Raw genomic sequence first — 56,349 nt, 5'->3', positions numbered from 1 at the left:
CGGTGGGCTTTGGTCTCCAGGTCTTCGCGCAGGCAGCCTTCGAGCGTGCTGTAGTCGATCCAGGAATCGCTCTTGGTGACGCCGATGCGTTCTGCAAAGAGCTGGATGCTCTCGGGCGTGTAGCCGCGGCGGCGCAGGCCGACGATGGTGGGCATGCGCGGGTCGTCCCAGCCGCTGACTTTGTGGTCGTACACGAGCTGCGCGAGCTTGCGCTTGCTGGTGATCACATAGGTGAGGTTGAGGCGGGCAAATTCGTACTGGTGCGGCGCGGGGTGGGCGAGCAGGCCGCCTTCGCACAGGCGGTCCATCAGCCAGTCGTAAAACGGGCGCTGGTCTTCAAACTCCAGCGTGCAGATGCTGTGGGTGATCTGCTCCAGCGCGTCTTCGATGGGGTGCGCAAAGGTGTACATGGGGTAGATGCACCATTTGTCGCCGGTGTTGTGGTGCGTGGCGCGGCGGATGCGGTAGATGGCCGGGTCGCGCAGGTTGATGTTGGGCGAGGCCATGTCGATCTTGGCGCGCAGCACCATGGAGCCGTCTTCGTGCGCGCCGTCGCGCATTTCGCGGAAGCGGGCCAGGTTTTCGGCGGGCGTGCGGCTGCGGAAGGGGCTGTCCACGCCGGGTTTGCCGAAGTCGCCGCGGGCGGCGCGCATCTGCTCGGCGGTCTGTTCGTCCACGTAGGCGTGGCCGGCTTCGATCAGGTATTCCGCGGCGCGGTACATGAAGTCGAAGTAGTCGCTGGCCTGGAACAGGTGGCTCTGGCCGTTGGCTTCCCAGTTGAAGCCGAGCCACTGCACCGCGTCGAGGATGGAGTTGACGTATTCGGTGTCTTCCTTCTCGGGGTTGGTGTCGTCAAAGCGCATGTGGCAGACGCCGCCGTAGTCGCGCGCCAGGCCAAAGTTGAGGCAGATGCTTTTGGCGTGGCCCACGTGCAGGTAGCCGTTGGGCTCGGGCGGGAAGCGGGTGCGGATCTTGGCCGGGTCGGGCTGGCCGGCGGCGTGGTGGGCGGCGTCGCCCGGGGTGCCGGCCCAGCGGCGGCTGGCGTAGGTGCCTTTGTCCAGATCGTTTTCGATGATCTGTCGCAGGAAGTTGCTGACCTTTTGCTCGCCCTGGGCATTGGGGGCGGCAGCGTTGTTTTTAGACGGGGATGGAGGTGTGTTGGAGCTCATTCGCCCATTCTAGGGGCGGCGTCACACAGTCATGGTGGGCGTTTCTGCGGCGCGGGCCGGTGTGGCGCTGAAGGCACTGCCGTGCGCCGGGCTCTGGTCGGCCAGCGCCAGGCGGGTGAGGGACTCGCGCGCGTCGGTGTTGGCAGCCGAGCGGGCGTCCAGCTGGCCCTCCCGGAGGGCGTAGCCGTCGTGCTGGGCGAAGCGGATCTGGCCGTCCTGGACCTTCATGTGCGTGATGCCGGTCAAGCCCTGTTCGCGGGCCTGTTGGGCCACGGCGTGCACGGTGTTGTCCATGCCGGGGTTCCAGGGCAACTGGTGGCGGTCGGCGATGGCGCGGACTTGTTGCTCGCTCTGCTGGATCAGTTGCAGGCTTTGGGGGGAGAGCTGGTGGGTGGGTTTGAGCTGCAGGGGCTGGTTGTCGACGGCGCTGGGGTTGTTGGGCTCCTGCTGCAGCGGGTGGCGGGCCAAGGCTTCCTGCAGGTAGCCATTGTTGAGCGCCTTTTCCCAGGCGGTGGCGTTGGCCTGGCGGTCGGCGAGGCCGTTGGGGTTTTTGTTGCCAGCCACCCCAGTGTTGATGATGGAGCCCGCCACGGTCACGTCGGTGCGGGCCTTTGAGTTCCCTTGGACGGCGGTTTTCCAGTACTGGACAGCCAGCTTCTCGGCGTTGCTGGGGTCAGCGGCCAGCTCGGGGTGGTTGACCAGATCAAGTCCGGTGGCTTTGCCGAAGGCGGTGTAGTTCCTTCGCCCGGTGAGTTGCATGTAGCCGCGTCCGCGGAAGGCGTAGCCGTCGCCGGCCTCGGTGTTGCCTAGCATGGCTTTGCCCGCTGGCGCCCCGTAGGCCACTTCGGCTACAGCCCGCTGGCGTTCGGTACGGTCAGGAATCTTGCCGATTTCGTCTGCCTTGGCGGCGGTCAGCCCGTTGCGCTCCTTGAACACTTCGAGGAGACGGCTTCCGCTGTAGTTCAGGTTCTCTTCGAGACGCGAAAAGTTCTGACTTTCGTGCTGAACTTGCCCCATGAAGTTGGCGAGTTCCTTCGGGTCTGTAATGCCACTTCGGTACGCTGCAACCAGAAGCGACTCGGCACGCTGGCGCTGCGTGTCGTTGTTCAGGTGTGGGATGTGTGGGTTCGCCATCGCTCCACCTCACCTTTTGGAATGCTGCTTGATCACCGGTTCCACCCGCGGTTCTTGACCCATTCAGGGTCGTCGATCATTTGGGACATGAAGGAATCGATGTGGTCGCGGTTGGCATTGCGCGCGCACAGCGGTCGGTCCCCGAGGCCTCTCAGAGGCCAGTCCTGAGGTGCGTTCTCGGGGTTGGCGTCGACCGGATCCTTGATATCCAGGCTGAAGTGAAGAAAGCGGCCTTTGTCGGTGTTTACAAACATGTGCGGCCAGGCGCCAGCCAGGGACATCGAAAAGGTCATGTACTTCTTGTAGTCCTGCGGATTCTGCGGGTACTGGAACTGCACCTCGCCCTGCCGGGTGCCGATGGCGACATAGGCATACCCGGGGTTGTCCTTGGCCTCTCCCTTGAACTGGTTGAACCCCGGCGATCCGCACAACGACAGCACCCGCCGGTCCTGCAGTTCGCAGGAGAAACCCACGGTCTCCTGGGGTTTGCAGTTGTGGGTGACGGGTGTGGTGGTCGTGGCTGCCTTGGGTCCGGCGGCGCAAGCGCTCACGGTCAGGGCCAGGAGCGTGGCGACAGGCAGCGCGCAAAAGCGGACAAAGGGCGGTTGGTTTGGGCTTGGCATGGCGATGGTTTTGAAGATTTGTAGTTCATTTTGCTTCAATTTGACCGATGTTCTACATCACAAGTTCGTAACCAGTTGCTCATTGCCCTGGGCGATGACCCGGAAGGCGGGGCTGATGCGCGGGTCTGACGCCGCGGTCTGCCAGAACCGCGTGGCGAGTTCGCGGGCACGGGGCCAGACGGCGAGGGTGTGCACGTTGGGCCTTGGTGGGTTTGCGGCGAAGTCGCGCGGCACCAGCTCGCCGGCCACGGGCGCGTAGAGCATGGGCAGCATGTCGTAGGCGGGGGCGAGCTGCCAGCGGTGTTCGCGCAGCAACAGGGAAATGTTGCCGTGGTGGCGGTCGGTGTTAGCAATGAGCGCGCCAAAGGCGTCGAGCAGGGTGAGGGTGCTCACGTCGGCCGCGCTCAGGCGCTCGGGGCCGGCCTGGTCGGAGCGGCGGGCGGTGTCGACCCAGTTGGTGCCCTGGCCGATGTACTGGCGGTCGTAGACCTCGAGCGAGACCATGCCCACGCGGCCTTGTGGCGTGCGGTCGAAGCGGCGGCTCTCCAGGAAGACACGGCCCCCGGCCTCGACCAGCCCGGTGTGGGCGGCGCTGATGCCGGCCCCGGCCAGCGTGTGCAGGGCGAGGGCTTCGCAGATGAGCAGGTCGCGCCAGCGCTGGGCGGTGGCGCTGTCGTCCGCCGGGGAGAACTTGACGAGCACCGGGTGGCCATCGCGCACGGCGCTGAACTTGGGTTGTTCGCCGCCCGCGCTGGAGCCAGCCAGGGTCTGCCCCAGCGCTTGGGCCGCGAGGGCCGGGTATTGCGCGGCGGGTGCGTGTACCGTGGGCGCGCGGGTGCGCTGCGGTGCGGGCAGGCTGAGGTAGCGGTCGAACGCGGCAGCGCCGACGATGAGGTTGCCGGGCAGGTCTTCGCCCGCGTTGACCAGCGCTTTCAAGATGTGGTCGTCGCTCCAGTGCTGCAGGTTGGCGGGCAGTTGAAGGGCCGGGTGTGCGGCGGCGAAGCCCCGACCGAGAAAACCCTGGGGTCGCATGTCGTAGAGGAACCAGGGCAGGCTGTCGTGGAAGGCGCTGCTGCCGTGCGCCTTGTCGGCCTCGTCCATCCAGAAGCCGCCACCGGCCAGCGCGTGGAGCGTGCCGAACGGGCGCAGCTCGCCTTGCGGCGTCACTTCATGGATGGGCACCTGGCGGCCCACGCCGGCCACCTCGCGCGGCAGCAGGTAGCGCCGCGCTCGGGCCGCGCCCACCGCCACCACCAGGCCGCTGGCCACAAGCGGAGCCAGCAGGCGCGACAGCGTGGGCTGGCTGATGCCCAGGCGTTGCTGCAGTTGGGCGGCGCCCGCCTGGCCGCCGAGGCTGGCCAGGGCCTGGATCGGTTCGGTTTCGCTGGGGTTGGACGGGCTCATGAATGAATTTATGAATGAATAATTGAATGAAATTTTCAATGAAAAACTGTTTATCAACAACGTTTTTTTGAAACTTCACGGTTTCAAGGTCATTCAACTGAATGCATTCAGAGCGTGGTGTGCCCCCAGCCGGTGAGCTGCACCAGCCGCTCCAGCGCAAAGGCGCCGAGCACCGAGTTGCCTTTGGCATCGAGCTCGGGCGCCCACACGGCCACCGTGCCCACCTCGGGCACCACGGCCACGATGCCGCCGCCCACGCCGGTTTTCACCGGAAGGCCGATGCGGTAGGCGAAGTCGCCCGCGGCGTCGTAGGCGCCGCAGGTGAGCAGCAGGGCGTTGACGCGGCGGGTTTGTTCGGCGCTCAGGAAGAGTTCGTCGGGTTGGCCGTCGAGGGCGAGGTCGCGCCCGCCGTTGGCAAGGAAAAGCGTGGCCTGGGCGAGCTGGGCGCAGCTCATCTCGGTGGCGCACTGGCGGCAATAGTTGTCGAGCACGAGCTCGGGCTCGTTGTGAAAGTTGCCGTGGCTTTTCATGAAGTAGGCCATGGCCATGTTGCGGTGGGCGGTGTCGCGTTCGCTTTTGGCCACGCGCGGGTTCCAGTGCAGGTTGGGCTCGTCGGCCAGGCGGCGCAGGGCGCCGAGCAGGGCGTAATCAAGGTGGGCGTAGCGGCTGGTGAGGATGTCGGTGATGACGAGCGCGCCAGCGTTGATGAAGGGGTTGCGCGGGATGCCGTTTTCGGTTTCGAGCTGCACGATGGAATTGAACGCCGCGCCCGAGGGTTCGCGGCCCACGCGCTGCCACAGCTCTTCGCCCATGAGCTTGAGGGCGATCACGAAGGTGAAGAGCTTGGTGATGCTCTGCAGCGAGAACGGCACCTGGGCATCGCCCACGGTGTGCATTCCGCCGTTGACCAGCGCCACGGCCATGCCGAACTGGCGCGGCGCCACTTCGCCCAGCGCGGGAATGTAGTCGGCCACACGGCCCTTGCCGTAGAGGGCCTGGGCTTCGGTGTGGATCTGGTCGAGCAGGGCGGGCAGGTTCATGGCGCATTCTAGGAAGCGCGCGGTGCAGGTTATGCCGCAGGCGGTGGGCGCCATGCAGGCGGCACATGAAAGCCGGCTTGTGTGTATCTGGGTATTGCAAACGGTTCCGGTGCCCACAGGCCGCGAGTGCGCCCCACGACAGCCGACAAGGGGCACACATCAGGGCGCCAGTGGCGGAGGTTTTCCGCTATCGTTGTGACTTGCCAGAGGACGAATGAAAAAGGGGTGCATACAAAATGAACCAGGACAACCCGGACACGGTGATGATGGACGAGCAATCGCATTGGGAAGCGACCCAGATGGAGGACGTTTTCCTGCCGTCGGTGCGTGTCCAGTTGTCCTGGACCGATGTGGAGAGTGCTGTCGACCAAGGGGCGATCGTGCCGGCGCAGGCGCATGCACTGTGGGCGAGCTGGGCTTTGCCGGGCAGCGCCACGCGCCTGGGTGCCGGTGAAACGCACCCGGAGGCCGTTGACGTTGATGTCAATCCCGGGAGCGGCGCGGAGGCCGGGGATTTGACCCAGGCTCCAGAAGGGGACTCGGTGGTGTTGCGCGTGCTGGCCTTGCTGGCGGCCGCCGCGGTGGGCGCGGCGCTGACGCTGCTGGCGCTCGGAACGCTGTAAGGCCCCGGTCGCGGGGCACGCAGCCGGTTTCGATCCGTTTCGTCGAGCCGGGCGGGCGCGTCCACTGGCCGAAGCGCGGGCCGTCTGTCAAAAAGGCTTCTTCTTCAGGCGTGCTGACGCGGCCGAGCGCGGCGTTGCGGTGCGGGAATCGGTCGAACTTTCTGATGATGTCGAGGTGCTGGTAGGCAAAGCGCAGGTTGCTGGTCAGCGTGTCGTGCAGCTCGGGTGTGGTGCTGGCGAGCAGGCGGGTGAAGCGGGCCACACACTCGTCCTGCAGCGCCAGGCTCTCGGCGTGCATGAGGGGCATGTAGAGAAACACGCGGCCCATGCTCGGGAGTTCGGCGTCTTGCGCGAGCGCAAGGGTCTGCAACACGAGCTTCTGCGCGCGGCCATCACCGGCGAAAGCCCGCGCCTGACCGCGGAACACATTGCGCGTGAACTGGTCGAGCACCACGATGAGGGCGAGCCGGGATTCCAGCTTCGACTCCCAGTCGCAGAGACCGCCGCCGAGCGCGCTCTCGACCAGCGGACCGAAGCGCTGGGTGATCAGGGCGTCCTGCGCGGTGCCGCCGCCAAACCAGAGGGCATTGCGGTCGGTGGCGGGCCAGTCGCGGAGCAGGCCGTCGCCGAACCAGAAGTCGAGCACTTCCTGCGTCTGTGTGTTGGTGTCGGTCATCGCTCCCTTTCGGACGGTCGGTCGTTACTTTTGGCAACGCCTTTGACCGTGCATGCGGTACAAAACAGCGAAGATTCTCCTGTAATAGGAACACGGTGACCAGACAGGCACCGACAACAGGAGCAACCATGATGAACACGATGACTTTCAAAACGCCATGGGTCCGCAGTTCGGGGTGGGCGAAGGGCCTGGCGCTGTTGGCGCTGGCTGCGGCCGGCTGGGCCGCGTCGACCGGTACTGCGCAGGCACGCGACAACGTCCACTTCTCGATCGGATTGCATGCACCCGGTGTGGCCGTGGGGGTGTCGAATGCGCCGGTGTACCACCAGCCCTATGTGATCCAGCACCGGCCGGTGATCATGCACCAGCCGTATCCGTACGGTTACGTGCGGCCGGTCGTGGTGGCACCTGCACCGGTGTATTACTACCCGGGCCGGGGCTACGGCCCGCGCTGGGACGACCGACGTGACCGCCGCCATGACCGCCGCGACTGGCGCCACGACCGGCACGATCGTCATGACCGCCACGACGATCGCCGCGACTGGCGCCACGACCGCCGCTGAGGCGGGTTTCAGGCGCGGCTGCGCGCGATGCGCGCCGCCAGCCGCGCCGCCACCCGGGCTGTCAGGCCATCACGGTCCAGCGCCGGGTTGAGTTCGGCGATGTCGGCCGCGACCACGCGGCCAGAAGCCAGCACCTGATCGATCAGCCGCTCCACCTGCGCGAGCGGCACACCCAGCGGCGCCGGCGCTGACACGCCAGGGGCTTGGCCGCCGGGCAGCACATCCAGACACACCGTGAGGTACACCGCGTCGCAGTTCGCGAGGTCGGTGGCCAGCGCCTGCTGCGCGTCGCTTTGACCGGCGGCGTCCTGCAGGCTGTCGTCGAGCCAGTAGCGCACGCCCATGGCGTGGGCGCGGTCGAACAGGGCCTGTGTGTTGGCGAACCGGCTGATGCCGAAGACGCGGTAGTTGAAGGCCTGGCCGCGCTCGGCGCACCAGTCGTGCATCTGGCGGAACGGCGTGCCCGAGTTGCCCCGGGCGGCCACGCGCAGATCGAAGTGTGCGTCGAAGTTGACCACCAGCAGGCGGCTGGCGTCGGGCCGGGCCTGCACGATGCCCTGGAAGGTGCCCCAGGCCATTTCGTGGCCCCCGCCGAGCACCAGAGGCAGGCTGCCGCGCGCCATGGCTTCGGCCACGCGCTCGCCCAGTTGCGCCTGCGCGGTTTCGAGCCCGCCGTCTTCACAACTCACATCGCCCGCGTCCCACAGCGTCGGTTCACCCAGCACCGGCAGGTTGGCCAGCGCACCGCGCAGTGCCAGCGGCCCGGCGGCGGCGCCGGTGCGCCCGGCGTTGCGGCGCACGCCTTCGTCCACGGCAAAGCCGATCAGCGTGACGCCGCCGGTGCTGTGTGCAGTGGCGGGCTGCACGCGATGGTGCCAGCGGGAGCTGACGCCGGTTTCTTCGGCGTCGTCACGGCCGCGCCATTCAAAGGTTTGATCCGGGTTCATGTGCGCTCCAGTCCTGCCGCGATCACGCGGCGGCAGGGGTTGCGGCCAAACCAGTAGGCCAGTTCGTTCGGATGGTCCAGTTCCCAGGCCACGAAGTCGGCGCGCTGGCCGGCGGCGAGCTGGCCGCGGTCGCGCAGGCCGAGGGCGCGCGCGGCGTGCAGCGTGATGCCCTGCACCGCTTCGAGCGGCGTGAGCCGGAACAGCGTGCAGGCCATGCTCGCCATGAGCAGCAGCGACAGGCCCGGCGAGGTGCCGGGGTTGTGGTCGGTGGACACGGCCATGGGCACACCGGCTTCGCGCAGCGCCGCGATGGGCGGCAGCTTCGTTTCACGCAGGAAGTAATAGGCGCCGGGCAGCAGCACGGCCACGGTGCCTGCCGTCTTCATGGCCGCGATGCCGGCGTCGCTCAGGTGTTCGAGGTGGTCGCACGAGAGCGCGCCGAACGCCGCCGCGAGCGCGGCGCCGCCCTGGTCGGAGAGTTGTTCGGCGTGCAGCTTGACGGGCAGGCCGAGGGCTTTGGCCGCTTCAAAAACACGGCGCGTCTGTGTGGGGCTGAAGCCGATGTTTTCGCAGAAGGCATCGACCGCGTCCACCAGGCCCTGGGCGTGCAGTTCGGGCAGCCAGGCGCAGACGGCGTCGATGTAATCGTCGGGTCGGCCCTCGAATTCGGGCGGCAGGGCGTGGGCGCCGAGGAAGGTGGTTCGCACATTCAGGCGTTGTTCAACGCCGAGCCGGCGCGCCACGCGCAGGCAGCGCGCTTCGGCTTCCAGCGAGAGGCCGTAGCCCGACTTGATTTCCAGCGTGGTCACGCCTTCGGCCATGAGGCTTTTTGCGCGCTGAGTGGCGCTGGCGAGCAGGGCGTCTTCGCTGGCGTTTCGCGTGGCCGCGACGGTGGAGCGGATGCCGCCGCCCGCGCGCGCGATGGCTTCGTAGCTCGCACCCTGCAGGCGCTGCTCGAACTCGGCCGCGCGTTGGCCGCCGTAGACCAGGTGGGTGTGACAGTCCACCAGGCCGGGGGTGACCAGCGCACCGCCGAGGTCCACTTCATGCGCGGGTCGGGCGTGGGACGGCAGGCCGCGGTTGCGGCCGACCCAGGCGATCTGGTCGCCGGCGGTGAGCACGGCGCCATCTTCGATCAGGCCCCAGCCGTCAGCGCCGAGGGAGGGGTCCAGCGTGGCGATGCGGGCGTTGTGCCAGAGGGTGGTGGTGGTCATGGGGTCACGCCTTCGGGTATATGGTGCAGCCACCAGCCGGCGGGCGCCGGTGGGTTCAATTCGATCAATGAGGTGGGGTCGGGTTCAAAGCGCCAGTCGCCCGGTGGCGGCGCGTCGAACCAGAGCAGGCTGAGAGCGGGCAGTGTGCGCTGCTCTTCGCCGTTGCGCCAGCGGCCGGGCATCCGCGCGAACAGGCCGGCCCGGGCTCCGGCGGGGGCTGACCAGGCGGCGCCGGGCGACACGGCGGCCATGCCGCCCGCACCGCCACGAACCATGAGGTTGAGGTCGCGCACCGGGCCGCCCATCAGGCGGCAACCGGGCGCCGCAGCACCGTCGAAGGCCAGCGGCGCATCGCCGGGGCGCAGCGTCAGCGGGTGGTCTGGAAAGTCCAACGCCACGCCTTCGCCCGAGAGCAGCGTGAACCAGCGCTGCACCCCGGGGAAGACCGAGAACGGGCCGTCGGCGGCGATGTCGGCCACGCTGATGCGCAGCCGCCAGTTTGTTGCGTCGGGCCAGGTCAGCAGCTCGCGCGTGACACCACCGCCGTTGCGCCACGGCGTGGCCGGGGCGCTGTCGACGGTGATGCTGCGCGCGGTGGTCATGGCGTGTTCAGTGCGACCAGACCGACGCGAACAGGTCCTGGTGCGGCGCACCGGCCGCACCTTCCAGCACGAGCCGGCGGGCGGCTTCGATGTCGGGCGCAAACAGGCGGTCCTTGTCGTAGAACGGCACCTGGGCGCGCAGCGCGGCGTGCGCCTGGGCCAGGCGCGGCGAGGTGGCGAGCGGGCGGTGGAAGTCCACGCCCTGCGCGGCGGCCAGCCACTCTATACCGAGGATGGTGGCGGTGTTGTCGGCCATCTCGGCCAGGCGGCGCCCGGCGTAGGTGGCCATGCTCACATGGTCTTCCTGGTTGGCGCTGGTGGGCAGGCTGTCGACGCTGGCGGGATGCGCGTGCGATTTGTTTTCCGAGGCGAGTGCGGCGGCGGTGACGTGCGCGATCATGAACCCGCTGTTGAGGCCCGGGTTGTCCACCAGGAAGGGCGGCAGGCCCGAGAGCGTGCTGTCGATCAGCAGCGCGATGCGGCGCTCTGAAATCGCGCCGATCTCGGCGATGGCCAGGGCCAGCGTGTCGGCGGCGAAGGCCACGGGCTCGGCGTGGAAGTTGCCGCCCGAGAGCACCTCGTTGGTGTCGGTGAACACCAGCGGGTTGTCGGTCACGGCGTTGGCTTCGGTGAGCAGGGTGCGCGCGGCGTTGTTGATGAGGTCGCGGCAGGCGCCCATGACCTGCGGCTGGCAGCGCAGGCTGTAGGGGTCTTGCACGCGCTCGTCGTCCACCACGTGCGAGAGGCGGATCTGGCTGCCCGCGAGCAGGGCGCGCGTGGCGGCGGCCACGGCGATCTGGCCGGGCTGGCCGCGCACGGCGTGGATGCGCGGGTCGAAGGGCGCGTCGCTGCCCTTGGCCGCGTCCACGCTGAGCGCGCCGGTCACCGTGCCGGCTTCGAGCAGGCGCTCGGCCATGAACAGGCCGTGCAGCGCGAGCGCGGTGGAGACCTGGGTGCCGTTGATCAGCGCCAGACCTTCCTTGGCCGCGAGCGTGAGCGGGTTGATGCCGGCGGCTTTGAGCGCCGCGGCGGCGGGCAGCCATTCGCCGTTCATGCGCACCTCGCCTTCGCCCATCAGGGCCAGCGTCATGTGCGACAGCGGCGCGAGGTCGCCCGAGGCGCCGACCGAGCCTTTGACCGGGATGCGCGGCGTGATGCCGGCGTTGAGCAGGGCGAGCAGGGTGTCGATGACGACGGGGCGCACACCCGAATAACCGCGCGCGAGGCTCGCGGCCTTCATCAGCACCACGAGGCGCACGGTGGCGTCGCTCATGGGCTCGCCGGTGCCGACCGAGTGCGACAGGATCAGGTTGCGCTGCAGCAGCTCCAACTGGTCGTCGGGGATGCGCGTCTTGGCGAGCTTGCCGAAGCCGGTGTTGATGCCGTAGGCCGCATCGCCTTTGTGCACGATGGCGTGGATCGCCGCGGCCGAGGCCGCGATGCCCGCTTGCGCGTCGTCGCTGAGCTGGACGCGCACGGCCTGTTGCCAGACGGTGCGCAGATCGGCCAGGCTCATCTGGCCGGGTTGCAGGGTGAGGGTGTGGGTCATGGTGTGAAGTGTCATCCGATCATGGGCAGATTGAGGCCCTGTTTTTTTGCAGTCGCAATCGCCAGTTCGTAGCCCGCATCCGCGTGGCGCATCACGCCCGATCCGCAGTCGTTCACCAGCACGCGCGCCAGGCGCTCGGCGGCGGCGTCGGTGCCGTCGGCCACGATCACCATGCCCGAGTGTTGCGAGTAACCCATGCCCACACCGCCACCGTGGTGCAGGCTGACCCAGCTCGCGCCGCCGGCGGTGTTGAGCAGGGCGTTGAGCAGCGGCCAGTCGCTCACGGCGTCGGTGCCGTCTTTCATGGCCTCGGTCTCGCGGTTCGGGCTGGCGACCGAGCCGGTGTCGAGGTGGTCGCGGCCGATCACGATCGGGGCTTTCAGCTCGCCGTTCTTCACCATTTCGTTGAAGGCCAGGCCGGCGATGTGGCGCTCGCCCAGGCCGAGCCAGCAGATGCGCGCGGGCAGGCCCTGGAAGGCGATGCGCTCGCGCGCCATGTCGAGCCAGCGGTGCGTGTGGTGGTTGTTTGGGAACAGTTCCTTGATCTTGGCGTCGGTCTTGTAGATGTCTTCCGGGTCGCCCGAGAGCGCGACCCAGCGGAACGGGCCCTTGCCCTCACAGAACATGGGGCGGATGTAGGCCGGCACGAAGCCGGGGAAGTCAAACGCATTCTTCACGCCCTGGTCGAACGCGACCTGGCGGATGTTGTTGCCGTAGTCCACGGTGGGGATGCCCATGGCCTGGAAGTCCAGCATGGCCTGCACGTGCACCGCGCAGCCCTGGGCGGCCTCCGCGGTGAGGCGGGCGTGTTGCGCCGGGTCCTTCTGTGCGGCCTTCCACTGCGCCACGCTCCAGCCCACCGGCAGGTAGCCGTTGATGAGGTCGTGCGCCGAGGTCTGGTCGGTCACCAGGTCGGGCCTGATGCCGCCGGCCTTCGCGCGCTTGACCAGCTCGGGCAGCACCTCGGCCGCGTTGCCCAGCAGGGCGATGGAGACGGCTTCCTTTTTCGCCGTGTGCTCTTGGATGAGTTCGAGCGCGTGGTCGATGTCGCGCGCCTGTTTGTCCACATAGCGCGTGCGCAGGCGGAAGTCGATGCTGCTCTGCTGGCATTCGATGTTGAGCGAGCAGGCGCCGGCCAGCGTGGCGGCCAGCGGCTGCGCGCCGCCCATGCCACCGAGGCCGGCGGTGAGGATCCACTTGCCCGACAGATCGTTGCCATAGTGCTGCTTGCCGGCTTCGACGAAGGTCTCGAACGTGCCCTGCACGATGCCCTGGCTGCCGATGTAGATCCAGCTGCCGGCGGTCATCTGGCCGTACATGAACAGGCCCTTGCGGTCGAGTTCGTTGAAGTGTTCCCAGTTGGCCCACTTGGGCACCAGGTTGCTGTTGGCGATCAGCACGCGCGGGGCGTTCGAATGCGTCTTGAACACGCCGACCGGCTTGCCCGACTGCACCAGCAGGGTCTCGTCGTCGTTCAGGTCTTTCAGCGAAGCGAGGATCTGGTCGAAGCAGGCCCAGTCGCGCGCGGCGCGGCCGATGCCGCCGTAGACAACCAGGTGCTGCGGGTTCTCGGCGACCTCGGGGTCGAGGTTGTTCTGGATCATGCGGTAGGCGGCCTCGGCGATCCAGTTCTTGCAGGTCAGCGTGTTGCCGCGCGGGGCGCGGATGACGCGGGTGGGGTCGAGGCGGGGGTCGGTGTTGGTGTTCATGGGAACTCCTTGAAGAAATCGGTGGGGTGAAGAGGGGGTGGGATCAGGCTATCCAGCCCTGGGCAAACGCGATGTGGCCGGCGCCGGCGGCCAGCAGGATGCTCAGCGCGGTGCGCACGAACCAGACGCCGACCATCTGGCGCAGCGAGATCGGGATGCGCGTGGCCAGCACGCAGGGGATCGAGCCGGAGAAAAACAGCACCGAGCTGACCGAGACCACGGCGGCGACGTAGCGCACCACCGGATCGGCGCCCTTGAGCTGGAGCGCGGGCAGGAACATCTCGGCCAGGCCCGAGGCCAGGGCCTTGGAAGTCGCCACCGGTTCGGCCAGGCCGCCGAGCCACACAAAGGGCAGCAGCAACAGGCCCAGCACGTCGAACACGGGCGTGTAGCGCGCCAGCAGCAGGCCGATCAGGCCGACGGCGAGGATGGTGGGCACCACGGCGCTGGCCATGGCCAGGCCGTCGCGCAGGTTGTCGCGCAACACGCGCCACAGCGGCGGTGCGTTGCTGGCCTGGGCCAGGCCGGCGTCCCAGGCGGCCTGCCAGCGGTTGCGCCCGGCGGGCAGGGCGTTGCTCACGCCGCCGCTGTTGTCCATGCGCGAGATCGGCGGCAGCCAGGTGGTGATGGCGGTGACAGCGAACGCGATCACGAAGGTGGACCAGAAGTAGAAGTTCCAGGCTTCCATCAGGCCCAGCGTCTTGGCGACGATGACCATGAAGGCGGCAGAGACGGTGGAGAAGCCGGTGGCGATGATGGCCGCTTCACGCGCCGTGTACTTGCCTTCGACGTAGACGCGGTTGGTGATCAGCAGGCCGACCGAATAGCTGCCGACGAAGGAGGCGACGGCGTCGATCGCGGAGTGACCGGGCGTGCGCCAGATCGGCCGCATGACCGGCTGCATCAGCACGCCCACCAGCTCCAGCAAGCCGAATCCGACGAGAAAGGCCAGTGCCACCGCGCCCAGCGGCACGATCAGGCCGACGGTGAGCGCGAGCTTGTCGAACAGGAAGGGCAGCATGTCCTTTTCGAACAGCGGCGCGGGCCCGAGTTTCAACAGATACATCAGCGCCAGCACCAGGCCCATGACCTTGAGCACGCTGAACACGGCGGTGGTGGTGCTGGCGCGCCAGCTGCCTTTGATGAAGGGCGCGGCCGCGCCCCAGGCCATGAGCGCCAGCACCAGCGCGACCGACAGGCTGCGCTGCTGTTGCGCGAGGTAGGTGGCGGCGTGGTCGAACAGGATGGTGGTCTTGCCGGCGATCTCCAGCGGCAGGAAAAACATCACCAGGCCGATGCTGCTGTAGGCCAGCAGGCGCAGGAAGGCGGCGGCGGGGACGGGCGGGCTGGACGCCGTGGCGGTGCGGGTGTTCATGGGCGGTTTCCTCGGGGCGGTTTCGATGGTATGTCTGTACATATCAAAATACTTGTCTGCGATATGTATATACAACTTTATCTGGCCATAATCCCACCTGTCAATACCACTTCATCGGTTGATACCCCCGTAAAAACCCTATGTCGAACGGTTCCACCCCCTTGCCCGCTGCGGCCGCCGACGACCGCAAGCCCGCCTACCTGCGGGTGAAACAGCATGTGCTGGCGCAGATCCAGAACGGCACCTGGCAGGAGGGCGAGGCGATCCCGGGCGAAGAGGCGCTGGCGCGCACGTTCGGCGTGTCGCGCATGACGGTGAACCGCGCGATCCGCGAGCTGAGCGACGAGCAGATCGTGGAGCGGGTGCAGGGCTCGGGCACCTACGTGGCGCAGCAGAAATACCAGGCCACGCTGGTCGAGATCCGCAACATCGCCGAAGAGATCGCCGCACGCGGCCACGTGCACCGCAGCGAGCTGCACAAGCTGGAGCGCACCAAGGCCGGCGAGGCGCTGGGGCGGCAGTTCGGGCTGAAGGCCGAACAGCCGCTGTTCCATTCGGTGGTGGTGCACTTCGAGGACGGCGAGCCGATCCAGGTCGAAGACCGCCACGTGAATCCGGCGGTGGCGCCCGATTACCTCGCGCAAGACTTTGCCAGCCAGACGCCCAACGCCTACCTGATGCGCGTGGCGCCGCTGCAGGGCGTGCGCTTCGTCATCGAGGCCTGCCTGCCGCCGCGCGACGTGGCCGAGATGCTGCACATGGCGCCCGAAGACCCGTGCCTGGTGCTGCGCCGGCAGACGCATTCGCAGGGCCAGGTGGCGTCGGTGGCGGCGATGTGGCACCCGGCGGCGCGTTACCGGTTCACGGGCAGTTTTTAGCGCCTTCTTGCAAGGTCATTCCTGTGATCTGCGAGCGAGTGGTGAGCTCGTTCGTTGCACCGCGCGGTGCCAAGGCGTGTGCGGGCAGGCCGCAGCGCTTGAGTGAGGCGGTCGGTGCGATGCACCGACTCCCCTGCGATGCTCGCGGCCGCGGCCCGTCGCACAACTCGCTGCGTTCGCTGCGCTCTCTCCGCTCAGACAAGTGCGACGAGTCAGTCAACGAAGCGCGCTGCGCGCGCGGCCACGGCCACTGCGCTTCTCGGCGCCTCACATGGCGCGCTGCGGCCTGCCCACACACGCCTTGGCCAACAGGGTGTAGGCGCGCCACCGTTGGAATACCCCTCCGTCTCTTGCTGCGGCAGGCGCTGCCCGGTGGGGGCGATGTTCCGGAGTGGTTGTGTCCGCCCGTCTGGGGTCGGGCGCGCCAGTGCGCGCTTCGTTTCATGCTCGCGGCCACTGTCTGAGCGGAGAGAGCGCAGCGAACGTAGCGAGTTTGGCCGCGCCGGCCCCAGACGGGTGGGCACAGCGAAGTCGGCGCAACGCGCCGACCACTCCGGATGAGCCCCCGCCGGGCAGCGCCTGCCGCAGCCGCGAGGTGCTGCACCCGTGAACCAGTTGCCCGCACACACCAGACAGAGGGCAAAAAAGACCCCGACAGGCCAGGCATTCACATCGCCTTGAACTGCCCAGCGTAAAGCCGGCTCACGGGCCACGACTCCGTGCGCCCACGCAGCCGCAGACTGAGCTTACCGGCTTCGTCGCGGCTGACACTGTGGATGGCGGTGGCGCGCACCACTGTGCCGCGGTGGATCTGCCAGAACAGGCTGGCGTCGAGCTGCGGCGTGAGGTCCTTGAGGGGCGTGCGGATCAGCAGCTCTTCGCTGGCGGTGAGCACGCGCACGTATTTGTCGGCGGCCTCGAACACCAGCACCTCGTCGATCGGCACCAGCCGGATCTGCTGGCCGACGCTGGCCTGGATCACGCGCAGCGGCTCGCTGGGCGAGGCCGCCACCGCAGGCGCGAGCAGGGCGCGCAGCTGGGTCAGCGTGTGTTCAAGCGGCGCGGTCACCTCGGCGGGGCTGCGCTGAGCCAGCACTTGCTGCACGCGCTGCACCGTGCGCGCCAGGCGCTCGGGCTGCACCGGCTTGAGCAGGTAGTCCACCGCCTGCGCCTCGAAGGCTTGCACGGCGTACTGGTCGTACGCGGTGACGAAGACGATGGCCGGGAAAGGCGCCGCGCCCGGGCCACCTTCCGGCCATTCTTCGGCCAGCTGCACGGCGGCTTCCAGGCCGCTCAGGCCGGGCATGCGGATGTCGAGGAACAGCACCTGCGGTTTCAGCGCCAGCGCCTGCGCCACCGCCGCGGCACCGTTGCCCACGGTGGCCAGCAACTGCAGCTCGGGCCAGGCGCGTGCGAGTTCGGCCTGCAGCGCGGCGGCCAGCAGCGGTTCGTCTTCGGCGATGAGGGCGGTGGCGTTCATGGCTGGAGGGTGTTCACGAAAGGCAAGTGGATGCATACCGTGGCGCCGTGGCCGGGCTGCGCGCTCAGGTCCACGCGCCCGCCGCCGGGCAGGCTGGCCACGCGCTCGCGCACCTGCGACAGGCCGAAGCCGCTGCCGCTGTGTGGTGCACCAGCGGAGTCCATGCCGACACCGGTGTCGATCACCTCCAGCAGCAGCTGCCCGGCGCCATCGGTGCTGGCGCGGATGTCGATGCGGCCACCGTCGAGCTTGGGTTCGAGGCCGTGGCGGATGGCGTTTTCCACCAGCGGCTGCAACAGCAACGGCGGCACCGGATGGCGCTGCAGCGCCTCGGGCAAATCCAGCGTGTACGACAGGCGCGGCCCCATGCGCACGGCCATGAGTTCGAGGTAGTCGCGCAGGCGGGCGAACTCGTCGGCCAGGGTGTGGCTGCCTGCCGATCCGTCGGTGCGCGAGGCACGCAGCGTGGCGCGCAGGTAGTCGTTGAGGCGGTCGAGCATGGCCATGGCGCGAGGCGGGTCGGTGGCAATCAGGGCGCGCAGGTTGGCCAGGGTGTTGAACAGCATGTGCGGTTCGAGCTGCGTCTCCAGCAGCTTGAGCCGCGCTTCGGTGGCCTGGCGCTGCAGGTCCTGGTTGCGCGCGCGCTGGTAGAAGCTGAACAGGAAGCCCAGGCTGATGCCCAGGGTGGAGAGCCAGAAACCGAAGAAGCGCAGGGGCGACACGGTCAGCAGCTCCCAGGTGGAGTGGCCGGTGTAGGCATCGCCGACGAAGGTGCCGAGCGTGTAGCCGACCACGACGCCCGCCAGCAGGTAGGCCATCATGCGCAGCGACAACCCCCAGTAGTGCGGCCCCTGCGTGCCGAGCAGGCGGTGCAGCGCGATGCGGCCGGGGTCGGTGAGGAACCAGATGGCGGTGCTGATGGCGTAGCTGTAGACCAGGGCCGCGTCGAGGCTGTGGTTCTTGTGGCCCGAACCCCACTGGAACAGCGCGATCAGCAGCGCCACGGCCCAGACGATGCCCATGCGCTGCGCCACGCCGCGGCGGGCGTCGGGGGGCAGCCAGCGCAGCAGGGCGGATTCGGGGCGCAGGGTCATGGGCAGCAGCAGCCGTTGGTGGGACGCGGACGATTCTGGCACGCAGACCTCAGCCCGCGAAAGCACCCCGCTTGGCTGCGGCGGGCGCTGGCGCCGTGCGCCGGATGTGCCACTCGGCCCACAGCAGGTTGGGCACCCAGCACAGCCAGGCGATGGCGGCGTAGGCCGGCGCCAGCGGCAGGCCGCTGACGATGGACAACGGCAGGTAGAGCCGCAGCGTCACGGCCGCGCAGGCGAGCGCAAAGTTGCGCAGCATCCAGTGCCGGTGTTCGTCGACCCGGCCCTGGCGGATGGCGCGGTAGGCGCGCCAGCCGCTGAAAAGCCAGAGCAGGGCGAGCAGACCGAAGCCGAAGTTGGCCACAGGGCCGCCGAAGGTGTTGGGCGCCAGCAGCAGGCCGGAGACGCCACCGGCCAGCACGCCGCCGCCGAGGTAGACGCGGCCGAGCCCGCGGTGCAGGCGCGGATGCCGCGCGCGCAGCGCGGGCAGGAACTGCCAGGGGCCGATCAGCAGCGCCAGGGCGGCGGCCATCACGTGCACGTAGAACACGGCGGGGTGGTGGCGCGCGAAGCTGGCCTGGAACTCGGGCGCGGTGGCCGGCACCTCGGGCAGCACGCCATAGAGCACCCAGGCGTAGGCGCCCACGCCGAGACAGAGCAGGGTGAGGGTCCACCAGGCGAAGGAGGGGTCGGGGCGGTTCGTCATGGCTGTTTTCCGTTGGAGGCGGCGTACAGGCGCTGGCGTTCCTGCTCCACCAGCCGCTGGCGCAGGTCCGATCCGGCGCCGAAACCGAACACGCCCAGGCCGTGCATCAGCAAGCCGAAGCCCCAGCCCAGGGCCGGCGCCACCGGCCACAGGTGGCCCTGCCACCCGCCCAGCACGGTCAGGCCGCTGATGACGCAGACGTAGATGAAGGCGTGGGTGTACCAGCCCAGGCGGGCCTTGACGCGCCGTAACGCGAGGCGCTCCTGGTCGGGCGAGAGCGAGAAAGGGGTGCTGGCGTTCATGGGTGGCTCCTGGGTTGGCCGGTCGTTGCAGGGACCGTGGCGTGACTGTGCCGTGCGACCCGTTCGGGTGCGAGCCGGTTGCGACGGAACGACGGAGCGCGGGTATGAAATGCCGCCCGTGGGCGCGAAGGGTGGGCGTGGCGCGCTGGCCCGGTGCTTCAGACCCGTTGATCGGGGGCGGGCCGTGGTGTTCCTACAATGGGCCGACCCACCCCCATTGCCAAGGAACACCGAATGCCCGACACCGCCCGACGACAGCTGCTTTGGTCCGGGATGCTGGTGGCTGGCGCGCTGTCCACCGGGGTTCTGACCGGCTGCGCGGCACTGCAACCCGGCCCGCGCACCGTCAGGGTTTCCGAGAGGAAGCTGATGGAGGCGATAGCGCGCCAGTTTCCGCGCAGCAACCGTTACCTGGAGCTGTTCGACGTCACGCTGGACACGCCCAGGCTGCGGCTGATGCCGGCTGAGAACCGCATCGGCACCCAGCTGGATTTCACCGTGGGCATGCCGCTGGTCGAGACGCGCACGCAGCGCGGCACGCTCAGCCTGAGCTACGGCCTGCGCCTGGAACCGGTCGACAACACGGTGCGGCTCACCGATGTGCGGCTGGAAAACATGGATCTGCCCGACGCATCGCCGGCGAATGCGGCGCGTTTCAAGCGCCTGGGTGGTGCGCTGGTTCAGGGCTTGCTGCCCGATCTGGTGGTTCACCGCCTCAAGCCGGAAGACCTGGAGGCGGTCGGGCGCCGGGGCTACCAGCCCGGCGCGCTGCGGGTGGTGCCGGGTGGGCTGGAACTGCAGCTCGACCCGTTGCCGCGTTGAGGCGCGCTGCAGATCAGCAGCCGGGGCAGGTAGGATAGGCGCTTGCAGACAGGCCAGTGGTTGGCCTGTTCTTTTTTTTGCGAAGCGCGCTGCGCGCCGGACACTGTATGGATGTTGTGTTGTTGATCAAGGCCGCCATCATGGGCGTGGTGGAGGGCCTGACCGAGTTCCTGCCGATTTCTTCCACGGGTCACCTGATCCTGACGGCCGCGCTGCTGGACATGCCGGGCGAAAAGATCAAGCTGTTTGAGGTGGTGATCCAGACCGGCGCGATCATGGCCATCGTTTCGCTCTACGCGGGCAAGCTCTGGGAGACCTTGCTGGGCCTGCCGCGTGAGCGCTCGGCGCAGCGCTTCACGCTGAATGTGCTGATCGGGTTTCTGCCCGCAGCGGTGGCGGGAGTGCTGTTCATCGACGTGATCAAGGGCGTGCTGTTCAACCCGGTGGTGGTGGCGTTGGGCTTCATCGTGGGTGGGCTGGTGATCCTGTGGGCCGAGCGCCTGCAGACCAAAGGGGCCCGGGTGCACGTGGAGGATGTCGATGGCGTGCGCTGGACCGACGCGCTCAAGGTGGGCCTGGTGCAGTGCACGGCGCTGGTGCCGGGCGTGAGCCGTTCGGGTGCCACCATCATTGGCGCGATGCTGCTGGGCTTCAACCGCAAGGCCGCGACCGAGTTCAGTTTTTTCCTGGCCATCCCCATGCTGTTTGGCGCAGCGGTTTACGACATCTACAAGAACCGCGATCTGCTGAGCATGGCCGACCTGCCGCTGTTCACCGTCGGCCTGCTGGTGTCGTGGCTGTCGGCCTGGGTGTGCGTGAAGTGGCTGCTGCGTTTCGTCGGCAACCACACCTTCGTGCCGTTCGCCTGGTACCGCATCGCTTTTGGCGGCCTGATCCTTCTGACCGCGAGCCTGGGGTGGGTCGACTGGAAGGCTTGAACCGGTTCAGGGCAGCGATTCGGGAGACGCTTCGCCAGGCAGCGTGAAACAGAACGTGGCCCCCTGGCCGGGTGCGGCCTCGGCGTGGAGCATGCCGCCATGGCGCTGCACGATGCGCTGCACCGTGGCCAGTCCGATGCCCAGTCCCTCGAATTCGTGCGGCTGGTGCAGGCGCTGGAAAGGCTGAAAGAGCTTTTCAGCACGGGCCATGTCGAAGCCTGCACCGTTGTCGCTCACGCAGAAATGGGTCTGACCATCCACCTCCCGGGTGAACACCCGGATGTGTGCCTGCGGCGTGGCTGCGGTGTATTTCCAGGCGTTGTGCAGCAGGTTCTGCAGCAGGGCGTCGACCAGCGAGGGGTCGGCCCAGGCGTGCAGGTCGGACTCGATAGACCAGGTGACGGATCGTTGAGGAGATTCCGCGGCCAGTTCTTCCAGCAGCCGCGTGGCGATGGCGCCGAGGTTGACCGGCTGGCGTTGCACCTCACCCCGGCCGATCTGCGAGAGCTGCAGCAGGCCATCGATGAGCAGGCCCATCTTTTTGCTGGCGGCCATGATGCGTTGCAGGTGGCTGAGGCTGGCGGTATCCAGCGCCGGGTTGTCCTCCTGCAGGGCCTGGGCGAAGCCGTTGATGATGCGCAGCGGTGAGCGCAGGTCGTGCGCCACCGCGTAGGAATAACTCTCCAGCTCGTCGTAGGCGTCCCGCAAGGCCTGGGTGCGGTGCTGGATGCGGTTCTCCAGCGAGGCGTTGAGGCGCTGGATTTCCAGCTCGGCCTGTTTGCGCTCGGTCACGTCCAGTGTCACGCCCAGCGCGCGCACGGCCCGGCCCTGCGCGTCGCGCTCGAAATCGGCCTGCACCGAGTACCAGCGCTCGTGATCGCCAATGCGCAACCGGTATTCGATGTCATAAACCGCCTTGCCCTGCACCGCCAGGGCCCACTGCCGCAGCACCACCGGGCGGTCGTCCGGATGGGTGATCGCGAGCAGTTCCTCGTCGCTGAATTCGGTGCTGGGCAGGCCCAGGATGTCCTTGGAGCCGGCGAGGGTGGTGAAGCGCCTTGTGGCCACGTCGGCCTGCCAGGTGGCCAGACCGGCGAGCTGCTGGGCCTGGCGCAGCAGCTGTTCGCTGGTGCGCCAGGCCTCTTCGGTGGCCTTGCGGTCGCTCACGTCCTGCACCACCGCGATCAGGTAGTCGGGTGCCCCCTCGGCCGTGCGCACCAGGGACAGCGTCAGGTGCACCCAGACGGTGTGGCCCCGTTTGTGGATATAACGCTTCTCGATGCTGTAGTGGTCGGTTTCGCCTGCCAGGGTGCGCGCCAGCAGGGTGAGGTCCAGTTCCAGATCGTCGGGGTGGGTGAAATCCCGAAAACTCATGGTTTCCATTTCCTGCCGGGTGTAGCCGACCAGATCGCAGTAGGTCTGGTTGACACGGATCCAGCGCCCGTCCAGCTGGCTGTGGGCCATGCCGGTGGCGCTGTGCTCGAAGGTGTCTGCCAGTTGCCGGGTGCTGCGCTGCACCGCTTCACCGGCTGCGCGCCACAGGCGGTTTTGCCGCTGCATGAGCGCGATGGCGCCCACCACCACCAGCGCGGTGATGAAGTGCCACAGGTTGAGCCAGAACGCTTCGCCCGGGTCGTCAAACGCCAGCGCCCCATAGGGTTTGACCAGGAAAAAGTTGACCATCACCATGCCCAGCACGGTGCTGAGCATGCCGGCGCGGAACCCGCCGTACAGTGCCGAGAGGGCCGCCGCCAGGGACAGGGTGATGAAGCGCCCGCCCGATTCGGCCGGCGCCAGGGCCATGCGCAACAGGGCGGCCGCCAGCGTGATGGCCACGGCGACCGCATAGCGGCTCCAGAGACTGTGGCGGTCGGGCTGCCAACCCGCGATCTGCCGCCAGAGGCTATGGAGGGGGTTCGACGGTTCGTCGGTGTAGGGCATGGGGTCTTGGGCGGGAGCCGGTGTGGGAACGGGCGACGTCTGTCAGCTGTTATACCGGAGGAAGTCCCTGGCCGGTCGGCCGAACGAGCGCCGGATTTCACCCGGGTTTCCGCCCCTTGGCACCCGGGGGTGGGTGCCCGTGGCCGCTCAGCGCGCCAGGCTCTGGAGCGCGCGTTCGATGGCTGCGGCCGTCTCCTGGGGCCTTTCCATCGGAAACAGGTGGCTGCCTTCCACCATGAGCAGGCGCCCGGGGTGGTTCTTGCCCACCAGCCGGTGGGTCATGGCCATGCCGACCTGTTTCATCTCCTGCGATTCGGTGCCGCCGATGAAGGCCACCGGCGCCTGCAGCGGGTGGCGGCGCAGCAGGCGGTCGAGGTTGTGGGGCAGGGTGTTGTAGATGGCGGTTTCGACATCGCGCTCGAAGCTGAGCACGCGGCGCGTGCCCTGTGCGATGGTTTCGTCGTGCGTGCCGTGGGCGATGTAGTCGCGCAACACCTGCGGTTCCCAGCGGGCGAAGGCCTTCTTGTGGGCAAAGTGGTCGAACGCGGCCTGGGCGTCTGGCCAGGCGTTGCGGCGCTTGCGGCTGATCTTGCCGGGCGAGATCGAGCCCACCAGCTGTGTGCGCTTGGCCAGTTCCAGCGCCCGGGCGCGCCAGCCGCCCAGCACGGGCGAGTCCAGCAGCAGCACCCCCTTGATGCCGTGGCCGCCGAGTGCCGGGTGGCGCGCGGCGCACATCAGGCTCAGGAAACCGCCCAGCGAATGACCGACCAGCCAGGCCGGCTGGCCGTGGCGCTCAATCTCCGGCGCCGCGAAATCGGCCAGCTGCTGCACGAGATGCGGCCAGTTGCTGGTGACCGGGTAGGCCGGGTCGTGACCGAATTTTTCGGGCGCCCGCACGGAAAATCCGCGCGCCCGCAGCGACTTGAACAGCACGCCGTAGGTGCTGGCGGGGAAGCTGTTGGCGTGGGAGAAGATGATCAGGGACATGGCCTGATCAGATCAGTTTTTCTCTTGAGTTCGAGATCTTCTTCAGTGGCTGGTTGCGCGGGCTTTCACACAGCAGGGGCACTTCGGTGTGGGCACCGTCCCAGGTCGGGTGTTCGATGCTGTCGAACACCTCGCGCAGTTTCTGGCCCCAGGTGTTGTGCACCATGCGGAAGTAGGGGTTGTTTTCGTCGATGCAGGTGATCTTGTCGCTCTGCAGCTGGTCGACCTCGTACACCGCGAGGTCCAGCGGCAGACCCACCGAGAGGTTGGACTTGAGCGTGCTGTCCATGGACACCAGCACGCACTTGGCGGCCTCGTCCAGCGGGGTGTCGGGCGTGATCACGCGGTCCAGCACCGGTTTGCCGTATTTGGATTCACCGACCTGGAAGAACGGCGTTTCGGCCGTGGCCTCGATGAAATTGCCCGCCGAATAGACCTGGAACAGGCGCATACCCTCGCCCAGGATCTGGCCGCCGAAGATCATGGAGACGTTGAACTCCACACCGGCACGTTTGAGCGATTCGCCGTCGCGTTCGTACACGTGGCGCACCGCCGAGCCGAGCACGCGCGCGGCGTCAAACATGCTCCTGGCGTTCCAGATGGTGATGGGCTCACCGCCGGCGATGTCCTCCACCTGCTCGACCTGCAGGATCTCGCGGATCGACTGCGAGATGCTCAGGTTGCCGGCCGAGAGCAGGCACATGAAGCGCTCGCCCGGCTTCTCGTAGACGATCATCTTGCGGAAGGTGCTGATCTGGTCCAGGCCCGCATTGGTGCGCGAGTCGGACAGGAAGACCAGTCCGGCGTTGAGTTTGACGGCGACGCAGTAGGTCATGGTTGCAGGCTGAGTTTCTTGAGTTGGTAGAGCTGGTCCAGCGCTTCGCGCGGGCTCAGTGCGTCGGGGTCGATGCCCCGCAGGGCGGCCAGCAAGGGATGGGCTTCGGGTTCGGCGCTCGGCGGCGGTGGGGCAAACAGGTCCACCTGGCTGCGGCTCTGTTCGCTCTGGCTTTCCAGTGCGGCCAGGGCGTGGCGCGCGTGCTGCACCACCGCCGCCGGCACGCCAGCGAGCCTTGCAACTTGTATGCCGTAGCTGCGGCTGGCCGGGCCGGGTTCGATCTGGTGCAAAAAGACGATGCCACTCTTGCCACCGCCTTCAACCGCGCTCACGTGCACGTTCACGGCGGCGTGGTGGCCGGCCGGGAACTCGGTGAGTTCGAAATAGTGCGTGGCGAACAGGGTGAAGGCTTTGGCCTTGTCGTGCAGGTGGGCGGCGATGCCGCCGGCCAGCGCCAGGCCGTCGAAGGTGGAGGTGCCGCGGCCGATCTCGTCCATCAGCACCAGACTTTGTGGCGTCGCGGCGTTCAATATCTGTGCGGCCTCGGTCATCTCGACCATGAAGGTCGATTGCGCATTGGCCAGGTCGTCGGCGGCGCCGATGCGGGTGTGGATGGCGTCGATGGGGCCGAGGCGGCAGGCCGCCGCCGGCACGTAACTGCCCATGCTGGCGAGCAGCACGATCACCGCCACCTGGCGCATGTAGGTGCTCTTGCCGCCCATGTTGGGGCCGGTGATGACCTGCATGCGCTGCTTCGGGCCCATCACCGTGTCGTTGGCGATGAAGCTGCCGCCGGTGGTTTGATTCAAGCGCGCCTCGACCACCGGGTGGCGGCCGCCGCGGATCTCGATGCAGGGCTCGGCCACGAACAACGGCGCGCTCCAGTTCAGCGTGAGCGAACGTTCGGCCAGGGCGCAGAGTGCGTCGAGCGCGGCGAGGGCGCGGGCGAGCCGCGTGAGCGTATCGATGTGCGTCTGCAGCTCGTCCAGCAGGTGCTCAAAGAGCCACTTCTCGCGCGCGAGCGCACGCTCCTGCGCGCTGAGTGCCTTGTCTTCAAACGCCTTGAGCTCGGGCGTGATGAAACGTTCGGCGTTCTTCAGCGTCTGGCGGCGGCGGTAGTCGTCGGGCACCTTGTCCACCTGGCCCTGCGTGACCTCGATGTAGAAGCCGTGCACCTTGTTGAACTGCACGCGCAGGTTGGCGATGCCGGTGCGCGCGCGTTCGCGGGCTTCGAGGTCGATCAGGAAGCCGTCGCAGTTGGTCTGGATGCCGCGCAGTTCGTCGAGGTCCGCATCGAAGCCATGATTGATCACACCGCCGTCGCGCACCAGCGCGGCCGGCTCGGGCAGCAGCGCCGCGAGCAGCAGGTCGGCGCAGCCGGCGGGCGGTGTGAGGTCGGCGGCGATCTGCAACAACAGCGCCGGTCCGCCCTCAGGCAGGCCTTGTTGCAGGGCCTGGGCGAGTTGTTGGGCGCGGCCCAGCGTCTGGCCCAGGCCGACCAGTTCGCGCGGGCGCACCTGACGAAGCGCCGTGCGCGCCGTGATGCGCTCGACGTCGCTGGCGCCCTTGAGCGACTGGCGCAGTGTCTGACCCAGGCCGTTGCGCAGCAGGTCGATGGCGTCGAGCCGGGCTCGCGCTTCCGAGCGCTCGCGTTTCGGCTCCAGCAGCCAGCTGCGCAGCGCCCGGCTGCCCATGCCGGTCTGGCAGACGTCGAGCAGGGAGAACAGCGTGGGGCTGGTTTCGCCGCGCAGGGTGTGAGTTAGTTCGAGGTTGCGCCGCGTGGTGATCGGCAGGTCGATCAGCTCGTCGCTGCGCGCCACCCGCAGGCTTTTCACGTGGCTGAGCGCGCGACCCTGCGTGTGTTCGGCGTAGTCGAGCAGGGCGGCGGCGGCGGCGTGGGCGTCGGTCAGTCCCTGCGCGTTCCAGGCGGCCAGGCTGGCGGCGCCGAGCTGTTCGAGCAGCTTGCGTTCGCCCAGGGCGCCGTCAAACGCCCAGGCCGGGCGCAGCACCGCCACGGTGCGCTGGCCGCTGGCCAGCGGCTGGGCGGCGAGCGCCTGCACGTTTTTCTCGAACGCAGGCGTCACCTCGGCGCTGTAGAGCAGCTCGCCGGGTGCGATGCGGGCGATCCAGTCGGCCAGCCCGTCGCTCGCGCACTGGGCGAGGAACACGATGCCCTGGGTGACCGACATCCAGGCCAGGCCGACGCCGGTGCGCGCGCCCGGGTGCACGGCCATGAGGACCGCTTCGGTCTTGTCGGAGAGCAGCTCGCTGTCGGTCAGCGTGCCGGGCGTGACCACCCGCACCACCTTGCGCTCCACCGGCCCCTTGGCGGTGGCCACGTCGCCCACCTGCTCGCAGATGGCGGCCGATTCGCCGAGCTTGATGAGGCGCGCGAGGTAATTGTCGATGGAGTGGAACGGCACACCGGCCATCACCACCGGCTCGCCGGCCGACTGGCCGCGCTGCGTGAGCGTGATGTCGAGCAGGCGCGCGGCTTTTTCGGCATCGCCGAAAAACAGCTCGTAGAAGTCGCCCATGCGGTAGAACACCAGCGTGTGTGGATACCCCGCCTTGATGGCCAGGTACTGCTGCATCATGGGGGTGTGTTTGTCCAGCGGGGCGTTCAAGGCGGGCTCGTGGGGGCGTGAAAGAGACAACCGGCTACTTTATCAGGCTGTTTTTCACGGACCGGCGCCCCCTCTGATGCCCCACAATCGTGCGAACGCCCCCACCCAAGCTTGTATTGCAGCGCATGGTTACCGCCGACGCCGATCCCGAGACACCCCCCAGCGCCAGCTTGCCTTGGGAGCTGGTGTTCAGTGCATCACCCCTTCCGACCAGCCTGAGCCGGGCAAGCGATGGCTGCATGCTCGCGGTCAACGACGCCTGGCTGGTCGTGGTGGGACTGACACGGGAGCAGGTGATTGGCCGCACCACGGTGGCGCTGGGGCATTGGCCGAGCGAGGCCGCCCGCCAGCGGTACCTGGAGGGCCTGAGCGTGGGTCCGAGTCACCAGATGCTGTGCCTCAATCAAGGCCAGACGCGCCGTGTGCGACTGCAGTCCACCTTGCTGGACGTGGCACCCGAGCCCCTGTTGCTGGTGGTGTTGAGCGAGATCTCGCGCGAACACGAAGCTGAAACGGCTCTGCAGCAGGCCAATCTGGAGCTGCAGCAGCAGGTGGAATTGCACGGCGCCGTTGAAAAGCTCGCCCGGGCGGGGCACTGGACGAACGCCCAGAATGACCAGGAGGTGATCTGGTCGCAGGGGCTGTACGACATCACCGGGGTGGTGCCGAGGCCCACGCTCCAGCGCATCGAAGGGCGCGGGGGCATCCACCCGGACGACCTGCCGGCCTGGCACGCGGCGCGCGAGGCGCGGGACGGGCGGGTGGTTGAATTCCGCTGGGAATGTCCGAACGGCGAGCGGCGCTGGATGCGCACGCGCATCAGCCAGACCGCCGTGGCGGGCAACCCTCAGACCGATTTCGGCGTGGTGCAGGACATCACGGCCGAGAAGGAGGCCGGCCAGGCCCTGGCGGGCCAGCTCGAATTCATCCAGAACATCACGGCCCGCGTGCCTGGGGTGCTGTTTCTGGCCCGGGTGCGGCCCGATGGCAGCAGCAGTTTCCTTTACATGAGCCAGGCTGCGGTCGACCTGCTGGAGCTGGATGCCCAGGATCTGAAGCGCGACGGCAACCTGTTTTTCGCACGCGTGCACCCTGGGGACAAAAAGGCCCTGGTGATGTCGCTGGAGCAGGCGGGCCGTGAGCGCACCTTCTGGCGGGGCGTGTACCGCGTGCTCCTGCCGAGCCGGGGGTTGAGGTGGTACAGCGTGGAGGCGTTGCCACAGTGGGAGGCCGATGGCTCGACGCTCTGGCACGGATTCACCACGGATGTGACCGAGTCGCGGCTCGCGGCGCAGGCGCTGGAGCGCCAGCACCGCATGCTCGACGCCGTGCGGAAGGCGCAACAGGCGTTCATTGAGGCCGACGACAAACGGCAGGCGTTTGAAGCCCTGCTCGCGGCCTTGCTGTCGGTGACCCACAGCGAATACGGTTTCGTGGGTGAAGTGCATCACGACATGCACGATCAGCCCTACCTGAAGACGCACGCCATCACCAACATCGCCTGGGACGAGAGCTCCCGCCGGATGCATGACGAGCAGGTGGAAACCGGTATGGAGTTCCGCAACACGCGCACCCTGTTCGGCCATGCCCTGCTCACCGGCGAGACGGTGATCTCCAACGACCCACGCAACGATCCGCGTTCGGGCGGCCTGCCGTCTGGGCATCCCGACATGACGGCTTTTCTGGGCATTCCGCTGGCGGTGGGCGACCAGCTCGTGGCCATGATCGGCCTGGCCAACCAGCCCGGCGGTTACAGCGAGGCCGATGTCGAATTCCTGCAGCCGCTGTTGGGCGCGGTGCGGCAGCTGGTGCTGGCCTGGCGCGGTCACGCCGAGCGCCAGCGTGCGCGCGAGCAGTTCCAGGCCACCAGTGCCTTGCTGGCCGAAAAGAGCGCGGCGTTGCAGGCGACCTTTGACAGCATGAGCCAGGGGCTGACCATGGTGGACGCCGATGGCCGGGTGCGGTTCTACAACCGCCGCATGCTGGAGCTGCTGGACCTGCCCGAGGCCCTGCTGGCTTCCCAGCCGCGGATCAGCGAACTGGCTGCGTTTCAGGCCGAGCGGGGCGATTTCGGCAGCGACTTCCAGCTGCTGGACCGGGCACTGCGCCCTTTCGTGGGGCTGGAGCCGCGGTTGATGCCCCCCGAAACCTATCTGCGTCGCACGCGCCAGGGGGCGGTGCTCGAAATCTTCTCGCGGGCCTTGCCCGGGGGAGGCATGGTGCGCACCTACACCGACGTCACGTCCTATGTGCAGGCCGAAGAGGCCCTGCGCGACGAACGCCAGCGCCTGCAGTGGGTGCTGGAGGCGACACGCCCGGGCATCTGGGAGACCAATGTCCAGACCGGCGCGATGGAGATCAACGATCGCTGGGCCGAGATGCTGGGCTACACCGTGGCCGAGTTGCTGCCCACCACCTTCGACACCTGGCGCCGCCTGGTGCACCCGCAGGATCTGGAGCGGGCCGAGCGCGTGCTGCACCGGCACTGGGGCGATGAACAGCCGTATTACGAGTGCGACATCCGCATGCGCCACAAGAACGGCCAATGGATCTGGATCAACGACCGCGGCCGTGTGCACCGGCGTGGCACCAACGGCGAGGTGCTGTACATGTCGGGCACGCACCTGGACATCAACGAACGCGTGGCGGCCCAGGAACAGGTGCGGGCCCTCAATGCCAGCCTGGAGCGGCGCGTTGTCGAACGCACCGCCGAGCTGGAGCGCTCCATGAAGGACATGGAGGCCATCTCGTATTCGATCGCCCACGACCTGCGAGCACCGCTGCGCTCGGTGAACGGCTTTGCCGCGCTGGTGGCCGAGATGGACGGTGACCGCCTGAGCCCCGAGGGTCGGCAGATGTTCGAGCGCATCACCCACTCGTCGCGCAACATGGGTCAGATGATTTCAGACATGCTCGAGCTGCTGCGCGTGGTGCGCGTGGAGATCGATGCGGTGCCGGTGGACATGAACGCCCTGGCCCGTTCGGTGACGGAAGCCCTCGCGCCGGCCGTTCCGCACGCACAGATCCGTGCGTTGCCCCTGCCCGCGGTGCTCGGAGACGCGGCGCTGCTGCGGCAGGTGCTGGTCAACCTGGTGGACAACGCGCTCAAGTACTCCCGCCACCGCGCCGAACCCTGTCTGGAGCTGGGCTTCGATGCCGGGCGTTCGGCGTTTTACCTGCGCGACAACGGCATGGGCTTCAACATGGCCCATGCCAACAAGTTGTTTGGCCTGTTCCAGCGCCTGCACACGGGCGCGGACGCGCCCGGTGGCACGGGCGTGGGGCTGGCGATCGTGGCGCGCTCCCTGGAGCGCCACGGCGGGCGCATCTGGGCCGAATCCACCACGGGGCAGGGCGCCACTTTCTGGTGGACGCTGCCCCTGGCCTGAAGTGAAGCACCCCCGCCGCGCTTCGCGCGACCCCCTCAAGGGGGCGGCACTGGCCGACCGGCAAAGCCGCCCCGGCGGTGCCCTGGGGGACAACGTTCGGTAGAAGGCTCAGAACGGCGCGGTGGACTCCGGGGGGGGCGTGTCGTCGGCGGGCTTGTCGTCGCCGGCGGCATCGGGCTGGGCCGCCGCCGAGGACTGGCGCAGCGAGGCCTTTTCGCCGGCGCTGGCGAACTTGCTGTACTTGCCGGTGATGCCCACCAGCTGGCCGTAGATCTTGGGGTTGGCGGCCAGGCATTCCTTTTGTTCCAGGAAGTTGGCTTCGCCGGTGAAGTTGCCCACCAGACCGCCGGCCTCGGTCACCAGCAGCGCGCCTGCGGCCACGTCCCAGGGCGACAGGCCCATTTCAAAGAAACCGTCGGTGAAGCCCGCAGCCACATAGGCCAGGTCGAGCGCGGCCGAGCCCGGGCGGCGCACGCCTGCGCACTTGGGCATCACGTCGCCCAGCATCTGCATGTAGGTCTGAAAGGCGTCGCCCGGACGGAAGGGGAAACCGGTGGAGATCAGGCAGTCGCGCATGGCGATGCGTTTGGCCACGCGGATGCGGCGGTCGTTCATGTAGGCGCCGCGACCGCGCGTGGCGCAGAAGAGGTCGTTGCGGCTCGGGTCGTACACCACGGCCTGCTCCAGCTTGTTGCCCACCATGAGCGCGATGCTCACGCAGTAGACCGGGAAGCCGTGGATGAAGTTGGTGGTGCCGTCCAGCGGGTCGATGATCCAGACATGGTCTGCGCCACCGTGTTTGCCTTCGCGCTTGCCCGACTCTTCGGCCCAGATGGCGTGGTCGGGGTAGGCGGTGAGCAGGGTGTCGATGATCGCGGCTTCGGCAGCGTGGTCGACTTCGGTCACGAAATCGTTGGTCTGCTTGGCCGAGACCCGGACCGACTCCACGTCCAGCGCGGCGCGGTTGATGATGGTGCCGGCAAGGCGAGCGGCCTTGATGGCCACGTTGAGCATGGGGTGGAGTGTGGACGACATGGGTTGTGTACCTTTGCGCGGCCGCTGGGCGGCTCGCGTGACAGTGGAAGAGCGGGGAATGGCTGGACCCCAGGCGATGCGGGGCGGCGACAATTGGGGATTTTACCGTTTCAACACACCAAACACCTCACCGGAGCAAGTGCCCCACCCAGCACACACCGCAGAACTGGCTTTGCCAGGCTGCTGGTGTGGCCCCCCTGGGGGGGGGTGACGCGAAGCGGCGCGGGGGGATTCCAAATGAAGACGAGATTCATCCTGATCCAGACCAGCCACGCCGGCAATGTGGGCGGCACCGCGCGCGCCATGAAGGTGATGGGTTTTGACGACCTGGTGCTGGTGGCGCCGCGTTGGGCCAACGTCTTGCGGCGCGAAGAGACCATCCAGCGGGCCAGCGGCGCCAACGACGTGCTGGCCAGGGCGCGCATCGTGGACACGCTGGACGAGGCGCTCGACGGCATCGAGCACCTGTGCGCCACGGCCATGACGCCGCGCGACTTCGGCCCGCCCACGCGGCACCCGCGCGAACACTTTGCCGCGCTGCTGGGCACACCCGAAGCCCCTGCGTCCACCCGCCCCGGCGGCGTGGCCTTCCTCTTCGGCTCCGAACGCTTCGGCATGCGCAACGAGGACGTGTACCGCTGCCACACCTGCCTGAGCATTCCCACCGATCCGCAGTTTGGCTCGCTCAACCTGGCCGCCGCGGTGCAGTTGATCGCCTACGACTGGCGCCAGGCGCTGGGTGGTTATGCTCTGCCGCCCGCCAGCGCACCCGAACGCCCGCTGGCAGACGCCAAGGCCCTGGCCGGCATGCTGCAGCACCTGGAGCAGGCGCTGGTGGCGGTGGACTTTCTGGACCCCGAGGCGCCGAAGAAGCTCATGCCGCGCCTGAACCAGCTTTTCAACCGCGCTGCACCGACCGAAGAAGAAATCCACATCCTGCGTGGTGTGGCCAAGGCCATGCTGCAGACCGCCGCGCAGGCGAAAAAGGACCCCCACGCTCCGTCGCTTCGCGAGTCGCTGCCCCCCGAGGGGGCTTGTTCCGCCTTGGGGCGGCCCGGCGGCGAAACAGGCTAGACTGACCGTCTGTCATTCGCCTCCGAACCATGTTTTCCCGACTCCGCTCCGACATCCAGTGCATCCTCGATCGCGACCCCGCGGCGCGCAGCACCTGGGAGGTCATCACCTGCTACCCCGGCCTGCACGCCGTCTGGCTGCACCGCCCGGCGCACTGGTGCTGGACGCACGGTTTCAAGTGGCTGGGGCGTTTCACCTCGCACATCGCGCGCTGGCTGACCGGCATCGAGATCCACCCGGGCGCCGTGCTGGGGGAACGCGTGTTCTTTGACCACGCCATGGGCACGGTGGTGGGCGAGACGGCCGAGATCGGCGACGGCTGCACGATCTACCAGGGCGTGACGCTCGGCGGCACCTCGCTCTACAAGGGTGCCAAGCGGCACCCGACGCTGGGCAAGGACGTGGTGGTGAGCGCGGGCGCCAAGGTGCTGGGGGGGTTCGAAGTGGGCGACGGCGCCAAGATCGGCAGCAACGCGGTCGTGATCAAGCCGGTGCCTGCGGGCGCCACGGCGGTCGGCATTCCGGCGCGCATCATCCCGAGCAAAACCGGCGAGAGCGCCGACGTGACCGAAGCGCACCCGAAGTTTCAGGCCTATGGCATCACGCAGGAAGACGACCCGCTGTCGCAGGCGATGCGTGGCTTGATCGACAAGACCGGTAGCCAGGAACACCAGATTGCGCTGCTGTGGGCGGCCATCGAGCAACTGGCTTGCGAGCATCGCGGTGACGACTGCGTACCGCCCGACGCCGCGAAGGAAGAGCATTTCGAAGCCGAAAAGCTCAACCAGTTGGTCGGGAAATAAGCTTCCTCTCGCTTTTGCCTGGTTGGCTTGTGACCCGGAGCGCCGGGCGGCCGACTTCGCTCATGTCCCCCGGACCGGGCTGCGCCCGGTCCTCCTCCTTGACTTCGCTGCGTCAGCCACCCGGTGCGCCGGGTCACGGGTTGCGCTTGGGCGCGCGAAGGTCCTTCGGCTGGTGCGAGGGTGGGTCAGTGGTGATGCCCGTGGGCACCATGAGCATGGCCGTGGGCGACCTCCTCGGCTGAAGCCGGCTGCACATCGACCACCTTGACCGCGAAGCGCAGCGTCTGCCCGGCCAGCGGGTGGTTGCCGTCCAGGTGCACGGTGTCGCCCTTGATCTTCATGACCGTGAACACCTGCTGGTTGCCCTGATCATCATGCCCCTGCAGCTGCCCGCCGACCTTCACGCCGGGCGGGAATTCGCTCTTGGGAATCGTGGTGGCCAGGCTTTCATCACGCACACCAAAGGCGTCCTCTGGCGGGAGCACCAGTTGCGCCGAGAAACCGATGTCCTGGCCTTCCAGCGCCTTCTCGATGCCGGGCAGCGTGTTGTTGTAGCCGCCGTGCAGATAGGCGCGCGGCTCCTTGCCGTCTTCCAGCAGCTTGCCTTGTGCATCGGTGGCGCGGAAGGTGATGGTGACGACGGTGTCTTTGGTGATTTTCATGAGGGGTCTCGGAGTGAGGTGCATTACCGGGGGCACCCGTGGAACCGGCTTTGCCGGGCCACCAGGTGCGTCCCCCCACCGGGGGGGGGGGAAGACGCGAAGCGGCGCAGGGGGGGTTACCGTTTCGGTCGCCAGGCCTTGATGACCTCGTCGTTCGTTTCGAGGTAAGGCCCTTCGATCAGGTCGATGCAATAGGGCACGGCGGTGAAGATGCCGTTGACCTTGGGCGTGCCGTCGGCGTTCTTCAGGCCTTCAAGTGTTTCAGCAATTGCCTTGGGCTGCCCCGGCAGGTTGATGATCAGGCTCTGGTCGCGGATCACGGCCACCTGGCGCGACAGGATGGCGGTGGGCACGAAGGCCAGGCTGATCTGGCGCATCTGCTCGCCAAAGCCGGGCATCTCTTTGTGCGCCACAGCCAGCGTGGCCTCAGGCGTCACGTCGCGTTTGGCCGGGCCGGTGCCGCCGGTGGTGAGCACGAGCGCGCAGCCGGCATCCACCAGCTCGATCAGCGTCGCGCTGATGATGGCCTGTTCGTCGGGGATCAAGCGCGGTTCGAACGTGATCGGGTTTTTCAAGGCACGCGTGAGCCAGTCCTGCAGCGCGGGCAAGCCCTTGTCTTCGTACACGCCGCTGCTGGCGCGGTCGCTGATGGAAACGATGCCGATGCGCACCGGATCGTGGGTGAGGTTGTGGCTCATGGATCAGTCTTCCTGGGTGTCGTCGGCGCCGTCCGCCGATTCGTCGGCGGGCGTGAGGGCGGTGCGCACGATCTGGAAAATATCGCGGTAGGCCTTGCCGTGGCGCAGGGCTTCGCCCGGCCGCTCGGTCACGGCCTGTGCATCCTTGCGGGCCTGGCGGATCAGGGCGCGCAGGTGCTGCACGTCGGCCGCCGGGTCTTGCTCCAGCCAGCGCGTGAGCGCATCGTCGTCGGCCACGAGTTTGTCGCGCCACTGTTCGGCCTGGTGCAGCGCGAGCGTGGCCTGGGCCGAAGGCTTGCGCTGTTCTTCCATGGCGGCTTCGATGGCGGCCACGGTGGCTTCGTCGAGCTTGCGCATGAGCTTGCCGATGAACTGCATCTGGCGGCGCCGGCCTTCGAAGTTGGTGATGCGTTTGGCATCGGCCACGGCATCCACCAGCTTCTCGGGCAGACCGTTGTTTTCGATCAGGCGCGTCATCAGGCCGGCGTTGAGCGTGAGCAGGTTTTCGCCGAGCAACTGGAGGCGGTCGCTTTCTTTCTTCAGGTCGGTCTTGCTCATGTCGACCGAACCCTTGAGCTCGCGTTTGAGCTCCAGGTCGAGTTCGCTGCCCTCGGCAACGAACTGGCCACGGACGAAATAGCCTTTGGTGGGTTTGCGGGACATCGGGTTTCTTCAAATGGGCTTGTGCAGGGCCTGCAGCAGCCAGAGGGGGCGGCAAGTATCATAGCCGTCGACATGAAAAAAGCCCCCAACACCCCGTCCCAAGCCCTTTCTTCTTCCGCCGCCCATGCCAGCCAGCCGCTCGCGGGCTTCCAGTACGCCCGGAGCCAGTTCGAGGAACTGGTCGACATGGCGCTTGGGCACGCCAAAAAGCTGGGTGCCTCTGACGCGGGCGCCGAGGTGTCCGAAGGGGCGGGCTTGAGCGTGAGCGTGCGCAAGGGCGAGCTGGAGAACGTGGAGCGCAACCGCGACAAGTCGCTCGGCGTGACCGTCTACCTGGGGCAGAAGCGCGGCAATGCGTCCACCTCCGATTTTTCGCCCGACGCGATCCGCCAGACGGTGCAGGCGGCCTACGACATTGCGCGCTTCACCGCCGAAGACCCGGTGGCCGGCCTGCCCGACCCTGAAGACATCGCCGACAGCTACCCCGACCTGGACCTGTTCCACCCCTGGGCGATCAACTCCGAAGATGCGCTGCGCATCGCGCTCGAATGCGAGGCCGCGGCCTTCGCCACCAGCAAGAAAATCAGCAACAGCGAAGGCGCCGGCGTGTCGGCCCAGCAGTCGCACTTTTTCACCGCCCACATGCGCGGTGGCGAGCGCGGCCAGCCCGGCATCTTCAGCGGCGGCTACGCCAGCTCGCGCCACAGCCTGTCGGTGGCGCCCATCGCCGGCAAGGGCGCCAACATGCAGCGCGACCACTGGTACAGCTCGATGCGCGCGCCCGAAGACCTGGCCAGCCCGCAGGCCGTGGGCCGCTACGCCGCCGAGCGCGCGCTGGCGCGGCTGAACGGCCGCAAGATCGCCACCACCGAATGCCCGGTGTTGTTCGAGTCGCCGCTGGCTGCGGGCCTGCTGGGCGGCTATGTACAGGCCACCAGCGGCGGTGCGCTCTACCGCAAGACGACCTTCCTGGCCGACAGCCTGGGCAAACGCGTGATGGCCAGACACCTCGACATTGTCGAAGACCCGCATGTCATCAACGGCAAGGGCAGCGCACCGTTCGACGACGAAGGCGTGCGCACGCAGAAACGCAAGGTGCTCAGCGCCGGCAAGGTGCTGGGCTACTTTCTCTCCACCTACTCGGCGCGCAAGCTCGGCATGCGCACCACCGGCAACGCGGGCGGCTCGCACAACCTCGTGCTCACCAGCCGCCTGACCCAGCCCGGCGACGACCTCAAGGCCATGATCAAGAAGCTGGGCCGCGGCCTGTTCGTCACCGAGCTGATGGGGCAGGGCGTGAACTACGTGACCGGCGACTATTCGCGTGGCGCCTCCGGCTACTGGGTGGAAAACGGCGAAATTGCCTACCCGGTGCACGAGATCACCATCGCCGGCAACCTGAAGGACATGTTCCAGGGCATCGAGGCCGTGGGCGCCGACGCCTACAACTACGGTGCCAAGACCGTGGGCTCGATCCTCATCAATCGAATGAAAGTCGCTGGGAGCTAGGCCCACCCCCGCCGCGCCGCGCGCGACCCCCTCAAGGGGGCAGCGCGATGCGGCCCGGCGAAGCCGGTTCCGCCGCGCTCTGGGAGGGAGGCCCTTCGCTCCGGCCGGGTTGCCGATGTCCCGGGGCCGGGCGGGCGAGACTCAGCCAGCCAGGGCTGCCTTCACGGCGGCCGAGACCTGACCCATGTCGGCCTTGCCGGCCAGGCGGGTCTTGACCGCGCCCATGACCTTGCCCATGTCGCCGGGGCCGGTGGCGCCCAGTTCGGCCACGATGGCCTTGACCTCGGCGGCGACCTCGTCGGCCGACAGGCGCGCCGGCAGGTAGGCCTGCAGCACCTTCATTTCGGCGCTTTCCTTGTCGGCCAGGTCCATGCGGTCGGCCTTGGTGAAGGCTTCGATGCTGTCCTTGCGCTGCTTGATCAGCTTGTCGACGATGGCGATGACCATGGTGTCGTCCAGCACCACACGTTCGTCCACTTCCTTCTGCTTCATCGCCGCCGTCAGCAGGCGGATGGTACCCAGGCGCTCGCTGTCCTTGGCGCGCATGGCGTTCTTCATGTCTTCGGTGATCTGGTCCTTGAGACTCATGGGAAATCCTTTGAAAGAGAGGGCAGAAAACGAAAAAAGCCCGCCTGAGCGTCCTCCAGCGGGCTTTTGCTGCGTCCGGGGCGAACCCGGGAAGCGATCAGTACAGCTTCTTGGGCAGCTGCATCGAGCGGATGCGCTTGTAGTTGCGCTTGACGGCAGCAGCTTTCTTGCGCTTGCGCTCGGCGGTGGGCTTTTCGTAGAACTCGCGGGCACGCAGGTCGGTCAGCAGACCGAGTTTTTCGATGGTGCGCTTGAAGCGACGCAGAGCGACGTCAAAGGGCTCGTTGTCTTTTACACGGATGGTCGTCATTGAAGAAGAAATTCCAGATTGCACAGAAAGAGGATGACCAGGAGATCGGGCCCAGACGTCGTTTCTGCAAAGTTCCCCCGCCTGTTAACTAGTATTGGCCGACGGAGGTTTGCCAGCAAAGCCTTGGATTATAGCCTTGTCTAGCCGATTTTCCAGCCCTTTGCTGCTTTCCCGGGGCGTCAACGGCCGGCTTCAGCTGGTTTTCTGTTCACAAATGGCCACAGCGCAGGCGTGGGCACTGGCCCAGGCCCACTGGAAGTTGTAGCCGCCGAGCCAGCCGGTCACGTCCACGACCTCGCCGATGAAATACAAGCCGGGTTGTTTCGATTCCATGGTCTGGGAGGAGAGGTCGCGCGTGTCCACCCCACCCAGCGTGACCTCGGCCTTCTTGTACCCCTCGCTGCCGGTGGGCACGAGTTCCCAGCGCGCCAGGCGCTCAGCCAGCCGGGCCAGGGCCTTGTCCGAGGCTTCGCTGATGGGGCGCTGCCAGTCCTTGTCCTGCGCCACCCAGGCATCCGCCAGGCGGCTGGGCACCAGCGTGGCCAGCTCGTTGGTGATCAGCTTGCGTGACGTGGCCTTGGCGCGCGCCAGCGCCGCGGGCAGGTCCACCTCGGGCGCCAGGTTGATGCGGATCGGCGTGCCTTCGCGCCAGTAGCTGGAGATCTGCAGCACGGCCGGGCCCGAGAGGCCGCGGTGGGTGAACAGCAGGTCTTCGGCGAAGCTGATCCGGTTTTTCTTGTCGCCGGTCTCGATCAACACCGGCAGCGACAGCCCGGCGAGCAGCGCGTAGGGTGCCCAGGCTTCGCCGTCAAAGGTCAGCGGCACCAGGCCGGGGCGTGGCTCGACGGTGCGCAGGCCGAACTGCTTCGCGACCCGGTAGCCGAAGTCGGTGGCGCCGATCTTGGGAATGGACAGACCGCCGGTGGCGATCACGACCGCCCGGCTCGACACGGGGCCACGCTCGGTGTCGAGGTCGTAGGAGCCGTCGTCCGCCACACGCAGGGCTTTCACGCCGCAGGGCTGCCAGCGTTGTACGCCGCCGGCCTCGCATTCGGCCAGCAGCAGGGCGATCAGGTCCTCGGCCGAGCGGTCGCAGAACAGCTGGCCCTTGTGCTTTTCGTGGAAGCTGATGCCGTGTTTCTGCACCAGCGCGATGAAATCGGCCGGCGTGTAGCGCGACAGCGCCGAGCGGCAGAAGTTCGGGTTCTCGCTCAAGAAGTGTTTGTGCGGCGCGCGCACGTCGATGTCGCGGTTGGTGAAGTTGGCGCGGCCGCCGCCCGAGATGCGGATCTTTTCCGCCACCTTCTCGCTGTGGTCGAGCACCAGCACACGCAGGCCACGCTGGCCCGCCACACCCGCACAAAAAAGGCCGGCCGCACCCGCGCCGACCACCACCACATCGAACTGTTGCATGGCCCGCAGTGTATGCGGGTGCCAGCCGCTGTCAGGCGGCGTGGCGGGTGGCGGGCGCCGCTTCGGGTTGCGCCAGGGCCGCTACGCCGCGCACCACATCGCCGACCACGATCACCGCCGGGCTGCCGAGCTGTTCGCGCGCGATGGTGGTTTGCAGTCCGCCCAGCGTGGTGAGCGCGTGGCGTTGCTGCGGCAGGCTGGCGTGCTGGATGATGGCCAGCGGCGTGCTGGCGGGCAGGCCGGTCAGCAGGTCGGCCTGGATGGCCGCGGCGCTGGACACGCCCATGTAGATCACCAGCGTGAGCTTGGCATCGCGCGCGGTCGCGGCGAGCTGCTGCCAGTCGGTGCCGCGAGATTCGTGTGAGATGCCGGGCTTGGCGTGGCCGGTGATGAAGACCACGCCGTGTGCGTGATCGCGGTGCGTGAGCGGGGCGCCGAGCGAGGTCAGGCCGGCCAGGCCGGCGGTGATGCCGTTGATGACCTGCACCTCAATGCCTTGCTCGCGCAGGTGTTCTACCTCTTCGCCTCCGCGGCCGAAGATAAACGGGTCGCCGCCCTTGAGGCGCACCACCACCTCGCCTTCGCGCGCGGCCAGGATCATGAGCTTTTCGATGAAGGCCTGCGGCGTGCTCTTGCAGCCACCGCGCTTGCCCACGTGCACGATGCGCGCCTTGGGCGACGCGTGCTCCAGCACCGCGTCGCTGACCAGATCGTCCACCAGCAACACGGTGGCGGCGCCGATGGCACGCGCGGCCTTGAGGGTGAGCAGTTCCGGGTCACCCGGGCCGGCGCCGACGAGCGTGACGGTGCCGGGGTTGAACCGGGTGGTGGAGGCGATGACGGTGGCGGGCATGTTCATGGTGGGCTGACGGCTGGAACGGCCGTTGTCTCGGTGGTCTGTGTTGTGGGCTGACGCTGCACTTCTCGCAAGATGTGTTCCACCTGCAGCGCGATGGGAGCGGGCACAGGGCGTTCGCCGTCGAGCACCGAGCGGATGTAGGCCGAGGTGCTCGCCGCATCCACTTCGCGCGGCAGATCGGGCAGGCTGGCCAGAGGGCCTTCCTGCGCGGGCTGCAGCAGGTGGCGCTGCCAGTCTCGGAAGGCTTCCATCTGCGGCGTGCGGCGCGCATCGGCCACCGGCTCGCCCTCGGTGCCGCGCAACAGCAGCGCGTGCGCACCGGTCAGGGCAAAGGTCTGTGCCATGGAGACCGCGTATTCGGGATGGGTGTAGCTGCCCACGATCAGCGCCCGGCCTTGGCACGGGTTCATGAGCTTGACCAGGCTGTGCGCCGGGTTGCGCAGGCCGACGGCGCGGCGCACGTCGAGCAGGCGCTTGAGGCCGGGCAACAGCACCTCGGTGGGCACAAAAGCCAGTTCGCCCGCACCGAGCGGGGGCACGCGGCGCGCCGCTGCGATGCCCAGCGCCGCGAACACGGCCTCGCTGGTGACGCGGCGGTCTTCGGTGGCCGTGCCGTGCACCAGCACCGGCGCGCCGCGGCGCGCCAGCAGCAGGGCCAGCAGGGGTGTGAGCACCGGCAGCTTGCGCGCACCGTTGTAGCTCGGCAGCACCACGGTGGTGAGGCCGTTGTCCGGCACGCGCTGCAGGCGCGCGTGCGTGGCGTCGAGGAAGCCGGCCATCTCCTGCGGTGTCTCGCCCTTGATGCGCATGGCGAGGCAGAAACCGCCGATTTCGAGGTCGGTCACCGTGCCGTCGAGCACCTGGCCCAGCAGGTCGGTGGCCGGCTCGCGCTGGAGCGCGCGCGCGCCGTCCTTGCCGCGACCGATGTCCTTGATGTAGTGGCTGATGCTCATGTTGGGCGATTGTCCGGCAAGCCTGATGACTTCGGGTTATATGCAGGCTGTCCGTGGGGTTCAGGCCACCTGCAGCACATGCCCGGTCGCCGGGTGGGCGCGCACCAGGCGCCGCAACTCGGGGATGCAGGAGCCGCAGTTGGTGCCGCACTTGAGCCCGCTCTGCAGCGCGGCCAGGCGCTGGTCGTCGCTGCCGCGGCTGGTCTGCAGCTGCGCGCCGATGTCGTCTTCGCTCACGTTGAAACAGGTGCAGACCTGTTTGCCCCGGGCCACCACCGCCACCGGCGCCTTGGCGCCGGGCATCAGCAGCAGGCGGCCGTAGGCCTCGGCTGGCAGCTCGTCCTGCAGCAGGGGTTTGATCCAGGCTTCGGCGCGCACGTCGCCCGCGAGCACGAAACCTTCGAGCCGGGTGGCGCCTTCGGTACGCAGCAGGCGAGCGGTGCGGCGCTGCCCCAGGCGTTTGTCCACGTAGCGCAGCGCGTCGGTGCCGCCCAGGCCGAGCAGGGCTTCGATGCGTTCGATCACTGCGGCTTCGGGTGCCTCGTGCGCCGCGGCGCGGAACAGCACGCCGGTGCGCTCGCGGCCAAACGGCACACAAGACGCGAACTCGAACGAGGGCATGAGCGCGCGCAGTTCGGTCTGCACGGCGAGCGCGCGGTCGGCCGGCAACCAGGCCACGGCCAGCAGGTTCCAGGGCAGCTCGGCCTTGAGGATCTTGACCGCCGCGTGCTTGAGTTCGGGTTGTTTCGACGTCGGGCAGTGGGCCGATGTGGTGAGCGCGTTCACGCCCGCCAGCGGCTCGCCCATGCTGCTGCGCCCGCTCAGGTATTCCGCGCCCCAGTGCATGGCGATGAAGGCCTGCGACAGACCGGTTTCTTTGCTGGCCTGCACCGGCAGCACGATGGAGCCGCGCTTGCTGGTGACGTGCACGAGGTCGCCTTCTTTCAGGCCTCGGCGATCCATGTCCTGCGGGTTCATGTCCACCGCAGGCTCGGCCACGTGGCCGAACAGGCGGCCCAGCGTGCCGGTGCGCGTCATGCCGTGCCACTGGTCGCGCAGGCGGCCGGTGGTGAGCGAGAACGGGTAGCGCGAATCGCGCGGCTCGGCCAGCGGTTGCCAGGGCAGGGCGGCGAAACGGGCTTTGCCGTCGGCGGTGGGGAAGATGCCATTGGCGTAGAGGCGGACTTTTCCTTGCGTCTCGCCCTCGCGCAGTGGCCATTGCTGCGGGCCTTGCGCGTCCAGCATCGGCCAGGAGAGGCCGGTGATGTCGAGGTCGCGGCCGCGGGTGGACGCGCGGTGTTCGAGCCAGATGGATTCGGCGTCGGGGTAGGGGAAGAGCGTGGGCTGGCCGGGGCGCAGCCTGGTTTCGAGCCGCTGCGCAAAGTCCACCACGATGCGCCAGTCGTGCCGGGCTTCACCGGGTGCGGGCACGGCGGCGCGCACGCGGCTGATGCGGCGTTCGCTGTTGGTGACGGTGCCTTCCTTCTCGCCCCAGGTGGTGGCGGGCAGCAGCAGGTCGGCCCAGTCGCAGGTGGCGGCGCTCGTGTAGGCCTCCTGCACCACGACGAACTCGGCTCGCTCCAGCGCGCGGCGCACGGTGGCCTGGTCGGGCATGGACTGCGCCGGGTTGGTGCAGGCGATCCACAGCGCCTTGATCTCGCCGTCGGCCGCGGCCTGGAACATTTCGACCGCGGTCTTGCCCGGCTGGGACGGCACATCGGCCACGCCCCAGAGCGCGGCCACTTCGGCGCGGTGCGCGGGGTTGGCCATGTCGCGGTGGGCCGAGAGCAGGTTGGCCAGGCCACCCACTTCGCGTCCGCCCATGGCGTTGGGCTGGCCGGTCAGGCTGAAGGGGCCGGCGCCGGGTTTGCCGATCTGGCCGGTGGCCAGGTGCAGGTTGATCAGGGTGGCGTTTTTCGCGGTGCCGCTGCTGCTCTGGTTCAGGCCCTGGCAGTAGAGGCTGAGCGTGGCGTGCGAGGTGGCGAACCACTGCGCTGCGGTGTAGATGTCTTCTTTGCGCAGGCCGCACACCTCGGCCACGCGCTCGGGCGTGCATTCGCGCACCAGCGCCTTGAGTGCGTCAAAGCCGTTGGTGTGTGCCGCGATGTAATCGGCCTTGATCCAGCCTTCCCACAACATGATGTGCAGCAGGCCGTGGAACAGCATCACGTCGCTGCCGGGCTGGATGGGCAGGAACAGGTCGGCCAGCTCGGCGGTGTCGGTGCGGCGCGGGTCGGCCACGATCACTTTCATGGCCGGGTTCTTTTTCTTCGCTTCCTCGATGCGGCGGAACAGCACCGGGTGCGCATACGCCGCGTTGCTGCCGACGATGAACAGGCAGGCGGCGTGGTTCACGTCGTCGTAGCAGGCGGGTGGCGCGTCGGCGCCCAAGGTGAGCTTGTAGCCGGCCACCGCGCTGCTCATGCACAGGCGCGAGTTGGTGTCCACGTTGTTGGTGCCGATCAGGCCCTTGGCCAGCTTGTTGAAGACGTAGTAGTCCTCGGTCAGCAGCTGGCCGCTGATGTAGAAGCCCACGGCGTCGGGGCCGTGCGTGGCGATGGTTTTCGCAAAGCGGTCGGTGGCCAGGTCCAGCGCCGCGTCCCAGCTCAGCGGTGTGGGCGAGGCGTTGCGCGACAGACGCTGCAGCGGCTGCAGCAGGCGGGTCTGGCGCGTCAGCTCGGGCGTTGCCGTGAGGTGCAGCGTCGTGCCCTTGGTGCAGAGCTTGCCGAAGTTCGCCGGGTGGTCCGGGTCACCGCGCACGCCGGTGATCTGCTGCCCCTCGGTTTCGATGAGCACACCACAGCCCACACCACAGTAGGGGCAGGTAGATCGGGTGATGGACGTGCTCATGGTCATGCGCAGGTGGTGCGTCTCGCCGGACCAGCGATGGGGCGGGTTTGATCGGTGGCTTGTGTGGCCAGTTCGTTCGCGTCCAGGAACACCTGGCCGTTTTCCACCTTCACGGTGAACTTCGGCGTGCAGCCTTCGTCCGGCGCGGCGGCCTGGCCGGTGCACAGGCCGATGGTCCAGTTGTGCAGCGGGCAGGCCACGCTGGTGCCGAAGACGATGCCCTGTGAGAGCGGGCCGCCCTTGTGCGGGCAACGGTCGAGCAGGGCGAACACCTCGTCTTTGTCGTTGCGGAACACGGCGACATCGAGGCCCTGGTCGCGCGCCACGCGGCGCGAACCGAGCACGGGGATGTCTTCAACGCGGCAGATGGCTTTCCATGGGTTCATGTCGGGGTCCTCAGGTTTTGATGGCGGCGTACAGACCGGTCACACGGTCCATCACGCTCAGCAGGTTTTCACTCGTCACGAACACGTCGGACAAAGGTTTGGCGGCGGCGCCCGAGCTCTGCATGCGCTGCAGGGCCTGGTCGAGAAAGAACCACTGGCCATCGGCCAGCGCCAGTTCGTCGCGGATGCGGCTGGTTGCCTCGGGGGCGTTGCGCAGCAGGTCCATGGCGCTCAGGAACTCGGTGCGGGCCTTGCCGATTTCGGTGGTGGCGGTCTGGGCCTCCACCGGCAGCGTGGCGGCGAAGTAGAACTTGGCCATGCGCTGCGAGAGCATGCGCTGGCGACCGGCCACGTTGACCAGCTTGCCCACCGGGCGGCCCGAGGCGGCTTCGTACTGCAACGTGCCCTGGTGGGCCAGCGCCAGCACGCGGGCATCGGCCTGCAGCACGGCGGCTGCGCCCGGCTTGCCCGGCGCGGCGCCCACGAGCGCGGTCTTGTAGTCGCTCCACGCGCCTTCGAGCTGGATGTAGGTGTCGCGGATGTCGTTCGAGGGCGCGTAGGCCTTGAGCTCGACCAGCTGGCGGTCGAACAGCGCCATCGACTTGTCGAGCACCGCCTGTGCGTTGGCGCTTTGGGTCTTGTGCACCAGGGCCAGCCAGGCCTTGCCCATGCGCTGCGAAAGCATGCGCTGGCGGCCGGCCTTGTTGATGGCGTCGTTGAGGTCCACCACCTGGGCCTGCACGCCCGGGGTGGTGGCCGCTGCTGCGGCCAGGATCATCAGGTGTCGGCGTTGCATGGCGACGGTCCTCAGGCGGGCACGAGCGGGATGAACTGGCGCGTGTCCACGGCCGCTTCCTTGAAGTCGAACCAGGGATCGGGTTCACCGTCGAGCGCGAACTGCAGGCGCTCCCACAGCGCCTTGCGGCCCGCGGCGTCGTCGAGGATGCGCTTCTTCACGTAGTCCAGCCCCACGCGGTTGATGTAGTGCACCGTGCGTTCGAGGTACCAGCCTTCGGTGCGGTACAGCTCCATGAAGGCGCCGGTGTACTCCATCACCTCTTCGGCGGTCTTGAGCTTCACGAAGAAGTGCGCCACCTCGGTCTTGATGCCGCCGTTGCCGGCCACGTACATCTCCCAGCCCGAGTCCACGCCGATGATGCCGACGTCCTTGATGCCGGCCTCGGCGCAGTTGCGCGGGCAGCCCGACACGGCGAACTTCACCTTGTGCGGCGCGTACATGCGCCACATGGCTTTCTCCAGGTCCTTGCCCATCTGCGTGCTGTCCTGCGTGCCCATGCGGCACCACTCGCTGCCCACGCAGGTCTTCACCGTGCGCAGCGCCTTGGCGTAGGCGTGGCCCGAGGGCATGCCGATGTCTTTCCAGACGTTGACCAGGTCTTCCTTCTTCACGCCCAGCAGGTCGATGCGCTGGCCGCCCGTGACCTTGACGGTGGGGATGTTGTACTTGTCCACCGCGTCGGCGATGCGGCGCAGTTCGTCGGCCGTGGTCTCGCCGCCCCACATGCGCGGGATGACCGAGTAGGTGCCGTCTTTCTGGATGTTGGCGTGCGAGCGCTCGTTGATGTAGCGGCTCTGCGGATCGTCCTTCGCCTCCTTGGGCCAGGTGCTGATCAGGTAGTAGTTGATGGCCGGGCGGCAGCTGGCGCAGCCGTTGGGCGTCTTCCAGCCCAGGTGCGAGAACACGGCGCTGGTGGTCAGCAGCTTGCTGCCGTCGGCCAGCGGCGTGCGGATCGCTTCGCGCACGGCTTCGTGGCCGTGGTCGGTGCAGGCGCACATGGCCTTGAGCTTGGGCGTGGCCGAGTAGTCGCCGCCGGCGGTGAACATCAGGATCTGTTCAACCAGGCCGGTGCACGAGCCACACGACGCGCTGGCTTTGGTGTGCTTCTTGACTTCGTCCAGGGTGAACAGGCCCTTGTCTCGGATCGCCTTGCAGATGGTGCCCTTGGTCACGCCGTTGCAGCCGCAGACCTCGTCGCTGTCCTTCATGGCGGCGGCCTTGTTCTGGCCCTGGTGGCCCACGTCGCCGATGTTGCTCTCGCCAAACATCAGCTTGTCGCGGATGTCGGCCACGCTGCGGCCATCGCGCAGCAGCTTGAAGTACCAGCTGCCGTCCACCGTGTCGCCGTAGAGGCAGGCGCCGATCAGCTTGTCGCCCTGGATCACGAGCTTCTTGTAGACGCCGCCCGAGGGGTCGCTCATCACGATCTCTTCGGTGTCGTCGCCGCCGGTGAAGTTGCCGGCGCTGAAGAGGTCGATGCCTGTGACCTTGAGCTTGGTGGAGGTGAGCGAGCCGGTGTAGCGGCCGATGCCGAATTCGGCCAGGTGCGTGGCCAGCACCTTGCCCTGCTCGAACAGCGGCGCCACCAGGCCGTAGGCGATGCCACGGTGGGCCGCGCATTCGCCCACCGCGTAGATGCGCGGGTCGGTCACGGTCTGCATGGTGTCGCTCACCACGATGCCCTTGTTCACATGCAGGCGCATGCTCTCGGCCAGTGCGGTGTTGGGGCGGATGCCCACGGCCATCACCAGCAGGTCGGCGGGCAGCTCGGTGCCGTCCTTGAAACGGATCGCCTTCACACGGCCATCTTCACCACCCACCAGCTCCTGTGTCTGCGCGCCGATCAGGAACTTCATGCCGCGCTCTTCCAGCGAAGCCTGCAGCATCTTGCCGGCCACGTCGTCAAGCTGGCGCTCCATCAGCCAGGGTGCGACGTGCACCACGCTCACGCTCATGCCGCGCTTCATCAGGCCGTTGGCCGCTTCCAGACCCAGCAGGCCGCCGCCGATGACCACCGCGTGTTTGTAGGTGGTGGCCGCGTCGATCATGGCCTGGGTGTCGGCGATGTCGCGGTAGGCGAGCACGCCCTCCAGGTCTTTGCCGGGGATGGGCAGGATGAAGGGGTTGGAGCCGGTCGCCATGATCAGGCGGTCGTATTCGGCCGACACCTGCTCGCCGCCGGGGCCGACCGCGTGCACAACGCGCTTGATGCGGTCCACTTCGGTCACCTTGTAGCCGGCGTGCAGGGTGATGCCGTGGTCGGTGTACCAGGACCAGTCGTTCAGCACGATCTCTTCCAGCGTCTGTTCACCCGCGAGCACCGGCGACAGCAGGATGCGGTTGTAGTTCGGGTGGGGCTCCGCGCCAAAGACGGTGATGTCGTAGAACTCGGGCGCGATCTTCAGCAGCTCTTCAAGCGTGCGCACACCGGCCATGCCGTTGCCCACCATCACCAATTTAGATTTTTTCATCGCGGCTACTCCAGTTGTGATTCGCAAAAGGGAGGTCCAGGCCATGGCCGGCGCAGAGGCGCACGGGCGCCATGCGGCACCAGGAAAGGTCTGGGGAAAATGCAGATTCGATGGCCGTTGGCCAAAGCCGGGCTTGCCTAGTTGCAAAACCGGTATCACGCTGCACACGTCGTTGTATGCAGAGCCCACGACGCTGCGGTCGGGGTCGAGCGCTTCGTCACGCTCGCCACGGACAATGCAAAAGCTGTGCCATATGATCCGGCGCTCTCTGCGGGTGGCGCGTTGAAGCGCTCGCAGCGATGATGTGTGCCGTGTCCGGGCAACGCTCCGGTTTATCCAAGTCCTTGATTCATATGACTTCTGCGCTGGTTTTTCTCGAAGGCTCAGCAAGCCCTCAGCCGCTGGTGAACGACCTGGAAGCCTGCGGGGTCCAGGTGCTCGCCGTGCTGGTTGCGGGCAGCAAATTGGTGCAGGGCGTGGTGCGCCATGCACCAGACTTGGTGATTGGCGAGGTGCCGCAGCCCGGCGACGCGCTGTTTGAGACCCTCAAAACGCTGGCCAGCGTGGCCCCGTGCCCGGTGATCGTGTTCACGCACGACGGCGACGCCGCCCGCATCGAGCGCGCGGTGGCCTCGGGCATCCACGCCTGGGTGGTCAACGGCTACAGCGCGCAGCGCCTGCGCCCGCTGCTGCAGCTGGCCCAGGCCCGCTTTCGCCGCGAGCAGGCCCTGCTCGACGAACTGAAGGACGTGACCACGCGCTTTGAGGAGCGCAAGGCCGTGGAGCGCGCCAAAGGCATCCTGATGAGCGCGCGCCAGGTCAGCGACGACGCCGCCTTCGAGATCCTGCGCACCGCTTCGATGCACAGCAACCAGCGCCTCGGCCAGGTGGCGCAGCACATCATCCAGTCGGCGCACTTTGCCGAAGGCGTGAACCGCGCCGGGCAGCTGCGCATGTTGTCGCAGCGCCTGGTCAAACACTGGCTGCTGAGGCTCGCGGGCGTGCAGGCCGCGCGCCACCTGACGCTGCAGACCGAGTCGGCCCAGCGCATCGACGCCAACCTCGCGCTGCTCGGCAAGAACCTCTCGCAGCCCACTTTCGGCGATCTGCTGGACCGCGTGGTGGTCACCTGGAAAGTCCTGAAGAAAGCGCTCAAGGTCGAGCCCGCGCACGAGCAGGTTGGCCCCATCAACGCGCTCGCCGAACAGCTGCTGCAGGACGCCGAACGCCTGACCGCCAGTCTGGAAAGCGCCGGTTCCGTCAGCCCGCTGCGCATGCTCAACATGGCCGGGCGCCAGCGCATGCTGTCGCAGCGCTTTGCCAAGCTCGCGCTGCTGGGTCTGCTGGAGCGTGGCGAGCCCCTGCTGCAACACCAGGCCGCCATGGAAGCCGCGCGCCAGGCGTTTGAGCAGGGCCTTGCCTACCTGAATGGCCTGCCCCTGTCCACGCCCGAGATCCGCCGCACGCTGGAGGACGCCACCCAGGGCTGGCAGGCGCTGCTCGCGGGCGCCGACCACGTGCACCGCCCGGCCGGCCGCGACCGCCTGCTGCGGCTCGAGGGCCTGGCCACCGCCAGCGAAAGCCTGCTCGAAAACTTCGAAGCCCTGTCCGCCCAATACGAGCGCAGCATGCAGATGTTGATGGGTTGACGCATGGCCTTTGAACTCGACATCGGCTTTGTTTCCCTCACGGGCCGCAAAGCCGTGAACGAAGACTTCTGCGCCGCCATGCTGCCCGCCGAAGGGCAGGAAGACATGGGCTCCATCGTCGCCATCGCCGACGGGGTGAGCGCGGGTGGCATGGGCCGCGAAGCCGCGCAGACCACCGTCACCAGCCTCGTGCGCGACTACTACGGCACCCCCGAAACCTGGGACACCACCGTCGCGCTCGACCGCATCATCGGCGCCCAGAACGCCTGGCTCGCCGGCATCAACCGCCGCCGCCACCCCGCCATGGGCCTGACCACGCTCACCGCGCTGGTGCTGCGCGGCCAGTCGTACACCCTCGCCCATGTGGGCGATTCGCGCTGCTACCTGCTGCGCGACGGGCACACCCTGCAGCTCACGCACGACCACGTCGTCAACCACCCCGACTTCAAACACCAGCTGCTGCGCTCCGTGGGTGCCGAAGACCACCTCGTCGTGGACTACCTGCAGGGCGAACTGCAGGTCGGCGACAGCTTCGTGCTGCTCACCGACGGCGTGCACGGCCGCCTGCCCGAGCGCCGCTGGCGCGAATGCGCCGCCCTGCCCACCGCGCAGGAAGCTGCCCGCTGGCTGGTGGACACCGCCCACGCCGCCGGCAGCGACGACAACCTCACCGCCGTCGTCGTGCGCGTGCTGGGCCTGCTCGACGCCAACCTGCACGACGCCAACCGCGCCGCCCAGAGCCTGCCTATACCGCCGCGCCTGCGCGTGGGTGAAGCCATCGACGGCTTCACCGTCACCGCGCTGGTGGCCGACAACGGCATCAACCTCATCTACCAGCTGCGCGACCCCGCCACCCAGAGCCTCTACGCCCTCAAGACCCTCAACCCCGCCCGCGCGCACGATCAGGATGAACGCGCCATGCTCGCGCACGAAGCCTGGCTCGCCAAACGCATGCAGTCGTCCCGCGCCGCCGGCAACCTGGTCCAGGTGCACGAACACCTGCCCACCGGCCAGGCGCGCTCGGCCTACTACCTGCTCTACGACTGGCACGGCGGCGAAACCCTGCAGCAGACGCTGGACCAGCAACACAAACTCGGCGCCCTGCAGGCTGTGAGCGCCGCCATGCAGACCCTGCGCGTGCTCGGCCTGCTGCACCGCCAGGGCGTGATCCACCGCGACATCAAACCCGCCAACCTGCACCAGGGCGACGACGGCGTGCTGCGCGTGCTCGACCTCGGCGTCGCCCTCAGCGGGCGCGAGCCCGAGAGCATGCGCCGCCTGCACGCCGGCACGCCCAGCTACATCAACCCCGAGCAGTGGGGCCACCACAGCAAGGCCGCCAACGGCCACGCCACCGAAGGCGAACCCGAACTGCCCGATGCCCAGAGCGACCTGTTCGCGCTCGGCGTCACGCTCTACCAGCTGCTCACCGGCAAGCTGCCCTACGGCGAGGTGTTGCCCTATCAGCTCGGCCGCTACTACCGCGACCCCACCGCCCCCAGCCGCCACAACCCCGAAGTGCCGATCTGGCTGGACCACGTGCTGCTCAAAGCCGTGGCGCGCGACAAAAGCCAGCGCTTCGAAACCGCCGAAGAGTTCCTGCTCGCGCTGGAGCGCGGCGCCTCGCGCCCACTCACCGTGCCGCCCGCTTCGGCGCTGCTACAACGCGACCCGACGATGTTGTGGAAACTGCTGCTGGGCTTCAGCGTGCTGTTCAATTTGCTGTTGGTTTATTGGTTGCTGTTTTTGCCGAAGTAGGGCGGGCGGTGCGTCCGCGTTTTCAGCATGGCTGGAATTTGATTGATTGCGCATTGCGGGGGGCGGTTGTCGACCCGAAAAGGTCAGTGGAGTTTCAGCTGGAGCCGTCGATTAAAGCGTGCAGTCGAGATGTGAGTCGCGAAGTTCAAATGTCTATCTGCACCTGAAGTTGCGAGCGATTCAGAATCGATCACCCTGACCATTCAACTCATCAAGTATCCCAAGAGCTTGCTGGATCGTCTTCTCGTCCTGCAAACTCAGAATCTCAGCAAACTTTTTTTCACGCGCAATGTCATTATCTGCTTGGGTGCAGGCGTCGTGCCAGCTAGATGCCTCAATACCCCCCATGTTGGTCAGCTTGTTATTGGGAAATTCGAGATTCCATTTTTTGATGACTTCCTTCATGAGAGTTCGATTTCCAGACTCGCCGATATACCAATGCAGCCCGAGAACGCAAATAATAGCGATCAGAAAATTGTTATCTAGAAGGATGCTAGCCAAAGCCAAAGCTGCAGTCACAAAAGATGCGACTGAATAGTATCCAAACACACCTTTCCCTGCTGCCCAAGCGACACCACCTAAAAACGCAGGCATTGACCAGCCGTTCTCAAGTAGAAATTTACTTCCCGTTTTATGGCAGTACAAGAATTGATAGACTTTGTTTTTCATTTCAAGCGACGGTGAAAATTATTAAATCATTCTACGTATAGGATACATCAGATTGTTGCGCGAAGTGGTTGGGTAGAGCCATACGCACATTCAACTCCACCAACAGACGCACAAACGTGCATGTAATGACCAGTTCGCCCAAGCGCTTGGCGAAATACATCTTGGTCTTTACTCGGCTTCGGCGCTGGTAGCCGTTCCACTTCGCCCAGAAGCTCCATCACAGCCTGTGAAAGGTTTTGTACACGTTCTAGGGCCGCACCAACGGTGCGTTCTTGCGCGGGTGGATTCTCTAGCATTGTTTTTTTATGATTGTCAAGGAAATACCTGTCGCATCGCTAGGACTTTCCATTGTCCAAGCTCAGCTGACAGGGCATTCTTGAACTCGTTGAACCGACCGTTCCTTCAGTGCTTTTTGTGGCGCTGAACACGGCGGTTTTTTCATGGGCAAATGAAACACGAAGGAGTGACCGTCATGCAAGGTATGAATGAGATCGAACAGCAATTGATGCAAGAGTGGGAAAACTCCCCGCTCAACAATGCCTGCGAGCGGATGGTGTCACACCCGGAAACCAGTGTCCTGGCGCGGGTGACGCTGCTGGCCGATCGCCACGGCAACCCCAAGCTGCGGTACTGGTTCGGTCAAAGCCGGGTGGATTGCTCCACCTTTGCCACATTGACCTGCCCAGAAACCCGATGCCCGAAGCGTTTGGCCCTGCTAAACCAGTGGAAAGTCAAGGCGATGGGGGAGCGTCCAGCGCATTCACCGAAACCAGTGGACACAGGTACGCGTGAATCGACCCTTGCGCGGGAGGTCGTCATCGAAATCGACGGTGTGAGCTACATGGCTCGCGAAGCGGTTTTTACCTTGCATCTGAAGTGCCCGCAGCAAGCCCACTCTACCGTGCAGGTGCGGCTGACGGGCTGGGATCTATTCAGTCCGACTGGTAACTGCCTTGCCGGTGGATGGGACGGAGAGAAACCACATCTGCAGACGTTGGAAGACGTCAAGACCTGGCTCGAGCAACACCTGGCCGAGCTGGCATGAAACCCCTGGAGACCTAAACCATGATCTACATCACCGAAACCCAGCGCCTTTATACCGACGAGGGCGAGTTCATCAAGGACGTTCACTGTCCGCTGGCCACACAACTGGCAAGAAACGTGAGCGCGGCAGAGCCTGAACGCAGCTTTCGTTGCATGCACTGCAAGACCGAGGTCAAGAACCTAGCCTACATGAGCGATGAGCAAGCACTGGGGGCAGTGCAGCAGAACCCCGACGTGTGCTTCTTTGCCACCAATGTTGCCAGGAACGTGGTCCACATCAGCAAGCCGAAGCAGTACATCTACCTGCGAAACCCAGAGTTGAGGGAAAAGGTCAAAGGAACATCACCGATTCCAATTGTTCGCACCGCACGCACGTTGGAGGACATGAATTTTGCCGCTGCAAACAAATTCAGACTGTTATTCCGACAGGCTGGAAGCGGCAAGGATCTGCGCGACATCATGGGCGTGTACCGCGACCGTGAAACCGGCGAACTGCACGTATGCAATGACCAGAGGATCGCCGGCTTCATCAATTGGAACAACAGCAAGGACAACCCGACGAGGCAGGAAAACGCGCACGAAGAGTTCGTGCTGCCTATGTTCGCTTTTTGTCCTCAGGGACCTGCCTCTCCAATCGCTGCCTACCTCTTGCCCCCGGACCTACCCAATAACACGTTGGTTTTCGTTGAAGACATCATCGAAGATTTTGTAAAGGATTACCCGCAGGGCGCTCGCGTCCGGACTAGCTATTGGTTCGCGAAGTGGACTGGAGAGGACCTTGTGTTCGAACCAGAGGAAGAAGAATTCGTGTTGGGGTAGAAATTCTTGAAACCGCCCTCTAATTAGGGCTGATTTTTAGTTAAGCAATTGAATTAAAAAAGAAAGCTTTCAGTAACATGATGACATTCAAGTACTTTTTGGACCTGCGGTCGGAGATTTTAGAAATTATTTCTGGGGTTAAAAACTCTGGGGGTGGCATTCAGTGGGACGACTCCACCCCTAACTACATCATTAAAGGGCGGCTGGAAAATCTACTCCGCAACCATCTGCAAGGCGTCAGAGAATTCGGTATCTACATAGTGACCAGGCACGCCAATTGCCAAAATTCCAAGCATGTAGATTATCCTACCAGCAACACCTACGGACTGACCATTCCTTACAAAGGTGCAGGGTACTTTTGGGGTGGAGGTCAACTGTACCAAGGAAACAGATTCGAAATCTGCCCTTGCTCTAGTGACAATGCGCCAACAATGCATTGGGTCATTGATGACATCGTCTACGAAGAGATGGCCGATCATGACCTATGCAAAAGATTGGAAGAGATACTGACTGATATAAGTCAGGCGATAGACGCTGCTCACGACAAGCGCTCAAGATCAGGAATTCGCGAGCACTTGTTACGTGCCTTGTTGCTGATAAATGATCAATTACTTCCCGAGTCTGTGGATGTGTACATTGAGAAAAAATTAAAGCAAGAGAGGTGCTTGGTTTAGGCGATGTCTCCTAAACAGTCACCGCAATCAAATCATTACCTTCGTATGGTATATTTAAATTTATTTAGTTTCACAGAGGTGCTTTTTTATGCTGTTCGGAATAAAGCTTTTGCTTGTCAAATCTCAAGCTGCTGTATGTTTGCAGAAAGAGCTTGAGCTTGAGCATTACAACTCAGGAATTCCTGGCATCTACCCAGATCCCGCCAAAGAGGCAAACCAAATAATTGAAAGTTTCTGTGAAAAGTACATAAATGATCTTGAGGCAGCGAACAAAATAGGAGGTCTTCCTCACAAGCTGACTCTTGCCGCGAGCGCCACAGCATTTGCTTATGAAGTCTTAGATTCCGGACGGAATTTGATGAGCGAAAAAATCAAGGAATCGCTGCTTGTTGTGCTAGTAAAGCTTCTAAATAAAATAAACTCACAAGATCGTCGACTAAGGAAGGTCTGCAAAACCTCGGCGCCCCTTGCCCGATGTGAGACAGTGACGTCATGAAGCAAATGAGCCTGGGCGAGAGCGGATTCGAGCGCAAGACCAAGAGGACGCGCAAACGCGAGTTCCTCGACGAGATGAACCTGGTGGTGCCTTGGGCCGAACTGGTTTCGCTGATCACGCCACTCGCACCCGCCCCTGGCGCCAAGGGCGGACGCCCACCGTTCGCCGTTGAGACCATGCTGCGCATCCACTTCATCCAACAGTGGTTCAACCTCTCAGACCCGGCTATGGAAGAGGCGCTGTACGACATGGCACTGTTCCGCGAGTTCGTGGGCCTGGATGCGGGTGAAGACAACCTGCCCGACGAGAGCACGATTCTTCGATTTCGCCACCTGCTCGAAGCGCACAACCTGAGCTTGCAGATCCTGGCCACCGTCAACGCCACGCTGGCAGCCAAGGGGTTGCTGCTCAAAAGCGGCACGGTAGTCGATGCCACGCTGATCGCCGCGCCGAGCTCGACCAAGAACAGCAGCGGTGAACGTGACCCCGAGATGCACCAGACCAAGAAGGGCAATCAGTGGCACTTCGGGATGAAGGCGCACATTGGTGTCGATGCGGAATCGGGCTTGGTGCACACGGTGGTGGGCACAGCGGCCAACGTCAATGACGTGACGCAGGCGCACGCACTGGTGCACGGGGAAGAGACGGACGTCTTTGCCGACGCGGGCTACCAAGGCGTGGGCAAACGGGAAGAGACGCAAGGCATTACGGTCAACTGGCATGTGGCCATGCGACCGGGCAAGCGCAAGGTACTGGACAAGAGCACGCCGATGGGCTCGATCATGGACCAGTTGGAGCAGGCCAAGGCGCGCATCCGGGCCAAGGTCGAACATCCGTTTCGGGTGATCAAGCGCCAGTTCGGGCATGTGAAGGTGCGCTACCGGGGACTGGCCAAGAACACGGCGCAACTGCACACGCTGTTCGCGCTGTCCAACCTGTGGATGGTGCGGCGCACGTTGCTTCAGGAGATGCGGGGATGAGTGCGCCTGCAGATGGCCAGAGGACCGCAAAACGGGGCGAAATCGCCTTTCAAACCGACCTTGCGAGCCTGCAATCACCATCATCTGAAATCGGATGCTTCAACTCACGCTGCGGCGGGTGTTGTGCAGACCTTCCCTAAAGGAAATTGATTTTTCATTACTAAAGAAATGCGATGAAATTGCAATGAAACTTACAGTCGAAAAATCATCCATCCCCGTGATCCCTGATGATCTAAAGGACTACTAGTCTGTTACTGGACGAAAGCGCAGGTGCGAAATCGGGGAAGATCAACTTTTTGGAGATTGGCTGGCGAGTCATCGCGTTCCTTCCGCTATGGATTGTGTTCAAAACCCCGTGCAGTCCCCGATGGTCTGAAGGTGCGAGGCGAGGAACAATGGCGTCATGAAGAAACAAGCGGAGCTGGGACTGAACCTGAGCACGAGGCGCACGCGCAAGGCTGTGTTCCTCGACGAGATGGAACTGGTGGTGCCGTGGCGCGAACTCATTGCGCTGATTGCAGCGGCCGCGCCGGTTGCCAGCACGGGGCGCCCGCCATTTGCAC

At 66.3% G+C, this 56,349-nt stretch carries 49 protein-coding genes and 1 pseudogene (2 of these 50 only partly in view); 16 read left to right on the top strand and 34 right to left on the bottom strand.

The window, feature by feature from the left end; translation table 11 throughout:
* The 6 genes from AC23D4_RS08370 to AC23D4_RS08345 form a co-directional block, all read right to left on the bottom strand.
* Positions 1-1,169 carry the 5' portion of a glutamine--tRNA ligase/YqeY domain fusion protein gene (locus AC23D4_RS08370; protein ID WP_472889988.1) on the bottom strand. 676 nt of this gene lie to the left of the window's left edge, so 1,169 of the gene's 1,845 nt are visible here — the first part of the coding sequence; the start codon lies at positions 1,167-1,169; its stop codon lies off the left edge, out of view.
* A 21-nt stretch (positions 1,170-1,190) separates the two neighbouring features.
* Complete coding sequence (locus tag AC23D4_RS08365) at positions 1,191-2,303, bottom strand: glycoside hydrolase family 19 protein (protein WP_472889987.1); 1,113 nt, start codon at positions 2,301-2,303, stop codon at positions 1,191-1,193.
* 32 nt (positions 2,304-2,335) lie between these two features.
* Positions 2,336-2,965, bottom strand: coding sequence for a hypothetical protein (locus AC23D4_RS08360; RefSeq protein ID WP_472889986.1), 630 nt, complete (start codon positions 2,963-2,965; stop codon positions 2,336-2,338).
* 18 nt (positions 2,966-2,983) lie between these two features.
* Entirely contained in the window at positions 2,984-4,330 is a 1,347-nt protein-coding gene (yjjJ, locus tag AC23D4_RS08355) for a type II toxin-antitoxin system HipA family toxin YjjJ (RefSeq protein ID WP_472889985.1), read from the bottom strand.
* Between the two features lie 107 nt (positions 4,331-4,437).
* Positions 4,438-5,370 carry a glutaminase gene (locus AC23D4_RS08350; RefSeq protein ID WP_472889984.1) on the bottom strand — a complete coding sequence of 311 codons (933 nt, stop codon included), beginning with the start codon at positions 5,368-5,370 and terminating at the stop codon, positions 4,438-4,440.
* Between the two features lie 483 nt (positions 5,371-5,853).
* Positions 5,854-6,669: a DUF924 family protein gene (locus AC23D4_RS08345; protein ID WP_472889983.1), complete on the bottom strand. Its 816-nt coding sequence runs from the start codon at positions 6,667-6,669 to the stop codon at positions 5,854-5,856.
* Between the two features lie 128 nt (positions 6,670-6,797).
* On the opposite strand from AC23D4_RS08345, the gene AC23D4_RS08340 reads away from it, so the two are divergent.
* Positions 6,798-7,232, top strand: a complete 435-nt coding sequence (locus tag AC23D4_RS08340) for a hypothetical protein (RefSeq protein WP_487623722.1) — start codon at positions 6,798-6,800, stop codon at positions 7,230-7,232.
* Between the two features lie 8 nt (positions 7,233-7,240).
* Here the strand turns inward: AC23D4_RS08340 and hutG are convergent, their stop codons facing one another.
* From hutG to AC23D4_RS08310, 6 genes are read right to left on the bottom strand one after another with little or no spacing between them, the layout of a single operon-like run.
* Entirely contained in the window at positions 7,241-8,179 is a 939-nt protein-coding gene (gene hutG, locus AC23D4_RS08335) for a formimidoylglutamase (RefSeq protein ID WP_472889981.1), read from the bottom strand.
* Positions 8,176-9,393: an imidazolonepropionase gene (hutI, locus tag AC23D4_RS08330; protein WP_472889980.1), complete on the bottom strand. Its 1,218-nt coding sequence runs from the start codon at positions 9,391-9,393 to the stop codon at positions 8,176-8,178. Before hutI ends, hutG begins: the two co-directional genes overlap by 4 nt.
* A complete protein-coding gene (locus AC23D4_RS08325) occupies positions 9,390-9,995 on the bottom strand; it encodes a HutD/Ves family protein (protein ID WP_472889979.1) in 606 nt (201 codons plus the stop codon). The genes hutI and AC23D4_RS08325 overlap by 4 nt, the downstream gene beginning before the upstream one ends.
* A gap of 7 nt (positions 9,996-10,002) precedes the next feature.
* Complete coding sequence (gene hutH / locus AC23D4_RS08320; RefSeq protein WP_472889978.1) at positions 10,003-11,544, bottom strand: histidine ammonia-lyase; 1,542 nt, start codon at positions 11,542-11,544, stop codon at positions 10,003-10,005.
* 11 nt (positions 11,545-11,555) lie between these two features.
* The gene (hutU, locus tag AC23D4_RS08315) at positions 11,556-13,253 is read right to left on the bottom strand and encodes a urocanate hydratase (RefSeq protein ID WP_472889977.1); all 1,698 of its coding nucleotides are present in this window, start codon (positions 13,251-13,253) and stop codon (positions 11,556-11,558) included.
* Positions 13,254-13,296: 43 nt separating this feature from the next.
* Complete coding sequence (locus AC23D4_RS08310) at positions 13,297-14,628, bottom strand: YjiH family protein (protein ID WP_472889976.1); 1,332 nt, start codon at positions 14,626-14,628, stop codon at positions 13,297-13,299.
* A 140-nt stretch (positions 14,629-14,768) separates the two neighbouring features.
* Between AC23D4_RS08310 and hutC the strand changes: the two genes are divergently transcribed.
* Positions 14,769-15,506, top strand: coding sequence for a histidine utilization transcriptional repressor HutC (hutC, locus tag AC23D4_RS08305; protein ID WP_472889975.1), 738 nt, complete (start codon positions 14,769-14,771; stop codon positions 15,504-15,506).
* Positions 15,507-16,173: 667 nt separating this feature from the next.
* Here hutC and AC23D4_RS08300 read toward each other — a convergent pair.
* The 4 genes from AC23D4_RS08300 to AC23D4_RS08285 are packed head-to-tail and all read right to left on the bottom strand — an operon-like array spanning position 16,174 to position 19,085.
* Positions 16,174-16,986: a LytR/AlgR family response regulator transcription factor gene (locus AC23D4_RS08300; protein ID WP_472889974.1), complete on the bottom strand. Its 813-nt coding sequence runs from the start codon at positions 16,984-16,986 to the stop codon at positions 16,174-16,176.
* Positions 16,983-18,080: a sensor histidine kinase gene (locus AC23D4_RS08295; RefSeq protein WP_472889973.1), complete on the bottom strand. Its 1,098-nt coding sequence runs from the start codon at positions 18,078-18,080 to the stop codon at positions 16,983-16,985. The genes AC23D4_RS08300 and AC23D4_RS08295 overlap by 4 nt, the downstream gene beginning before the upstream one ends.
* A gap of 49 nt (positions 18,081-18,129) precedes the next feature.
* Positions 18,130-18,783: a DUF2306 domain-containing protein gene (locus AC23D4_RS08290; protein ID WP_472889972.1), complete on the bottom strand. Its 654-nt coding sequence runs from the start codon at positions 18,781-18,783 to the stop codon at positions 18,130-18,132.
* Entirely contained in the window at positions 18,780-19,085 is a 306-nt protein-coding gene (locus AC23D4_RS08285) for a 2TM domain-containing protein (RefSeq protein ID WP_472889971.1), read from the bottom strand. Before AC23D4_RS08285 ends, AC23D4_RS08290 begins: the two co-directional genes overlap by 4 nt.
* Positions 19,086-19,319: 234 nt before the next feature.
* Between AC23D4_RS08285 and AC23D4_RS08280 the strand changes: the two genes are divergently transcribed.
* Positions 19,320-19,907, top strand: coding sequence for a hypothetical protein (locus tag AC23D4_RS08280; protein ID WP_472889970.1), 588 nt, complete (start codon positions 19,320-19,322; stop codon positions 19,905-19,907).
* A gap of 107 nt (positions 19,908-20,014) precedes the next feature.
* Entirely contained in the window at positions 20,015-20,845 is an 831-nt protein-coding gene (locus AC23D4_RS08275) for an undecaprenyl-diphosphate phosphatase (protein WP_472889969.1), read from the top strand.
* Positions 20,846-20,851: 6 nt separating this feature from the next.
* Here the strand turns inward: AC23D4_RS08275 and AC23D4_RS08270 are convergent, their stop codons facing one another.
* From AC23D4_RS08270 to mutS, 4 genes are all read right to left on the bottom strand, one after another.
* Entirely contained in the window at positions 20,852-22,786 is a 1,935-nt protein-coding gene (locus tag AC23D4_RS08270) for a PAS domain S-box protein (protein ID WP_472889968.1), read from the bottom strand.
* A gap of 147 nt (positions 22,787-22,933) precedes the next feature.
* Positions 22,934-23,773, bottom strand: coding sequence for an alpha/beta fold hydrolase (locus tag AC23D4_RS08265; RefSeq protein WP_472889967.1), 840 nt, complete (start codon positions 23,771-23,773; stop codon positions 22,934-22,936).
* A gap of 7 nt (positions 23,774-23,780) precedes the next feature.
* Positions 23,781-24,608: a proteasome-type protease gene (locus AC23D4_RS08260; RefSeq protein WP_472889966.1), complete on the bottom strand. Its 828-nt coding sequence runs from the start codon at positions 24,606-24,608 to the stop codon at positions 23,781-23,783.
* Positions 24,605-27,205, bottom strand: coding sequence for a DNA mismatch repair protein MutS (gene mutS, locus AC23D4_RS08255; protein WP_472889991.1), 2,601 nt, complete (start codon positions 27,203-27,205; stop codon positions 24,605-24,607). The genes AC23D4_RS08260 and mutS overlap by 4 nt, the downstream gene beginning before the upstream one ends.
* 155 nt (positions 27,206-27,360) lie before the next feature.
* On the opposite strand from mutS, the gene AC23D4_RS08250 reads away from it, so the two are divergent.
* Positions 27,361-30,624 (top strand): PAS domain-containing protein, encoded by a 3,264-nt coding sequence (locus tag AC23D4_RS08250; RefSeq protein ID WP_472889965.1) that lies wholly within the window; start codon positions 27,361-27,363, stop codon positions 30,622-30,624.
* A 108-nt stretch (positions 30,625-30,732) separates the two neighbouring features.
* Here AC23D4_RS08250 and AC23D4_RS08245 read toward each other — a convergent pair whose 3' ends face one another.
* Positions 30,733-31,659, bottom strand: a complete 927-nt coding sequence (locus AC23D4_RS08245; RefSeq protein ID WP_472889964.1) for an inositol monophosphatase family protein — start codon at positions 31,657-31,659, stop codon at positions 30,733-30,735.
* A 237-nt stretch (positions 31,660-31,896) separates the two neighbouring features.
* On the opposite strand from AC23D4_RS08245, the gene AC23D4_RS08240 reads away from it, so the two are divergent.
* A complete protein-coding gene (locus AC23D4_RS08240; RefSeq protein ID WP_472889963.1) occupies positions 31,897-32,733 on the top strand; it encodes an RNA methyltransferase in 837 nt (278 codons plus the stop codon).
* A gap of 29 nt (positions 32,734-32,762) precedes the next feature.
* The gene (cysE, locus tag AC23D4_RS08235; protein WP_472889962.1) at positions 32,763-33,536 is read left to right on the top strand and encodes a serine O-acetyltransferase; all 774 of its coding nucleotides are present in this window, start codon (positions 32,763-32,765) and stop codon (positions 33,534-33,536) included.
* Between the two features lie 185 nt (positions 33,537-33,721).
* Here cysE and AC23D4_RS08230 read toward each other — a convergent pair whose 3' ends face one another.
* From AC23D4_RS08230 to yjgA, 3 genes are all read right to left on the bottom strand, one after another.
* Positions 33,722-34,198, bottom strand: a complete 477-nt coding sequence (locus AC23D4_RS08230; protein ID WP_472889961.1) for an FKBP-type peptidyl-prolyl cis-trans isomerase — start codon at positions 34,196-34,198, stop codon at positions 33,722-33,724.
* Between the two features lie 116 nt (positions 34,199-34,314).
* Complete coding sequence (mog, locus tag AC23D4_RS08225) at positions 34,315-34,896, bottom strand: molybdopterin adenylyltransferase (protein WP_472889960.1); 582 nt, start codon at positions 34,894-34,896, stop codon at positions 34,315-34,317.
* Between the two features lie 3 nt (positions 34,897-34,899).
* Positions 34,900-35,559, bottom strand: a complete 660-nt coding sequence (gene yjgA, locus AC23D4_RS08220) for a ribosome biogenesis factor YjgA (protein ID WP_472889959.1) — start codon at positions 35,557-35,559, stop codon at positions 34,900-34,902.
* A gap of 72 nt (positions 35,560-35,631) precedes the next feature.
* Between yjgA and pmbA the strand changes: the two genes are divergently transcribed.
* On the top strand, positions 35,632-37,068 hold the full coding sequence (gene pmbA, locus AC23D4_RS08215) for a metalloprotease PmbA (protein WP_472889958.1): 1,437 nt from the start codon (positions 35,632-35,634) through the stop codon (positions 37,066-37,068).
* Positions 37,069-37,209: 141 nt separating this feature from the next.
* On the opposite strand, the gene AC23D4_RS08210 is transcribed toward pmbA, so the two are convergent.
* The 9 genes from AC23D4_RS08210 to nirB all read right to left on the bottom strand — a co-directional run bounded on the left by AC23D4_RS08210 (position 37,210) and on the right by nirB (position 47,697).
* The gene (locus AC23D4_RS08210) at positions 37,210-37,656 is read right to left on the bottom strand and encodes a GatB/YqeY domain-containing protein (RefSeq protein WP_472889957.1); all 447 of its coding nucleotides are present in this window, start codon (positions 37,654-37,656) and stop codon (positions 37,210-37,212) included.
* A gap of 97 nt (positions 37,657-37,753) precedes the next feature.
* On the bottom strand, positions 37,754-37,966 hold the full coding sequence (rpsU, locus tag AC23D4_RS08205; RefSeq protein ID WP_007872347.1) for a 30S ribosomal protein S21: 213 nt from the start codon (positions 37,964-37,966) through the stop codon (positions 37,754-37,756).
* 192 nt (positions 37,967-38,158) lie between these two features.
* Entirely contained in the window at positions 38,159-39,379 is a 1,221-nt protein-coding gene (locus tag AC23D4_RS08200; RefSeq protein WP_472889956.1) for a BaiN/RdsA family NAD(P)/FAD-dependent oxidoreductase, read from the bottom strand.
* Between the two features lie 31 nt (positions 39,380-39,410).
* Positions 39,411-40,238 (bottom strand): uroporphyrinogen-III C-methyltransferase, encoded by an 828-nt coding sequence (gene cobA / locus AC23D4_RS08195; RefSeq protein WP_472889955.1) that lies wholly within the window; start codon positions 40,236-40,238, stop codon positions 39,411-39,413.
* A complete protein-coding gene (gene ybiB / locus AC23D4_RS08190) occupies positions 40,235-41,191 on the bottom strand; it encodes a DNA-binding protein YbiB (RefSeq protein ID WP_472889954.1) in 957 nt (318 codons plus the stop codon). The genes cobA and ybiB overlap by 4 nt, the downstream gene beginning before the upstream one ends.
* A gap of 60 nt (positions 41,192-41,251) precedes the next feature.
* Positions 41,252-44,041, bottom strand: a complete 2,790-nt coding sequence (locus tag AC23D4_RS08185) for a nitrate reductase (protein WP_487623721.1) — start codon at positions 44,039-44,041, stop codon at positions 41,252-41,254.
* Between the two features lie 2 nt (positions 44,042-44,043).
* Positions 44,044-44,427, bottom strand: a complete 384-nt coding sequence (nirD, locus tag AC23D4_RS08180) for a nitrite reductase small subunit NirD (RefSeq protein ID WP_472889952.1) — start codon at positions 44,425-44,427, stop codon at positions 44,044-44,046.
* 10 nt (positions 44,428-44,437) lie between these two features.
* On the bottom strand, positions 44,438-45,223 hold the full coding sequence (locus tag AC23D4_RS08175) for a type IV pili methyl-accepting chemotaxis transducer N-terminal domain-containing protein (RefSeq protein WP_472889951.1): 786 nt from the start codon (positions 45,221-45,223) through the stop codon (positions 44,438-44,440).
* A gap of 11 nt (positions 45,224-45,234) precedes the next feature.
* Positions 45,235-47,697 carry a nitrite reductase large subunit NirB gene (nirB, locus tag AC23D4_RS08170; RefSeq protein WP_472889950.1) on the bottom strand — a complete coding sequence of 821 codons (2,463 nt, stop codon included), beginning with the start codon at positions 47,695-47,697 and terminating at the stop codon, positions 45,235-45,237.
* A gap of 404 nt (positions 47,698-48,101) precedes the next feature.
* On the opposite strand from nirB, the gene AC23D4_RS08165 reads away from it, so the two are divergent.
* Complete coding sequence (locus AC23D4_RS08165) at positions 48,102-49,346, top strand: type IV pili methyl-accepting chemotaxis transducer N-terminal domain-containing protein (protein WP_487623720.1); 1,245 nt, start codon at positions 48,102-48,104, stop codon at positions 49,344-49,346.
* A 3-nt stretch (positions 49,347-49,349) separates the two neighbouring features.
* Positions 49,350-51,104, top strand: coding sequence for a bifunctional protein-serine/threonine kinase/phosphatase (locus AC23D4_RS08160; RefSeq protein WP_472889948.1), 1,755 nt, complete (start codon positions 49,350-49,352; stop codon positions 51,102-51,104).
* Between the two features lie 180 nt (positions 51,105-51,284).
* Here the strand turns inward: AC23D4_RS08160 and AC23D4_RS08155 are convergent, their stop codons facing one another.
* Positions 51,285-51,773, bottom strand: a complete 489-nt coding sequence (locus tag AC23D4_RS08155) for a hypothetical protein (RefSeq protein WP_472889947.1) — start codon at positions 51,771-51,773, stop codon at positions 51,285-51,287.
* Positions 51,774-52,221: 448 nt separating this feature from the next.
* Between AC23D4_RS08155 and AC23D4_RS08150 the strand changes: the two genes are divergently transcribed.
* The 6 genes and pseudogenes from AC23D4_RS08150 to AC23D4_RS08125 all read left to right on the top strand — a co-directional run.
* Positions 52,222-52,818, top strand: a complete 597-nt coding sequence (locus AC23D4_RS08150; protein WP_472889946.1) for a hypothetical protein — start codon at positions 52,222-52,224, stop codon at positions 52,816-52,818.
* 20 nt (positions 52,819-52,838) lie between these two features.
* Entirely contained in the window at positions 52,839-53,636 is a 798-nt protein-coding gene (locus tag AC23D4_RS08145; RefSeq protein ID WP_472889945.1) for a hypothetical protein, read from the top strand.
* A 77-nt stretch (positions 53,637-53,713) separates the two neighbouring features.
* A complete protein-coding gene (locus AC23D4_RS08140) occupies positions 53,714-54,310 on the top strand; it encodes a hypothetical protein (protein ID WP_487623719.1) in 597 nt (198 codons plus the stop codon).
* A gap of 88 nt (positions 54,311-54,398) precedes the next feature.
* On the top strand, positions 54,399-54,806 hold the full coding sequence (locus AC23D4_RS08135; RefSeq protein WP_472889943.1) for a hypothetical protein: 408 nt from the start codon (positions 54,399-54,401) through the stop codon (positions 54,804-54,806).
* Positions 54,803-55,786 (top strand): IS5 family transposase, encoded by a 984-nt coding sequence (locus tag AC23D4_RS08130; protein WP_472887108.1) that lies wholly within the window; start codon positions 54,803-54,805, stop codon positions 55,784-55,786. Before AC23D4_RS08135 ends, AC23D4_RS08130 begins: the two co-directional genes overlap by 4 nt.
* A 403-nt stretch (positions 55,787-56,189) precedes the next feature.
* Positions 56,190-56,349 (top strand): annotated as a pseudogene (locus AC23D4_RS08125) (transposase) (its annotated part continues 38 nt past the right edge of the window); the annotation flags it as partial.

This window comes from Hydrogenophaga sp. L76 (genome assembly GCF_057654755.1).
The sequence above is the reverse complement of the archived record's forward strand: the minus strand, read 5'-3'. Positions and strand labels throughout refer to the sequence as shown.

Excerpts from the sequence above, each read along its gene's own strand:
- rpsU (WP_007872347.1), bottom strand. The coding sequence starts at position 37,966 with ATGACGACCATCCGTGTAAAAGACAACGAGCCCTTTGACGTCGCTCTG.
- hutG (WP_472889981.1), bottom strand. The coding sequence starts at position 8,179 with ATGAACCCGGATCAAACCTTTGAATGGCGCGGCCGTGACGACGCCGAA.
- AC23D4_RS08135 (WP_472889943.1), top strand. The coding sequence starts at position 54,399 with ATGCTGTTCGGAATAAAGCTTTTGCTTGTCAAATCTCAAGCTGCTGTA.
- AC23D4_RS08210 (WP_472889957.1), bottom strand. The coding sequence starts at position 37,656 with ATGAGTCTCAAGGACCAGATCACCGAAGACATGAAGAACGCCATGCGC.
- AC23D4_RS08145 (WP_472889945.1), top strand. The coding sequence starts at position 52,839 with ATGATCTACATCACCGAAACCCAGCGCCTTTATACCGACGAGGGCGAG.
- AC23D4_RS08140 (WP_487623719.1), top strand. The coding sequence starts at position 53,714 with ATGATGACATTCAAGTACTTTTTGGACCTGCGGTCGGAGATTTTAGAA.
- AC23D4_RS08175 (WP_472889951.1), bottom strand. The coding sequence starts at position 45,223 with ATGCAACGCCGACACCTGATGATCCTGGCCGCAGCAGCGGCCACCACC.
- AC23D4_RS08290 (WP_472889972.1), bottom strand. The coding sequence starts at position 18,783 with ATGACGAACCGCCCCGACCCCTCCTTCGCCTGGTGGACCCTCACCCTG.
- pmbA (WP_472889958.1), top strand. The coding sequence starts at position 35,632 with ATGAAAAAAGCCCCCAACACCCCGTCCCAAGCCCTTTCTTCTTCCGCC.
- AC23D4_RS08155 (WP_472889947.1), bottom strand. The coding sequence starts at position 51,773 with ATGAAAAACAAAGTCTATCAATTCTTGTACTGCCATAAAACGGGAAGT.
- AC23D4_RS08230 (WP_472889961.1), bottom strand. The coding sequence starts at position 34,198 with ATGAAAATCACCAAAGACACCGTCGTCACCATCACCTTCCGCGCCACC.
- mutS (WP_472889991.1), bottom strand. The coding sequence starts at position 27,205 with ATGATGCAGCAGTACCTGGCCATCAAGGCGGGGTATCCACACACGCTG.
- AC23D4_RS08295 (WP_472889973.1), bottom strand. The coding sequence starts at position 18,080 with ATGACCCTGCGCCCCGAATCCGCCCTGCTGCGCTGGCTGCCCCCCGAC.
- hutI (WP_472889980.1), bottom strand. The coding sequence starts at position 9,393 with ATGACCACCACCACCCTCTGGCACAACGCCCGCATCGCCACGCTGGAC.
- yjgA (WP_472889959.1), bottom strand. The coding sequence starts at position 35,559 with ATGTCCCGCAAACCCACCAAAGGCTATTTCGTCCGTGGCCAGTTCGTT.
- AC23D4_RS08340 (WP_487623722.1), top strand. The coding sequence starts at position 6,798 with ATGATGAACACGATGACTTTCAAAACGCCATGGGTCCGCAGTTCGGGG.
- hutC (WP_472889975.1), top strand. The coding sequence starts at position 14,769 with ATGTCGAACGGTTCCACCCCCTTGCCCGCTGCGGCCGCCGACGACCGC.
- nirB (WP_472889950.1), bottom strand. The coding sequence starts at position 47,697 with ATGAAAAAATCTAAATTGGTGATGGTGGGCAACGGCATGGCCGGTGTG.
- AC23D4_RS08250 (WP_472889965.1), top strand. The coding sequence starts at position 27,361 with ATGGTTACCGCCGACGCCGATCCCGAGACACCCCCCAGCGCCAGCTTG.
- AC23D4_RS08240 (WP_472889963.1), top strand. The coding sequence starts at position 31,897 with ATGAAGACGAGATTCATCCTGATCCAGACCAGCCACGCCGGCAATGTG.
- AC23D4_RS08200 (WP_472889956.1), bottom strand. The coding sequence starts at position 39,379 with ATGCAACAGTTCGATGTGGTGGTGGTCGGCGCGGGTGCGGCCGGCCTT.
- mog (WP_472889960.1), bottom strand. The coding sequence starts at position 34,896 with ATGAGCCACAACCTCACCCACGATCCGGTGCGCATCGGCATCGTTTCC.
- hutH (WP_472889978.1), bottom strand. The coding sequence starts at position 11,544 with ATGACCCACACCCTCACCCTGCAACCCGGCCAGATGAGCCTGGCCGAT.
- yjjJ (WP_472889985.1), bottom strand. The coding sequence starts at position 4,330 with ATGAGCCCGTCCAACCCCAGCGAAACCGAACCGATCCAGGCCCTGGCC.
- cysE (WP_472889962.1), top strand. The coding sequence starts at position 32,763 with ATGTTTTCCCGACTCCGCTCCGACATCCAGTGCATCCTCGATCGCGAC.
- AC23D4_RS08285 (WP_472889971.1), bottom strand. The coding sequence starts at position 19,085 with ATGAACGCCAGCACCCCTTTCTCGCTCTCGCCCGACCAGGAGCGCCTC.
- AC23D4_RS08345 (WP_472889983.1), bottom strand. The coding sequence starts at position 6,669 with ATGACCGACACCAACACACAGACGCAGGAAGTGCTCGACTTCTGGTTC.
- AC23D4_RS08310 (WP_472889976.1), bottom strand. The coding sequence starts at position 14,628 with ATGAACACCCGCACCGCCACGGCGTCCAGCCCGCCCGTCCCCGCCGCC.
- AC23D4_RS08150 (WP_472889946.1), top strand. The coding sequence starts at position 52,222 with ATGAAACACGAAGGAGTGACCGTCATGCAAGGTATGAATGAGATCGAA.
- AC23D4_RS08275 (WP_472889969.1), top strand. The coding sequence starts at position 20,015 with ATGGATGTTGTGTTGTTGATCAAGGCCGCCATCATGGGCGTGGTGGAG.
- AC23D4_RS08130 (WP_472887108.1), top strand. The coding sequence starts at position 54,803 with ATGAAGCAAATGAGCCTGGGCGAGAGCGGATTCGAGCGCAAGACCAAG.
- AC23D4_RS08365 (WP_472889987.1), bottom strand. The coding sequence starts at position 2,303 with ATGGCGAACCCACACATCCCACACCTGAACAACGACACGCAGCGCCAG.
- AC23D4_RS08300 (WP_472889974.1), bottom strand. The coding sequence starts at position 16,986 with ATGAACGCCACCGCCCTCATCGCCGAAGACGAACCGCTGCTGGCCGCC.
- ybiB (WP_472889954.1), bottom strand. The coding sequence starts at position 41,191 with ATGAGCATCAGCCACTACATCAAGGACATCGGTCGCGGCAAGGACGGC.
- cobA (WP_472889955.1), bottom strand. The coding sequence starts at position 40,238 with ATGAACATGCCCGCCACCGTCATCGCCTCCACCACCCGGTTCAACCCC.
- AC23D4_RS08270 (WP_472889968.1), bottom strand. The coding sequence starts at position 22,786 with ATGCCCTACACCGACGAACCGTCGAACCCCCTCCATAGCCTCTGGCGG.
- AC23D4_RS08185 (WP_487623721.1), bottom strand. The coding sequence starts at position 44,041 with ATGAGCACGTCCATCACCCGATCTACCTGCCCCTACTGTGGTGTGGGC.
- AC23D4_RS08280 (WP_472889970.1), top strand. The coding sequence starts at position 19,320 with ATGCCCGACACCGCCCGACGACAGCTGCTTTGGTCCGGGATGCTGGTG.
- AC23D4_RS08265 (WP_472889967.1), bottom strand. The coding sequence starts at position 23,773 with ATGTCCCTGATCATCTTCTCCCACGCCAACAGCTTCCCCGCCAGCACC.
- AC23D4_RS08350 (WP_472889984.1), bottom strand. The coding sequence starts at position 5,370 with ATGAACCTGCCCGCCCTGCTCGACCAGATCCACACCGAAGCCCAGGCC.
- AC23D4_RS08245 (WP_472889964.1), bottom strand. The coding sequence starts at position 31,659 with ATGTCGTCCACACTCCACCCCATGCTCAACGTGGCCATCAAGGCCGCT.
- AC23D4_RS08160 (WP_472889948.1), top strand. The coding sequence starts at position 49,350 with ATGGCCTTTGAACTCGACATCGGCTTTGTTTCCCTCACGGGCCGCAAA.
- nirD (WP_472889952.1), bottom strand. The coding sequence starts at position 44,427 with ATGAACCCATGGAAAGCCATCTGCCGCGTTGAAGACATCCCCGTGCTC.
- AC23D4_RS08260 (WP_472889966.1), bottom strand. The coding sequence starts at position 24,608 with ATGACCTACTGCGTCGCCGTCAAACTCAACGCCGGACTGGTCTTCCTG.
- AC23D4_RS08325 (WP_472889979.1), bottom strand. The coding sequence starts at position 9,995 with ATGACCACCGCGCGCAGCATCACCGTCGACAGCGCCCCGGCCACGCCG.
- hutU (WP_472889977.1), bottom strand. The coding sequence starts at position 13,253 with ATGAACACCAACACCGACCCCCGCCTCGACCCCACCCGCGTCATCCGC.